Raw genomic sequence first — 41,560 nt, 5'->3', positions numbered from 1 at the left:
CCTAAACCTAATGAAGTTAGTTGCGTATTTGCACTCACATCGATGTTAGTCAACTGGTTATTATCAAGGTTTAACAATGTTAAAGCTGTATTACGAGCTGTATCAATCGAGTTCAATAGGTTAGTGTTTAAATCAAGCACCACTAACGCTGTATTTTTTGAAACATCTATGTGTAATAACTGATTTTTATATAGCCGTAATTCCTTTAGCCGAACGTTGCTCGAGATATCAATTTCATCAAGTTTATTTCCCCCAAGACTCACATCTTTTAATAACTTATTATTGGATAGGTTTATTGTAGATAACTGATTATCATATGCTTTAAAGTTCGTTAAGGATTTATTATTATTTAAGTTAATACTCTCTAGCGCATTTTCATAAACTCTCAGCTCAATTAACTGGCTGTTGTGCGTCAAATCAATGTTCGTTAGCTTATTATTACCTAAGCTTAAATCCGTCAGTTTACTATTTTTAGACACATCGATTGTATTCAATTGATTATTAGAAAGCTGTAACTTTGTTAGATCAAGGTTCTTAGTGACTGATAAACTTGATAAGCTATTGTTTCTTAGGTCTAGCTCTTTCAAATCGGATAGTGCTGAAACATCGAGTTCGGTCAGTAAGTTACCATTTAAACTTAACGAAACTAACCCTGTATTTTTAGAAAGGTCGATTGTAGTTAGCTGGCTATTGTCTAACTTAATGCGCGTCAATTTAATTAACTGCGAAATGCCCACCATTGAGTCTATCGCATAGCCATCACAACTTAACGATGTAACTTCATGAATAAAATTATTGCCGCTATCTGACATACATTTTAGTAACTGTGGGTCAGCAATAACACTTGATACACTTACTTTCGGTTTAAATACGACAGAAACAGTACAATTAGTCTGAATTAATCCCGTTGTATAGGTTGTTCCTGACAAATTACCGCTGCACCCAGTGACGCTATCTAAAAAGTATCCCTCACCGGCGAGCATATTAACCACAGCCGATTTGCCAAATTCAACATCTATACTTTCTCGGCTGCTGGTTCCTTGTCCTTCAATATCAATAGACACACGATACGTCTGCGCAAATGGTTTATCATTTCCTTTATCTGAGCCTCCCCCACATCCACACAAAAATACCAGTAGGAAAAATGTACTCAAGCTCAGTTTCATTATTTTCATTAGTCAGTCTTCTATAAATATGCACAAATGCTGATTCACAGAAACAGTAAATAGACTTATTTACCGTCCTTATCTCACCCAACAATCTAAATAACTTTGTATGTGGGAAATGATTAATACAAAGCCATTACTTAGTATGAACTACATAAGTAAGTTTAACGGCTAAAGGCAATGATGAATAGTTATTATAGTACTATCATACTAGATTTATAGTGATAGGACTCAAGCAGTCTCACCTGACTAATAGAGGTTTAGTTATTCATCACACGGCGTAAATGCTCGCAACATACTTTTCCATTGCAATGTTAGGGTCAGCAATGGGTGTAAAACCGAACTGTTGATATAAACCATGTGCATCTTTAGTTGCTAACGTAAAACGCCTCAGAGTCTGTAAATCAGGATGAGTCATAACGGCATCGATGAGCTTCTTCCCCAAACCCTGACCTCGGTATTGCTCTAATACAAACACATCAAGTAAATTCGCAAAAGTTGCATGGTCGGTAACAACACGCCCAAATGCCAACAATTGCTTACCATCAACAAGTGCAAAGCATAAAGAATGTTGTAACGCCCTCTTGAGCAAAGACTTATCGATTCCTTTGCTCCAATAACTGCGTTGAGCCAAATACCGATATACTTCATCAAATTGTGTAGCAGACAAGGTATGTATAAGTTGCATAATTCGCCCTTCCTTAAATAAAAATTAATGGTAAGCACGTGACCAACAGCAATGCCATCACGATATTAAAACGGCTGCGCTGCTTTGGTTTGTGTAGATAGCGATTAATATATTTGCCAGCAAATACCCAAAAAACAGCACAACATATTCCAACCAAATTAAAAACAACCAATCCTAAAATCGCAGAGTCCCAAAATAGCTCTCCAGGAATGGTCAATGCACTACAAAGCGACAGTAACATGCTAATAGACTTAGGATTAATTAACTGAAAAACAGCCGCTTCATTGACACTCATGGGTTGCAATAGCACTTGGCTGTTTACTTGCGCCCCTGATTGAATAATTTTACTGGCTAAATACAAAATGTATCCGCATGCGATAGCTTGTAATGCAGCATGCAAAATAGGCAACATACTGAACAAGCTCCCGAGTCCACACAGCATTACAATGTGCATTACCGTCATGCCAACACGGATCCCAAAAATATGCGGCATTGTGCGCTTTACACCAAACTTTGCCCCTGACAAAGTCAGTAAAATATTATTAGGCCCTGGGGTGAAAGCTGCTATGAAGCAAAACAAAACCAGTGCAGGAATTAACGCTATTAACTCTTCATTGAACACTCTACCCCCCTAAATTGTATTGATACAATATTTATTTTTAACTAAGACTATTTATTGTCATAATGATACAAAGACATCAATAAATTTATTGTTATGGATACAATTTGGCAACCAGAATTATCACAGTTCACATCTTTATCAACACATCAGCCCAAATACCGCGCATTGGCGGAATTGGTTGAGCAAGCAATTGATGATCAACAGTTGGTTTTTGGTTGTAAACTGCCACCACAAAGGCAATTGGCTGATCGCCTTTGTATAACGCATGGCACAGTAACCCGCGCTTATGCATTGCTAGAGCAACGAGGACTAGTTAATGCCAAGCTTGGAGCTGGCACATTTATCGCGGTTAGAGAGCAAATTTTAGATACTGCACTTGAAACAGACTTTGCTTCAAGTATGCAGCCTATGTTGGGGCAACAAAAAGTTCTTGGTGCTGCAATGCAATCATTGGCAGAAGAGTCTGCTATGTTGCAAGAAGTTATGGTTTACAAACTTAACGGACTTGCACGTCATCAACAATTTTTTAAACAGTGGCTCAAAGACAAGGGGATTCATTGTGAACAGCAAGAAATTATATTTTGCCAAGGCGCACAACAGGCGATTTACGCAACATTAGCTACACTATGTCAACCTGGCGAATTGGTGTTGCATGAAGCTATGACATACCCAGGGTTTTATAACGCCTGCCAATCACTCAACTTGAAAACACAAGGCATTGGGCTTGGCAACGACGGAATAAACCTAGATGAGCTAGAAAAGCTATGTCAAAGTAGCGATATTAAAGCCATATACATCACACCAAATTGCCAAAATCCCACTAATTTACAATACAGTGAAGAAAACCTAACGCAACTATTAGCACTGAGCCGACGTTACAATTTTTTTATTCTGGAGGACGACGTAAACTACTGTCTACCACAAAATTGGCGCCTTCCTTTGTGGCAAAAAGCGCCTGATAGAGTATTTTATTTAGCCAGCTTATCTAAATATTTTGCTGGCGGTTTACGTGTCGGTTATTTGTTAGCACCGATATTATGGCAAAAGTCTGTATTACAGCAACTCCATGCCCAGTGCTGGGCCGTTTCTATGATGAATTTTGAATTGCTAATGCGCGTAATGAAAAACCCTGATTTTGCCCACAATCAAGAAAAGCTAGCAAAAGAGTTAACCTACCGTATCGATACACTTAAAATGATAATGACTAAACATCAACTGTCAGCATCCTTTGCTGGGCTTAATGTATATTTACCTTTGCCATTGCATCTTAATATGCACTCTTTAACAAGTCAGCTAAAAGCAAATAAAGTCTTGGTGCGCGCCATAGACGTGTTTGTTAATCCCCATAGTGAACAAACTACACAACCAGTCAATGGTATTCGACTCACCCTTGGCGGACCAAACAGCCGAGCTGAGTTTGATTTAGGGATCACCCGAATTGATGAAGTACTCTCACAACTTCCTCATACCCATGATGTCGTGATTTAAGTGATTTAAGTGGTTTAAGTGGTTTAAGATCAAAATATGCATTACGGTGAGTATATCTTTCATTCAATTAAGTTAATAAAAAATATACTCAAGCCCAAACACAGTCCATAAAACATTAAGTCTTAATTAAAAATAGTTAGTCTGCTATAAAGTCATAATTTGCTATTAAATATAGGTATTAACCTTAGGCTTATCGGTCAATAATACAGCCGCTTTTTCTTTATACAATTCAAATGTATCATCTAATATAAATTTTCCGACCGTATTGCGTATTTCTTTCATATACGAAGCTGAAATACTGTAATCGTCTCGTTCTGGTGCTGCTTTTGCTTGCGCAGTGGCAAGTTCCGCCTGATTAGAAAAATACGCAGCAACATCAATTTTCTCATTGGGGTCAACACGACCATCGCCAAAAGAAAGTACCTCTAACGTCCCCTCTAAATCAAGGAGAGCTTCTCTCTCTTTAGATATGATCGGCGTGCCAAATCTACCAATCCTCGTAGGTTCATCATTACCGTGCTCTTTTGCATACTCTCTATGCATTGCGTTTACATCTTGAACAAGACTGTATAATTCATTGAGACTCATATTAGAGAAATCGAGATCTTCTTTATTAAAAATCTGCTCATAAGCACTGCCTTTGACTAAAGTTAAATCAAAATCGCTCTGTGTCTCATTTGTATCGGTATCAACCGTGCTGCTTTCATTGCCCACATCTGGGGCTGCCTGATTCTTTGCTTGTTCACCCGTTACAGGCTCCAAAAAAGAAGCTTTATTGCCAATCTGGGTATGAAGTGAATTAATATTAATTTTCATAAAGATCCTTTTAAACTAGGTTACTTCACTTTATCGGCTTTACCTTACAAACCTTAAAAATTACATTCAATTAACTTTTATGAGAGACGATTTATGAGCTGTTCTCATAAACCGCCTCTGGTAGGGTTAATTAGCCCCATATGCTCTTTCAGGAATAAACGGTGATCGGTTTTCTACATTAAATATATTTAGAAGTTCAACGGTATGACCATCATGCATTATTTCACTTATGCCCATTCCTTTTAATGATAGCTTACGAATGTGAGCAACCCAATTATGAGTGTGCTTTCTAAACTCGCGTAATGACTCCTTATTCGCAGGTTTACCATGGCCTGGAACAATACGTGTATCTTCATTACCCAATGCCAAAATATGGTCTATCGCTTTATCGAACCCTTTTAACCCCCCAGCATAAAATGTGGGGTGCCAACTACTGTCAAACACATCGCCGACAAACAAACTATTGCTTTTTTTGTGATAAAAAACCTCATCTTGACTCGTATGAGAATTGACTGTAATACCTTCAATCTCATTGATTTTGAAATCAGAACCAACGAGCTTTGCCCCTTGTTTAATGAAAAAGGCATTACCACCAGAATGATCTTCGTGTGAATGTGTGTTCAAAATATAGCTAGGTGCTTGGCGATCTATTTTAACTATAAGCTTCATTAGCTCAGCTAATCGTCCTTTGCCGGGCATAGGATCAATTAAAACGACACCATCTTTTGTAGTAACTAGCCCGATATTGGTGTTGTACTTTACATCCGTCAATATATGGAGTGTTTGCGATAGTCTCAAAACATTAAAACCTTTGATCACCTCAGCTTTAGCAGGTGGTATAAATATCACCAGCGCCAAAAACACAAAATATCTCATTGATAATCCTTTTAACCAGTTAAAGAACTATGCTGTTTCTACAAAAAAAATTCATTGTAGTCACTATTAAGTTCGTCATTAATATTTCGCGATGTCATACTAAATAGCCAAGAACATATACGGCTAAAAACAACACCAACATGATACTTCCGTATACATTAGCCACTTTATTAATAATGAAATTATTTTTTCCTACCTTTTCAACTTTAACCTGCTCTTTGAATAAGCCAACAGCAAACAAAGCAACTGAAAGAAATAAAGTAAATGAGAATAGTGCAGTAAAAACCACTTCAAATTGATTGCCTAAAGCAAAAATTGCGCCTAAAAACCCCAAAAAGTAATAAATAGGCATTAAGAAAATACCTAGATACTTAATATAACAATATCGTTCTATCATATCAAAACCTGAAAATATAGAGTTCGCTTTTAACCAAGCATCACCATTTATAACCCGACCAGAACACCTATAAAACTAAAAATACTCGGTAGTCTCATAATTACATAAAACCACATTCTAATCACCTTCAAAAATCTATCAAATCATTGCTTTTATAATTTTTCTTCCCTCTCATATGGCTAGGAGACCAAATACCTGGTTTGATAATAATATCGTATTACTCCTGTCTATATTAAACCTGACAGGTAATGCACTGATTGTCTTCGTTTATTATACTTACACTCAGTCAATAGCTCGATAAATTGGCACATTTATAGAGCTGTTGTTATGCCATTTGATCTGCAGCGGCTCTTTTGCATCACTTATATTTTCGTCACTCACATCTTTACCGGTGCCATAATTTATCTGTGCAAACGAGTTTTTATTAATATTCAGTGTCACCAGTAAACGGCTCCCTTTACTTAACTTACGGCTCACCATCCGAGTTTTATCAAATGGAATTGACGTTACCTTGTAAGGCGTAAGCAAGCTTCTTTTGCTCATGTCTTTTGCATAACTCGCTCGGCCTAAAAAATAAGACAAGTGAAATAACGCCCCGTTTGGCATCACCTCATACAGCACCACTCCTATATCCATATCTTTTTTATTGATAGTGGCTTTTATCTCCCCAGAGAATGTACCCGAAACTTCAATTTCAGTGTCAAATGGCGCACTTATAAATGAATAGCCATTGGATAAATCAGGCTTTTTACCAACGATTGGGTAAGGGTAATAGTCATTATTGGAGGTTTTCCTATCTGAAAAATCTACTTCTTGATACAAAAAACCTAATTCTGAGGGATAAGTCGGAGTTAATTGATTTTTATCGCCACTTTTAAGGTTACTCAAATAGAGCGTCAGTACTTCATTACTTTGTTTTTCAATCGATGGAGCATGCTTCCATTCGTTGCTCCCCATTACTTGATAATTTATTTTATCTTTTATCAGGCTCGGTTTTTGCGCCCCATAAAATATATGATCCATCCATTGATAAGTAATTTCTGACGTATCAAAATGCGCTACAGGGTCTATCGTATAACTTCTTAACGTCGATGACTTTTTCACCGCCTGCGCACCAAAATGGTCATAGGGGCCTATTAGTAAATAATGTTCCGCATTAGAGTTATACTTGTAGTGCTCTTTCAGATAATGCAAAGCTGACTGTTGGCCATCGTCATAATACCCAGTAATCGTTAACACGGGGATATTAAGCTTAGCGAATTCATCCTTATATGGGACCATGTTCTGCCAATACTTATCGTAACTTGGATGTAATAACCAACGCTGTAGCCACTTATTTTCTAGACCATCGACACTATCTACTTCACGATAAGACTTACCGCTTTGATACCACTTTTCATTTAATTCATTCCAACGTTTATGGTCTGAGTAAATCTCATTATCGAGCGTTTTGTTATTCGTCGTATAAAAAGGCCATGCATAATTCACGAATAGAAAAATATTGTTCTCCATCGGTAAACCATCACCGGGATTATTAGCCACATAGGGTACAATTGTTTTTAATGCTGGTGGCAAATGCTTTAGTGCGGCCCATTGTGTGAAACCATCGTAGCTACCGCCAAACATACCAACTCGACCATCACTCCACGTTTGTTTACTGAGCCAATTAATAACATTGCTGGCATCTTCTCCATCATGTTCATACGGGATGGGTATATCAGGGCTATGACCTTTCCCGCGTGTGTAAGCGACGGCCCCCGCATAACCACGCGCTGCAGACTCTCTGATTTTGGAAAATTCCTTTTCTGCATTATGATAAATCGTAAAATTCAGTAAGGTCGGTAGTGTTTTCTTATTGTTTTTTGGTCGAACGATCATTGCCGCTACGTGTGCGCCGTCGGGCATTTTTATCAGTACATTCTTGTCGATAATATAACGTTTATCATCATCCTCAGCGATTAATGACCCGACAAATGGCGCCCAAAGTTGATGGGCTTGATAATGTTGGAAATGTCGTAGTAACTCAATCGCTGCTACCCGTGATATTTTTGTTTTATGTTTATGCTTTTCAAGTACTAAATCAAAGGCTTGACGGGTCTCTTTTACGTCACGTTTAAACCACTGTATTGCTTTACTCGCACGCTTATTATCGAGACTCGCAAAGACAGTACGAAAAACCTGTGCAAACACGCGCTTCAAGCTCGGTTCATTCGAACACAACCCATTTTGGACCTGAGCCACGACATAAAACGGTACCAGTGATGCGATTAACTCGCCATTTTTATCTACTTTGATTGTTTTTAGCTGCTCAAGTGTAAGCAATGCTTTCCCATGTAAACCTGCCGCACTTTGCACCCTAAATAGCGTGTCATTGTCTAAATTGCATGCCGACTGCTCACATAGCGTTAATACTTGCTTAGCCAGTTGTTGCATCGAAGCGGCAAGTGCCGTGTCGTCTTTCGTCATACTCTCTGGCAGGACTAATTCAGTTGCAACCACACTCGTATGCGTTGCTACACAAATAAGTAGCAAAAATAAGAAGTTTTTCATGTCATTTTCCCTAATGTATTTCCGTTAATCATGCGGCTAAATAAAAATAATACGAAGCGGCATTAATATTTTTAATATAACTATTCTATTGAATTTTTTAGTTTTTCTTTTCACGTTTAAATGAGGTTTGATCATGTAGGATTTTTAACTACTACCACGACTTCCTTTAAGCTTTAAATTAACAGCTATCGTGGCCCACTATCATTTATAGTCGGTAGGTACAATATCGAGTATAAAGGTAAACTTTTACACAAATTGCTAATAGTTAAGACGCTTACATACTACTTATATGAAACGCCTTTGTCATTTTTAAAATCTCACAGCTTTTATTTTAGAGTTGCGCTTTAACAAATTTTAAGGTCATGCGATCAGACTCACCAATTGTGATGTACTTCTTTTTATCTTTTTCCTTCAACGCAAGGCTCGGAGGTAATGTCCAAACACCTTTTTCATAGTTCTTCGTATCTTTCGGATTGGCATTTATTTCAGAGCTGGCGACTAATTTAAACCCGTACGACTCAACCACACTCACAAGATCTGTTTGCTTCCAACGACCACGCTTTGATGCAGATACCCTATCTCCTTTATAATTTTCATTTTCCCTATGCTGCACAATGGCTAACGTCCCTCCCTCTTTTAATAGTTGCCTTGCCTGCTTTAAACCATTGTCTAATCGCCCTTGATTTTGCCAGTTATGCATTGTACGCGTAATGAAAACAACATCTAACGACCCTTGCTCTACTGCGGAGCCTTTGGTTACAGGAAGAAAAGCCCCAATTGCATTGGTGCCATATAAATCAGGATTGTTTTTAATTTCATCTGGGTAAGCAGCCAATTTTTTAGCCCATTTAGGCCACTTACCGTAGTATTCAGGGTTGTGCTGCAAACCAACATAACGGCCTTTGTCTTTTAGTAAAGGAGCCAGAATATGGGTATACCAGTTTCCACCGGGGGCAACTTCACCTACTGCTGAAGTGTCTTTAATACCCATAAATCGCAGTACCTGCTCAGGGTTGCGGTATTGGTCTCGTTCAATCTCTTTTGTTGTTCTGTGTGGGTTTTCATGCACTGCGCGCCATATCGCATCCTTATCTTCAGGGCCAGCAAGCGCACTGCTGGTATATAAACTGGATAATACGAACATCGTTCCAGCAAATAGTTTTGCTATATACATTAACCTTTTCCTTATAGTTGATTTTATATGGTTATATTTAACAACACTCAAAAATAACGACACTTATTATCTGTGTCTTTATTAACTACGGCCTTATAATTATTAAAACAACAATAAAATATTAATCTGAGCCATTATTATTGTCTGATATTGGCAAGATTTATGAGATTGCATTTTTATGCGTTTCATACTCCGTTGAACTAAAGAGGTTTTTAAATGTAAAGGCATATGGCGTATCGCCATTTTTACGAAGGTACATTAATTTATCTACAGCCTCCTCAACGGTTGGTATATGACCAGTCGGTATCCACCACAGTACATAACTTTGTTCTGGAAGCTGATGAAACCATTCTTTTTTACGGCTTAAAAAACTTTTGTGATGCGTTTTAAACATAAAGTGCTTTAGTGCATCTGTTGATGCCCAAACCGACATGTTTAGTATAATTTTAGGGTCTGAGAAAGCCTTGATCTGTGTCGCATCCCCAGTTTCATCTTGCAAGCGCCAGATGAACCCCTCACTTAAATCGGCAAGATGATTGACCGGTTCCAAATTATCTACAAAGTCTGTCATATTTTCAGACTCTAAAGCATATTTCGCTTTGGCTATATTCAATTGAGCAAGATGCATAATTTCCTTCTTCAATCTCCAGTGCCTAAAAGTATGGCCATGTTAAACTGATTGTAATGTAACCCGAAATAGGCACATTTTGCAAAAAAATGCCGTACTACCCAATTACTTTATATCATTTAACATCCTTTTCTGCCGCTTGTCGGGATAAAACTTGTTGTTCTGCGTAAAGCTTGCGTAAGTACACTATTCAGCTAGTTCATTATCAGAATTTCCCGCTCCCCACTTCCTTGCCTGATCAAAGTTACTCCTAGCTCCCTCATGCTAAATGACTATCATCTCCATACAAAAAAGCACGGTGTACACACCGTGCTATCAAAGGACTGTAAAGCGTTGCAAACAAATCACTTAAAGCATTCCTAGCAACACTCCGTTGTTAATTAACATACAATATTAATCAGGCAGATTATCCGTGATAATATTAACACCTGCGCCGTTTAAAATGCCTGAGCAATTTGGACAAGCGACAAAATCAGCGCCAGTTTTAGCTGGCTCTTTAGAGACTCGAACCGTTGCAATTGTAATCTTTTTTAACTCTTGCTCAGTCAGGGTAACACCTTCATTTTCAGCCAGGTTTACTATCCTATTAAACGCTTGTACTTCGGCGTGCATTCCTGGCAAGCCACTCACTTCGTTTAACAAGAGGTCGCCACCGCCAGCCTCATTGGCCTGTAAATACTCCGTAATATATTTTCTTGTAGTGTCGTTTAGTGTGTTCCCTACTTTTGCATATTCCGCTTCTACTTTTTTCATATATTTTTGAATGTTATCTATGCGGTAATTTGCTTCTCCTGGCGCCTCAGAACTCACTGTCGTGATCCAACTTTCATTTTTCACCTGAGCATATTTAACATTAATATTAATGTTTCCATCAGTTTGTAACAGTTCATCGTTAAAACTCATTTTAGCTCTGGCGTATGCGGCCGCATTCTGCGTTCTTTTGCCACTAAGTTGCCCAATCTCACCGCCGCCTCGCCTTTCGGACCAATACTGGCCTTCTAGTGACACCGCTTTTTTAAATTTTTCATCTTCATTAAGTTCAGTGTTACCGGTAATACCTTGCTCTGCTATTTCTTCACCGGCATTGGGCAGTGCACATGCACCTTCCCCACCTGCAGCAAAGGCTGCAAAAGACATTAAGTAAAAGAAAGCAACTAAAAATAATCTTACATACATAATAAAAACCTCAATAATCAAATGGCTAAATAGAGCAAACTTGGCTAAAACGCGTTTCAGATAACTCTTCACCCAACTCCGTTGCTGCAGACCCTTCTTCTGTCACTTCTGCGCTCTCTTCACTTCCAACCGTGTCTAACTCGATTTCGCTTGCATCCGTTGTTCCAAGCTCCTCAAGCAATCCATCAAACTCTTCACCAAATAGTGAGCCTGTAAATACATAGTCCAACAATGGTCCACTGATCAAAGGCAATAATATTTCATCCCATCCGCCTGAGATATGCGTTTTTTCTACGCGCATAAAGCGTGCGATTTGGCGTTTTTTTATCTCTGCGATATCACTTTCTTCTTGATGTAGTTGAACTAAGCCGCAATCAGCCAATGTATCTTCCGTCAATATGGCTTTTTTGCTTGCATCATCTAACTCGCAAAAAGACTGCAACACTTCATTTGGAGAGCTATACGAACGTTGCGCATACTCATAAGCTGCGTGATAAATTATTGATTCTCTTCTTAACGGTCTATCGTTAGCGGGGATCCACTTTTGACCATACTGATTCAGTATTAAAGAAGAGGCTTTATACAATTTGTGATAATTTTGACCGTTTTTCGCATAAAAGCTATGCGCAGCATCTCGCCCTTGCAATTTTTCTATTGTTTGCAATGCCGCCGCCATAGTGCCAAAAATCACCAACGGTGCATCATAAGCGGGCAGCATTGAATAAGGTGACGCGGTATAGTTGGCGTGTTCAGGCATCGTTGCAAAAGCCTCAAACGCGAAGGTGCTCAAATATGGCTTGTAGATCCCATCAGACAAAAGATAATGACGAGATTCAATTTCTTTAAACCAATCGGTACCTTGCACATACTGATTTAGATATACATTATGTACCAAAGAAAAACTTTGTGCGGCTGGGCGCATAGCAGCTAATGCATTCGTGTCTAAGGTGTCAGAAAGGTATGTGCGAAACTGCTGCTTCTCTTCGCTTGATAACCCTACAGTCGCCAAGTAACCTAGGTATTCAATGGCATCTAAGTCCATTTTTCGTTGTAAGAACTTATCTGACAACAGATAATTTTGAGCTTGTTTATAGACGGCTGAAGCAGCTGAAACCATGCGCTTATGGCTAAAATTTTGCACTTTGTCTGCGGTGACACGTGTTGGCAACTTAGCCACTATAAAGCGCGGTGTAAGTGCATTAGTTTGTAAATCACTAAAACCAGCAGCATAAGAAATACAGCTATCAGTCTGCTTCACATATGAAATGTTACCCGTTGTTTTACAGCGTGTATCTGCTAAATAAGTTAAGTGCTCTTTGTCTATGTAAGTAGGTAATACCATAGAACTTAAATCCGTCACGGAACCTGGTTCTCTATTGCCAGTCGCTGACACGGCGAGATTTTTAAGTTGTTCCCACTCGGCAGGTGTCATAAAGCGTTTATCATATATCTGGAACTGATCACCATCCTTATTCTCAACGGTGATTACCGACTTCATCGGATAAACGTAGTCAGCGCCAATTATTTTGCTTTGATACTTAATTTTATCAAGCATAATGCGAACATCTTGATGACTCAGCGTTAAAAATACCGAGCTTGCATCGTCAAAGTAGCTCTGCGTTTGCGCCATATCAGGTACTTCATTGATCCTAAACGTCAAGTTTTCAGGGTAGTCTTGCTCTTTTAAGGGCGCGTGAAACGATTCAAAATCAGCAACGGTTGCTTTTTGTGCGAGTTGTAAGCTCTCTGGATCTTTACCATCAATACTTGGTACATTCCCAATACCACTGAGGTGCCCTAAGGTTGATATAGTGAGTGCGGTATGAGCATCGCTATTTAGCCACAATGAGTGATTACGGTTGCTTTGCAATAAAGATGCGCCATTATCGGCAATGAGCTGTATACCTGTGTTTTCTTTCGCGTCATTGAAAAAATCAATTTTGAATACCGATTGTTCACCGCTAGGCGCTGTTGTTGGTGAAACAGTTAACTTACCCGCAACGCGAGTGAGGTACTTATCAGACAAGCTACCAATATTATGTCGTAATCTCAGTCGCACCTTATCATACTGAGGATCAACAACTTCGATCTCAAATTGTGCTAGCTCGTCAGTCTGAGCATTCTGGTGTCCAAAGTATAGATACTTTGTGCCACTAGGATAAATAGTCGCCACCTCTTTTGGGTCTGAAGCTTTGCTGAACACAATCGTGTCTTTATCAGTATAAGCATAACCACCTACCCTGATATGCTTTTCTCCCCCGAGCTTTTTGGCTGCTTCACTATAAACGACCTGACCTGCGCCACCACAATTATCATCACCAGCCAACAAAATAGCATAAGGCACACCTTTAAAGTGCTCAAGCGCTACCCAATAATTGCAATTTATATTTGGTTTCTCTGTTACTACAGTACTCAGTCCATTGATTGTAATGGAAAAATATTGGCCATGATTGGTATATGGCAAGTATCTTCCATCGATCCAATTTCCTATACTACTTTTTAAACTGCTTTGGGTTATGCCAAAACGCTCAATCACCGCATCATCTATTTTGATACTGGCACTGTATGCCGCTGTGGAAAAAACCGATGCCACTGCAATTACGCAGCATCGTTTACTAAATAAACTATTGATCATATTAGCAATTCCTGTTGTAGGCTCACATAATGTTTTTCTGTGTGCAAACCTAGTAAATAAAACATTCTCGCTCTGCTTTGATCTATACTGCTGCGACCTGTGTGTCGTGGCCGTGTAAGCGCATATATCAAGCTGACAAAAATGAAGATGATTAAGCAAAAAATGATCGTAAGCCGACCGTTCTGTGCAAAAACACCGACAAGCTAACACCGCAATAACCAAAGTCGTTGTGAATTATCCTTAGTAAATCTTAAACCATCTTAAAAAATAATAAGGTTTAAAATCAAAGACCTGAAACTTAGGTTTAACAGAAACAGTAGAACTTCCATGAGATAAGTGTTAAATGATAGAAAAGTTGAACAGTAAACATGAAGAAAAGTTAGACCTAAACACACTAAGGCACTTTATAAAAAGGTTATTCCTGCCACTTACCCTATTTCTTACTCGTACAAAGGTACTTTCCGACAAAAATGTATACGTACTTTTCCTGCTCAGTAAATTAATATCAGTAAGTTACCAATGTAAATAACCTCAGCTCTGGATAAGCGAATTTGCCCAATAAAGCTATTTTTCTCACTCTCGGCGTTGCTTTCATTTATAATAACCCGCTATTACTGCATAAAAGCGCCTTGATATTGAACAAAATATCATCATTGAATTGTACATAAGTTTGTTTTCAAGCATTTTCTATTCCAAAACCCTTATCCAAACCTGAGGTTAAATAAACTTAAATAGTCGTACTCGAGCAAACTGCGGGTAGTTACACGTGGGTTATTATTACGTTTTGAAAAATAATAAGGCAAGCATATCAAATTCCTGCCTTCTTTTGATTTTGTATGCTGTTTGAGATACAACGAAGAGGTCGAAACATATTAAACATAATAATGAGTACAGAACTTTGCGCCTATTCTTTCTTTACATTAAGACTGTACATCCAATTACCTGCAAGCTTTACCACCAGTTTAATAATACAAAAGCAGCCATAAACATAATCCCAGCAAGCACTCCAACTAAGCATAATGCTGTTGGTAAAGCAAAATTATTGCTTAGAGGTAGTTCATAAATGGGATCTTTACGAATACGATCTATATGCCCAACTTGTGATAACAAAGAAGAAACTATACCTAAGAAAAAACCAGCAACCGACAAAAACGCAAATATTTTCCACGTAGGATCAGTAAACATTTTAATCGATAAATTAGAGGTGAGAACCAACCCCGCAAAAGATAACAAACCAAGGTGCCTTAAATAATCAACCATAGATTTAAGATGTTCTAAATCCCTCTTTGTATCATCATCCATAACTGCCTCCTAATAACTGTAAAGCTCAACTCTGTGACTTCTTTACGTCTTAGTCTCCGCTTTCAGAGTTAGCCTAATTTCAAATCGAAACCATCATAAATTTTCCAATTAACAAAAAGCTGAGGCTCATATAAATAAAAATAACATGCTTTTATTAGCTTCATGCCCAAAGGAGATTCAATTAATTCATTCATATTAAGCACTTAATAGCGCACTTTTATTGCTTCCCAATACTATTTGATTACACGTATATACCGGCATCAAAACAATCACCACTCAGCACCTATCCTAAGTATTATGAAGCAAGTGAATTGACTCCTATTTTTCCTTTATCAATATGCAGATTGTGTCGCATGGTTCATTAATTCACAATTCGACAGCACGATAAACCACATTTATTAAAAATCGACATCAACTCCATCTCCTTTACCGGCCAATGACCTTCTAAATAAGCGACCAAGTGATCGAAAAAACCATATTATCGATTCGACGGGGAGCTCTACAATAAATTCAAGCGCGTCAATTATAGTGCTTTCTGAGTCGCGCTTATCTCGTTGCTTACTTGGCCAAACAGCATATGCAAATAGATAAAATAGAAAGCCTGCCGGCAGGTATGTCCAGTCAAAGTGGACAAAAAGCATGCCCATAATTAAGAATGTGCCAGCAATAAATCCTAAAGTCGCAATGACGACTCTTAAAAATTCCATAATCATTTAACCTTTTTAGCCTGCTAGTATGTCTACAAGATTACCCGTTTTTTTATTAATAACTCAATCCTAGTGGAGTTCCGATTTCGGTTAAATCGTTTGGTGACTTTTTATTCTAGTCTGCATTATGTTATTTAAGCATTATTTGACGGGGGTTTAGAGCTAGTTCAAATGACGTTTTGCAGTTAAAAAACAGCGAGCATCACTCTATCGCGTTTGCCATTTTTCCATACCTGTACAAAACTTTACAGCGACTATCGCCCGTTCACATTCGTTTGGCCGCTAAAGACCTATTTATTCCCACCTTGTTGACAGTAATATTACCAACCCGGTTCAGCACATCCGACCGCTGACGGAATACATGATTATGAAAAGTAACTATAAAAAAGGACATGTATAAACTAGCGTATTTTACGCATGCCACACTTTCTACCTATAACGAATAAAAATCTAAATCACTCTTTTTGCTATTTTATTTACCTTTGTTGGAAAACTCTAAATGGAAAGGCTTTCCAATACGCGCTAGCTACATTATCTGATTGGCTATATTTATTGTAAAGTTTCTTACGTACTTTATACATTGCAATAGCGGGTGAATCCCCTGCCTGTAAGTTTGAAAAGAACCCCTTTATTGTCTCAGTTGAAGATCCACCAGCTTCATTGCTAAAAAGTGGGGCAATAAGAAATTCATTCCCGTGCTTTTTAAGCTCTTTTAAAAAACCAATAGATGATCCCATTTCGCAAGAGTCTAAATAAATTAGCTTACTTTGAAAATGCGCTAAATCTTTGGCAAATAGCGATTCTCCGTTAAAATCCATAGATGCAGTCGATTTCGAGCCTTTACCATGAAGACTGAATAGCATTACATCCGTAGGGCCCATTTTACTCAATTCCTCATGACTTAAATCTTCCATCTTATAGTAATTATTTTTTACCAGTAATTCACTTAAATATGAAACAGCATTTTCAGGGTCTGCAGTTCGGTCTGAGATTGATAGCCCACTCCAGACTTTTGAAAAATAGCTATGCTGATTGACATTAACTTTATGGACGCTAAATGAAATTGGAAAATGTAGAAATAGTGGTTTTCCTTTGTACGGGATTAAATCTAATGCATAACGAAATGAATCATCATCAACTATAAAATGTATGTGTGTTGCATTGCTCAATAACCCTTCAATCGGGTTTAATAGCAAACTTTCATATTTTGCAATATACGCATCGACGCTTTTTTTGGTGATTTCCCATGTGTTTAATTGATGCCAAAGATTAGCGAAATCTGAAGTGATTTTAGTTTTTGATTCATTAATTCTAAAGCGCTTATGAGAACTTCCCATTTTTGCATTTACTACAACAGACTGTTTCTCTGATAGGACTTTTATATAAAGCACATTATCTTCACTAGCAATGGATAACGTCGCATAAAATATAAAAAACTGAGCTATAAAGGTAATTAAAAATTTATTCAACAAGTCTAAATCTCCCTATTTATCCTAGTTATAAACAGATGTTAATTGTGGGAAACACTGCCACCTAGACATAATAACCCTCTCACAAGTGTTAGCTTTCCCTACCGTGAATTAGCTTAAAAACCAACTTGAGTCATAATTAATTTATCAATTAACTAAAGCGCGCGGCTAATATGAATAAACATAACATACTTTTTATTTACTTTGAACCCACAAAAGGTCCAAGCAAGTTGTTTATATTAAACACTTAGAGCTCGATTTTATTCTATAATACGATTTAACGATGTGAATATTAAAATCTCTGCTGATACATTATTGTATTGGTTGATGATTGGCTAAAAGAATAACAAGAACATTAATAGCACACCTATTATCTGAACTTACCCCTATCGTCCGTTATCTTGCCCTACTTAATCGTTAACTGTGACCCTACTCAGTGCAACTACATCAAGCTTCTTTTCTAAAGGAAATCGTTTATGTCTGTTCCTAAGCATTCTTCTCCAAATTACTCCTAATTAACTGCGTTTATTAGAAGTCATAACGACGCTGTTCTCTTTTAGGGTTATGCACCCACACAGTACAACCGAATTCTTTCGAATAAATTTTATCTAAGTCCGTTGTGATTTTCACTATACACATACATGGTTTGCCACCTAATCCAGAGCCCCAAAAATGGCATTTATGTTTATATTCAGTATCAAACTGAAAGGTAACACTCACATTCTTCAGCCACTGCCCTGGTATGTCGTTAGCCTTTATTTCGCGTTCTAGAATACTGGATATCAACTTAATCGCCGACGAAAACTGCACCCAATTTGGGCAATTGACACAAATTGTTCAATTAAGTTTATAACAACTTCATTCGTACTATTCGCTTTCGCCTCAGCATAAAACTGGCCTATTGCCCAATACCCCTCATAATCAAAGTTTCGACTTAAACACCATTGAGCGATATTGCCAGCAACATTTTTTAATTGCTTTCTGCGAGCCATGATTATCTTATGTTTGTCTCATGGTATCTATTACCTTATTGGTTTGTTCAGTTTTTGTTAGCTTCGAACAAGGAAATCCACTTAAATAATTATTTATTAAGGAATTAATTCTTTCTTTTAACCACTCAGGACCAAAGTCTGTAATATCATTATGTTTTGCCTTAGCAATACTTACTACGCAACTTCCATACTTCTCTTGTTCAGTTGCTGTTGGCAAGACGCCTTTATCTGCTGGGAAATCACTGGCCCGAATAGATAATATTTGGAAATCACTATTACGAGGTAAACGAACACGCCGGTGATCTAACGTTATGATTTTTTCAATATAACGCTTGTTTTCATTACCTAGCCACGCTGAAATATCACCGCCATTAGAATGACCTATTAGTGTTAAGTTCTCAAAATCGTAGTTAATATAGCGTTTACTTAAAAAGTTTTTTAGGAAGTCTAGTGTTTTTGCTCCTCGACTCCAGTTTTCACTTCGTGTTTCATATAAATTACCAGAAATAGATAAAGCGGGATCACTTGGCAGCTCATGACCTATTGCAATAACAAGGTAACCGAGTTGGTTAAATTGCTTAGATAGGAAAGTATATTTAGTATGCGACACGCCATATCCAGCACTTATAAAGGCCACTGGACACTTTACGTGAGTAGAGCATAGCTCGATATTATTAGGAAAAACAATTTCTACTGGGATAGTTCTATCTCTGGCTTCATCATAAATGTTTTCTGCATTTACGCTATTCAGCCAACACGTAATTATAATTACAATGCTTTTTAAATAACTCATAACTCTCCTGAAATCCTAACAAAACTGTAAAACTTGTAATAAATAAAAACCCTTTCTGTGTCTTAACCCAATAAGGGTAAACACATGCTTGTACGTAAATTATTTATCGCTTTTTACCCTTTCAGATACTAAGCTTCTAACATATAGCGCCACTCATAATCAACACCAGAGTAATTCTATAACCTCAACGGACTAATAATGCTTAGCTATAATTGGTGAAGCACGAACCAAACTTTATTAGCCCATGCGTTAATACATTTGTTATATTTTGATTTTAAATACAAAACACCTGAATAATAAAGCTTGAATCAACGCTATAAACGCCAACAGCCAAGGACCTTTAGTGAAATAACTAATACAAAGAAAGGAACTAGGTATAAATGCATAATAAAAGTAGTTTGTGCTTTTAAACTTGCAAACAAGGTAATGAATAGGAAAGCCTATCAATAACCAACCGATGAGCGAAATTAGCAAAAACACACCGAAGTAAAGCAAAAATGAAACTAACAAACCAAAGAAATCGGATAGCTCAAAGTCACTTGGCTCATAGGAATCAGTTAAAAAAGCGATAGGAATTAATAAGCTCGAGGTGACCAAGCTTTTAAATAGCGCACTATCCCAGTTACCCAAATTCAAATATTTCACCTGAAAGCCTGACGAGCCCGTAGAATTACTCGTTTTTAATTTATTTTATTGATGCCTCAACTTTAGCTGAGTTCCTATTTTGATTCAATTGTTTAATGGTTTTCTAGTTTGAACTTCATTATTTTTGAGCGACTTTTTTGAGGCAGTTTTCTATTGCTTTATTTTGACAAAAAAGCCCTTGTAGATTCAAGTAATGATCGCAACTCCCTTTTCAGTCATGTGTGATGATGTTTCAAATTTCAGTGTTTTCCTAGATCATTCATTTAATTATGTTGCAACCGCATTAAGCTTTTCTTGTGAGTGAGTGAGTGGATAAATCTGTTTTTCTTGAAAAATAAAAAGAAAGTAACAAAGCACTCGCATATAACTGCTCACCATTGCAACCAAGTTATGCAAGAAATTTGTGCCTGTCCTATTTGGTTTTGTGACACAGAATTCTAAACCTCCTCTATTCGTAGACTAAAAAAAATTAATACCGCTCTTTATCACCGAGCGGCATTTTTATATTTATCCTCAGATATAGAATCGGTCTACAGCATACCAACAATTAAACCAAGAGCTACCAGCAACCAAAGCCAGCTCACGCTTCGCCACTTCGTAATAACTAGAAAGTTATCATATAACAAAATAGCTGTTATCAATATCATAAAACCCACTGAGTGCTGATTAACCATAACCATAGATACCATCACTAAACCACATTCAACAAAGCAATAGAGCCAAACCTTTAGAGAGTAAAGACCGCAACTGCTATAAACTTTCGCTCCATAAACTTGAATTACGCCTTTTGAGCCACAATGGTTTTTAGCTTGCTTTAACACAGGGTGATTTCCCCAATACCAAGCGAAAGCAAACCCTACTGCGGCAATATACTGCCAGTTCATGTAAGTTATTTGATACGAACTCACACTATAATCCACAAAATATTTAACTAGAATCAAAACCGATAGCCATAAAATACTGTAGCAAGATATGAATAACATCATGGCAGGCAAGCGATGTCGCATATTGAGAGATTTAGCAATATATACTAAATGTTTTGCCATCATAGGCAACATCATGGCTAAAATCATCCAAAACAAATGCAGCGCATTAGCGCCGGCACTCATAGGACCATGATTCATATGCTGATGTGCTCTCATCATTCGGTCATGATCAATCAACATCCACCACGAAGCAACGAACAAAACAACAAAAAACAACATATAGTACATAAATTTGCGAACGTATCCATGCTCTATGTGCAAAGCAAGTTCCACTTTTTTTGCACTCAATTCAACAATCTGACTTAAGCTATTTACCTTATGGTCGTGCTGACTAATCATAATATTTAATCCTTCTTTTTGAGATTAATCACTTCTGAGTTTTAAGCTCTAAGACAATTTTCTCTATAGAAGCGACACCATAATCAGCACCTTCATATTCTGGCACTAAGCTTACTGCCAAACGTTTATTATTCATACATTGGCCGCATATTTGATCAGCATGTTCATGAGGTACTGCTAAACGTACAGACATTGGTTTACCACCAGTTAGAGCTGTTTTGCCATCTTCAACAGTGGAGCCAAAGAAGGATACATAACCAATTTGCCAACGATTCTGTACATTAGCGCTTCCTTCATCTAACTCATCTAAAATCACCAAGTAGTTTCCGGAATCACCATCAGTAACTACGCCGTCTATATGTATAGTTAAACTATGAATTTGCTCGGGCTTACTAACTTCTCTAGTCAATGCAAGAGTATTGGCTAAACTTTTTTGCTCTAAAGATTTTAAAGCAACCTGTTCAGAGCTATTAGAGACTTTAACTTGTCGTGTGGATGAAGCGAAAATTAATTGCTCTAAAGCATCGGTCTTAATTTCAGGCATAGGTAATCTACCTTTAATACTTGAAACGCTCGCCATTGGTGCTTTCATTGTACGCTGTGTTAAAACGCTATTGATGAATTGCTGCTCAAATGGCGCGGTTTCATAATCATAAGAAAGTGTATCAAGCAAGTTGTCACTTAAATCGGTTACTGGAATATCTGTTGTAGACATACAATCATTTAACGCTATTTTGGCATCTTTAGCTTTAACTATTCCATCTTCTACATATAACCACTTAAAATACCCATCACTGTTGTATGTGGTTGTAGTAGTACTAATGCTACTCCAGATAGCCCATAGCCTGTCTATTTGACAATGATGGGTATAAAATATGGGATCTAAACCTGCTGTTAGTATGCTTCGCATAGCGCCTCTTAACCCGGTATGAACTACGTTATGCGGCATACCTTCTATAGCAAATCTATATTGCTCAAAGTTTTCATCTACTGTCGATGTAACAGTAGCTGAATAGTATTGCTCAGCGCTAAATGGGAGAAACCGATTCAAAAAATAAAGAGAGTTATTATTCACCTTAAATGCAGGCGGTAAACTGAAACCTTCAGCTCCTGAGGTAGTATAATCCCAAAATGGCATAGCCCACTGAGCAGGGGCATTTGGTAAAGTGCTAATAACCTGTAATAGCGCATTTTCAAAAGCCAAAATATATGCTCTATGCCACGGTAAAAATTTCGGATCACCATGAGGGCAATGTGCCCACCATTGAGCGTTGCCACTTTGGTCCATATTATCCAAATTTGTAACCCAGCGCTCACCATTAACATCAGTGCTTGTCCAATATTGATTCTGCGAGACATTACTTGCATATTGATGCACTGCTGCCCACCACCCCCAGGATGTTGGATCATTTACATCTTTACTACGCATTGCCTTACTTGCTTCGTTGTACCAATATAAATCAGAGCTCTGATCATTTAAACTTTGATTTAATAAATTCTTTCTTTGTGTTCTTTTAACGGTCATGGCTGTACTCCTATTTATTATTTCATATGAAAATTAGATAAACTGTCATATTGAGCAAACTATTTGACGATTCACTTAAATGCCATTAGTTTTTTAGATTAGACAAATATAACAAAGTGTTTAAGGAAAGGTATTACAAGTCATTACACTAACGTCCCCAAACTTTTTAAACTGATATTTCGTTGTAAAGCCGAGACTTACATTTGATTATACTGGCGATTTAAAGCGGACAGAAACGGACAGTCACACCCATTCAAAAAACTAAAACCAATAAGCAGGTAATGTTCAACCTGAAATATCGCTTAGGTAGCAAAATCGAATTAACTACATGCACTATAAGCTCAAAAATATAAAAAACTGAACTTATACGCATCCAAAAAGCACGGTTAACCCGCCAAACCATGATGTATTGGTTATCTAGAGATTACCTTAATGGCCTAAAAGTTAAGCTAGTAACTTTTCACACTGCTTGTAATTAGCTCGCCGTTTTATTTCTAGGCTCGCACAATAATTATCTAGCTTTTGAGGTCGCCCTACTGCGCCATGGAATACTTTGGTAAATTGGGTGGTGAGTTTTTGCCAGTTTTCTGGGGCTATGCTAAGCCTGTCTAAAATTGGAGAGTTGATAGGGTTGATAGCGCCGCGCTTGTCTGTTCGCATACATCGGCCAGTTAATTCTACCAGTTCTAAGTAGGACTTTAATTCAAAAGGTAAACCTTTGGGCATGTGTTTTCGGGAGTAACAAAGGACAGGCACATAACTATACGCTCACCATTGCGACACAATTATGCAAGAGATTTGTTCCTGTCTTTTTGAACTCCAGGCTTCAAAAATAACCGTTTAAGGACTAATCGACGCCAACTCTTAACTTATTCATACTTGAACCCCGAAAATAACTTCTATCACAGTGTAGAGATTAGGAGTCCAATTATTTTGTTAATTAAAAAAACTTGCTAACCAGTCAAATGTTAAAACTGTTGTAAAAACTTTTAAACCTATAAGACCAACAAACAGAAATATTAAAGCTACTTTAAGTTTTTTACTTTTAATATTATTCCAGAATAATAACTTAGCCTTAAACTCAATTTTTAACTCCGCTATATCTTCTTTCATACAAAATCCCTTTTATTTACTGCTAATTTATAAATAAAGCTAAACTTCAACGAAAGCATAACTACTTAGTATTTATACAGCATGTTGTTTGTGCTGCATAATCGCTTATTGGACTGAGCCGCTACCAGCTCGGTGTGTCAGAGTTGGTGTCATTTATGCTACAGGAATTTGCTTTTAGTGGCGTAACTTGTCTTACGCCTATTTTATCGGCTTGTCTTTCGCGCTTAAGCCATCTCTGCATTACTCAGTGCGTTTTATCTTGCCATTAGAGCTAATTTTCGCTGATTTATCAATGATATTTTCACCGCGCACGTACTTTTCTAGCCCGAACACTTAAGCAGGTTAACACTTTGATTTAATGCAGCAAACTTTACAGCTAACTCGTTCGTGCTAATTTCATTGTCTCTAGAAGTAACACCCTTTAAACACCATACACTTTGCGCGCGCTGGCGATTTGCTGTTGCTCAGTCAGATCTGGCTGTAAGTAATAACTTGGGGCTACAATTGGTTTAACAGTGGTAATCTCAATATGAATGATGCCTTTAACTGGATATTGCTCTCCTGTGATTGGGTATATGTGTGTAAATAATTCATCAAAACCAGGAGTGCTTTTGCGATGGTAAGTGGCAGTTCCAGTTAATTTAAAACCCTTTTGTTTTAATACATGTACAAAGCTAACACACACATTGGCGTTACCTTGTATATTTTTAACACTGTTTGGAGAGGCAATATCCGCAATCAATATTGCTGTATTACCATGAGCTAAAAAAACTTCTTTGGGGGAGTTATTTGGCACGCCATCTATATCAACCGTTGCTAACCAGCACAACACACTTTCATTGATAGACGCTTTTACTGCTTCTGTTAGCACGGCTCTACTCCTTGGTAAAAAAATCGTTGTACCTATTCGTTTGTTATATGCAACCTCAACACCTACGTTAAGTCAATATACCCTATCTACGCAGACATGCTAATCATGTCCCTAAACACTCATTAAGCACTTATTAAACACAAGAGAATGTTTTAGCACCACCGCTACTAAAGTGAGAACCTCAGCAGCGGCTTATTTACTTTCGACTAACCCTGCCATTAATTACTTTTTATTCAACACCTCTCCTGCTTGGGTCGTCGATAAATGCCCATTGCTAAGGGGTTCACCCGCTTGTAAGTCCAGCTCTTTGTCATCGGTATTTACATATTCTCTTTCGGGCCGTTTAGGTGAGCTTTTGCTATGCGTTTTCTCTTTGCTTTGCCCGTGGGCTGCCTGAGGGCTAATAATGGGCCCTTGCGAACTTTCAGTATTTAAAATGAGGGGTAACCCATCTTTGCCACTACCAATCACAACCACTTTGGCATTATTTGATTTAGCCAGTTCAACCGTGGCTTCTATGCCCCGCCATCTGAGGTAAGTTTCAGAAATTCCACCGCTAACCATTTCTTGGAAATCTTTAATCCCTTTGGCTTCTTTCTTTTTGCGCATGGCTTCTTTATCTGCCACTTCTAGACGCATTTCATACTCTTCATTTAAATACAGCTGGTTCACTTTAGAAATAATCGCGTTATGTACTTTCTCTGGTATATCAACACGTCTAATCAATACATCATCTAAGTTAATTAACGCATGGCCCCTCATTAAACTTTCAGAGTCTTCCTCTTGCTCTAAAATGGTTTGCTCTTGCAACTTTAACTCTTTTAATACTTCATTCAGTAGTGCATTTTGCACTTCTGTACGTTGGTGCCCATACACTTCTTCTGCGGTATAGCCTGAGACAATCATACGCACCGCAGAGTTCACCTCAGGTAACACTGTTTCGTTTAAATAATCAGGGCCAACCAATTTATGCAAATAGGGAATATGCTCAACCACTGGCCGATATCGCACGGTAATATCTAGGGTGATCCGCAAGCCTTGTGCTGTGATAGCAAATACCGTCTCATGGGCCGTTTGAAAGCGGCTAGAGTAAATGGTCAGCGTATCCCATGGCATCACCAACACCGTTCCTTCATCAAACGGTTGGTGCATATAAGTACCACCACCTAACCGCTTCCATAAAACGCCCACTTCACCCGAGTCTATTTTAATAAACATCACGGGGATCAACACCACCGCTAAAAACATAAAAATGAGGAGTGTGATCCCTGCCCGAAAACGCCACGATAATATTTGCTTACGCACATTGGGTTTATATCGCTTAAGAATACGCATGCCAATATTGGTAACCAATAACGCAACACATAAACCCGCCAGTACGACCAATGTGGTATCAGGTGTAAATACAATATTCATGATAATACCCCGTCAGATTCAACTTCCTGGTGTGCCATTATTTGTCCTTCTACCATTTTTAAATGCACATCGGCCAGATGGAAATATGCATCATCATGGGTGATCGCTATCACAGTATTCCCTCTTGCTTTAAGTCTTGGTAGTACTTGCTCATAGAATTTACGTCTGAATATAGGGTCTTGATCCGCCGCCCATTCATCAAAAATATACACGGGTCTATTTTCTAATATGGTACTTAACAGCGCGAGACGCTTTCTTTGTCCCGACGATAAATCAATGGTACTGAACTCTCCATCTACCACGGCGACCTTGGTATTCATTTCTAAAAATGTCAACCATTCGTCTATTTCTTGCTGTGAGGTATTATGAATCCCATACAGCTGTTTAAATAAGTGAAAATCGGCAAATACAGCGGTAAATAAGCTGCGATATGCCGTTAATGATCGTTCGTTTAATGGCTGCCCATCCAGTATAAGTTGCCCTGCTTGCAGTTCATATAAACCGGTCAGCATTCTAATAAAGGTAGTTTTTCCGCTGCCATTACCACCGGTAATAAACGTAACTTGTCCGCGTTTTAATTCAAAATCTACTGGGCCAACAAAGAAAGGCCTGTCGCCCGGTGTACGATTATGTTGGTAATACGCCCCCGCAAGGCGTATCTCGTTAAAGGAAGAGATTTGTGCTTGCTCGTCATTTTCACGGCTATACTGCGCTTGCTCCCGTTTAAGTTCCTTTTCTAATGCTAATACATTTTGCCCAGCTTCCGTTGCCGCGGTAAAAATGGGAATACCTCCCACAATACTGGTGATAGGTCCAATTAAAAATAGCGATGCCGTAGTTACTTTTATCACCACATCGGTATATACATTCGAAAATACCGGCACCACAAACACCATTGCCCCAGTGGCTGCAAAAAAGGTAATTTGCGACAATACAAAATCTGTTGCGAATAGCGTTTGCGTGGTGGTTTTTGAGCGTTTTGCCCGCGCTGAGTCCATGGCAAATTCATGCTCTAACTCTTGCGCTCTTGGCACACTCAACTTAACTTCTTTAAACCCCTCAAGTAAATCGGACAAACGCTGGATCAGCTTATTTTCACTTTCAAATGACAGTTGCATATTCTTTTGAATTTCATCCGCGCGCAAGCGGTGAATACTGCCGCCTAATAATATCAGTGCGGTGAGTACCACAAATGCAGTGACAGAATGATAAGCAATATATAAAGAGGTGAAAAATACCAAACTAATTGATTGCCCAATAATTACAAACAACTGCGCTGATTGAGAAATGGTTTGTAACTCTTTGCTTAAGGTATTAAAAATCTTTTCTTTACCAATCTTTTCCAAGGTTGATAATTCGGTATGACGCACGCATTCAAATAGTTCTACTCGCAAACCATCAATGGCTTTCTCAACCATTCTAGCCGCTTTGGTCATTAATCGTTGTTGGGTAAATCCGTATATCGCAATCGTTAAAGAGAACAATACTAAATAATACAAAATATTGTTTTCTTTATGAATATCAGAAATATTCTCTGCCACATTGTTTATTAATGCTAATACCAATGCATTGGCTAACCCTGAAATACAACCAAGTATTGCAAAGGTCCTTCTTTTAACTTTAATGTTTCGACTAATTAAATCGTATAATACCATTTTTATTGTCTTTTAATTGTTATTAATGGCTCGCAAATAACGCGCTATTGGCAATAGAGTAAAGCCAAAGTACCACATACTCCGCATTCCATTTTATATTTTCCGCAAGAAACTAGCAGCATCACCTTTGGCCATATTAAGTATATAGTTTGCTAGAACTTATATTCCATATATCACGTGCTTATACTTCTTCGTTTTGCTCTGTGCCTTTTTTCTGTGCTAACAGTAACATCAATAAACTCACAAATGGGGTTAATAATAACGAAATTAGAAAAAATCCAACCGGTCCTGCAAAGGTATTCCTTCCCCAATATCCAGACAAAACACATAGTACTAAATACAATGTAACTATCATTTCAAATTCCTGCCATGTTGATAAATAAACCAACAGAAACCTGCTGGTTTATTTAGGATTTAGCTCATTCTACTTAAACTGCAGCTTTGCTAGGTTGAGCATCTACATCATCTTTGTTTTTTCGATACTTTGCTGCAATCTCAGAGATATCACCTTTAATACTGTTAAGATTAAGGTCAATCAATGTACCGCCTGTTTCAAAGTGTCGAATAAACGTCGTGCCCACTGCGTGTGACGATGCAGCCGATACAACAGGCATAAATGCCAGTGAACTTAAAGTACCAATAACCGGTATTGCTTTAAGGAAACTGCTTAGCCCTGCACCACCTAATGACTGTGGAAACGAACCACCAATCACTGCACTAATCGTACCGCGAAGTTTATTGTCACTATAAGATTGACCATAAACTTCGGCAATTTCGCCGATCATTTTGATTTGAATGCCTGTTAACGCAACCAAATCGACCGCAGGGATTGGGATTAGCCCGCTACCAAACGACCATTTACTATATTTATCAACGATTAACTGCGCTACGGCAGCTCGGTTTTCTACCTCAACGAGATTCGCATCTTGTTCTGGCGCCGCTGTACTCGCCTTTTCTTCCTTCGCTGTTTTTGCCGCTGTCATATTATTTCCTCTATGAATTAGATTAAAACAGTTGTTGAACCCACCAAGTTACCGGTTTGAGATCACACTCTAATCAGTAACCTGCCCTTTTCACTTTTCTCTTTATTGATAAACAAAAAAGTAAACTTGTATGAATTTCCAAAATCCAGATTGGACATCAACCATTCCTTGTACAGGCTTGGTTCCAACGTATTTCAGTCACCCAATTTCTCTTTAATATGTATAAACCATTCTCTGTTGGCTATGCGTCATTTAATACGGTTTGGCACGCTTCAGTACGATGTTTATCACTGTAGAAAATAATATTTCTGATCTCGCCCGCAATACAATCTGATTCAGTCCCTGTTTTCACATAGTTACTAAATACCATCACCGACTGATCTCGTTCAATTAAACGATTAAAGCTGGTCACCCATGAATAGGGATAACTACCTGAGTACTGTATAAATTTCTCATATTTTCTGAGATTTGCTTCAGTCGGATCTGCAGGGCAATCAGCGACTTTCCCATATTGGTTCGGGTCGATGTAAGTGACAAACCAACCATAACCGTAGTACTCACACTCTTTGGTGCTCCCCGTATTTGAATACGGAGCAAACGCCGCCAACTTTTGCGCTTCATTTAATATATTATCTGTGTAAAGCGCCTGATCCCATTTGTGCATGTCTTCCACTGTCGAGTACATATCTCCTGCAGAGTACAGTACCAATGGGTTACTATACGGATTCACTAAAATATTTTCATAAGGTGCAGGGCCACCCGTCAAAGGGGGGCGACCATTTGCAAGAGGTAGATATTGATTTTGATTTGAGATATAGCCCGTAGTCATATTTTGGTAAATACCAATAGCACTGAACGCACCACTTTCAGTCATATTAACTGGATCTAAAATTTGCTCTTTGACAATATTTCTAAACCAAAACTGTCGGCTAATATCACCTTGGCTACCTGCTGCTAGTTGCTCGATAATATTACCCACTAAATAATAGTTACAGTTGCTGTATTCGTATTTTGAGCCAGGTGTAAATGACGGTTTGTTGTCTTGCTCAGTACACGTACAGAAACGGTTACTAAAGTCTTCCGGGCCATTTAGATTAAGAGTTTGATCATATAAATAAGGACGCCAACCATAATTGTCATAAACTTGCTCGTTATTGCTATAGTTATCAATCCCAGAAGACATGATCAGTAAGTCATGCAAAGATACATCTGCACACTGATTTTTCGGGAACCATGGTAAATAATCACCGACTTTTTCTTCTCGTAAATCTTTGCCTTCTAACATTCTTAATAGCACCGTCGATGCAAACGCTTTGGTATTCGAGCCAATACGATATTTCGACTCCTTGGTGTTAGCTACGTCATATTGAATATTCTGAGGCCCACAATTGGCTTCATATACGGTACTCTCTTCTGATGTAATATAAATAGTGCCGAAAAACACCATTTTATCGCAGTAATCTCTTACCGTTGTTTCAATCATTTCTAATTGGCTGGCAGTAATCTCGGTATTTTTTGCCACGCTCTTTTTTTGCAAACAAGATGCTAAGATTAAGCTTAAAAAGCACAAAATTAATATCTTCGTTTTTGAATACATAAGCCATTTCATTGTTCATATCCTCAAAAATTGCTAAGTGTCTTTGCCAGCAAAATTGCCACTAACAAAGCCCTACACTGTTTTTCCGCACTCTTTCTATTTATGCATATGTCAAAAAACAGTGACTCGTCTTGGTGTCATTTTCTCTGGTTAAGCCATACCAACTAGTACTTTTCGTGTACCTTGATACGCCTCTCGTCCATGGGTGTACAACATATTATCCAACAGTAAAATATCGTTTCGCTGCCACTGATATGAGAACGTCAATTGACGGTACACATCATTGATTTGTGCAATATCTTTTGGGTCAATGTCACTGCCATCGCCATAAAAGGCATTCCGTGGTAAGCGGTCTATGCCAATGCTATTACGCATAGCAGCTGACTCAGGGCCATCTATACTTGAATGGTGAAATAAATGCGCTTGGTTAAACCACACCTTTTCACCTGTTACAGGATGCACAGCCGCTGCAGGTCTGTGCTGACGCGTTTGCAAATGATCATCGCTTTTCCATTCAAATTCGATGTGGTTTTTTCGACAATACTCTTGCACTTCTACTTTGCTATTAGTTTGAAACACTTCCTGCCATGGCAAATCAATGTCGCCATAATTACGTACGTACATCACACCGAGTTGCTCAAACTTTTCTCTAATGTGAGACGGGATGTGTTTATAGACTTCGCGGCTGTCGGCTAACGGGGTGTTACCACCACTGCGCGCAGGTATGACACAAAAGAACCCCATTCGCATAGGCCAGCTATTTGAATACGCATTTTCATTGTGCTGCAGAATAACCTGATCGGCATGATATTCCGTCGTCGTATAAATATTGTTTCTCAACGCCGTACGAGGCGAAGAACGATAGATATACTGGCTCAAAGGTTCACCAAAGATAGTCTCTAATATGGTGCTAAATTGATTGGTACTGACGATGTTTAAGCCACGTAACAAAGCAAAGCCGTCATTGTTTACCCATTGATTAATTTCACTCACATGTGATTTTACCCACGCCAAACCACTGAGCTTTTCTGCAGATAGATCATGGACCCGTCGATCTGTATTAACGGAGTCTAAATCCATGTCTATTGAGAGTAACTGATCCATTTAATTCCCTTCCTTTTTCGAGGTCGATTTTTAAGATACAACTTATAGTTTACATTTACTGATTGAGCACATATTTACTCTGTATTTGTTCAATCAATACCGTATTGTTAGGCTGTTGCAATATCGATAAGTGATCCCCTGCAGCTTCGTATGCTGTCAGGTTATGGCTCACCGCATACCATCCCATATCTTTCGGAACAGCCTTATTTTCAAATTCATTCGTACCTGTCGCTTTTATGACACTGATAAGCGTCTCCGTCAGCAGTGTGTCTATAGATACATGTGCCCTTAATTGCGCTTTAAATACCCCTTGAAAACGGGCTAACTGCAATGGCGTAAAGTGATAACCCGCACTGGCCAAACGCTTTGACAACCATTGCGTTCTTGGGCATTCATCTAACGATAAATAGTCTGTTTTATCTGCATTGGAAAAGCCCAGCTGGAAAAATTCATCTATATTTTGAAATACAAATTCAGTGGCTTGATGCTCACTTACAGGCTCAATAGGTCGCGTTGGCAAAGGCGTATCTAAAATGAGCAATGACGTAGGCTGCTGAGATACTTCCTGCAGCTGTTTGGCCATTTCATAAATAATGAAACTACCAAATGAATGCCCCACAAAATGAACGTCTGCGTGAATATCTGCATCTGCTAGTGCACTCAAATAATGTGCCGCTGTGTGTGCAAGCGACCCAACAACATCTGGTTGCTCAGCAATTTCATCTGGCTGTAAGCCATAAATGGGAATGCGGTCATCTAGTTGCTGTACTAATGAAGAAAAGGCCATTAATAAGCCACCAGCTCCAGCCACAAGTACAACTGGTGTGTAACCTTGCTCACCTTTTTGTAAACACAACACCGTACTGAGTTGTTTCGGTTTATGACTAAGCTGAAGTTGTTCAATCTCTCTCGCCAGAGCCACAATCGTGCTGTGTCGAAACAACATGTCAACGGGCACATCAACTTGTAATTGGTAGCTTAACTCCCCCACCAAACGCATTGCTAATAGCGAATGACCACCCAATGTAAAGAAGTCGTCCTCAATGCTCACTTGTGCTTGACTCAGTAATGCTCTAAATCGTTCAACGAGTAAGGCTTGGATCGGATTGGTAGGCGCGACGCATTTTGCGGTGTTAGCCGTATTAAGTTGCCCACTCATCACAACTAACTGGTGACGGTCTATTTTGCCATTATTGTTATGAGGCAGCGCTGCAACGCATTGAAACAATTGCGGCACCATATATTCAGGAAGTTGCTCAGCCAATTGCTGACGAAGATACGCGACAGAAATGTCGTCATCACACGTTTCAATAAATGCCACCAGCTGCTCGCCTGCATTTTGACTTTGTCGTACCACCACCGCCGCAGCTGTGACTGATTCTATACGTTGCAAGTGACGCTCAATTTCACCCAGCTCGATACGATAACCTCGCACTTTCACCTGACTATCTAAGCGGCCTAAAAAGTAAATATCCTGGTTATTCTGACACCGAACCTTATCCCCAGTTTTATACAATCGAATCCCCGTATTCGGCTCTTCGATAAAGACACTCGCGGTTTTTTGAACATCGTTTAAATAGCCTCGCGCTAATGCACACCCGCTAATATATAACTCACCTGCAACATAACTGGGGACTGGCCTCAGATACTTATCTAAAATATGAACATTCAACCCCGAAATAGGCTGGCCAATTGGTATGTGTGTACCGCTAAAGTGTGTAACCTCACACAGTGTGGCAGAAATTGTTGTTTCAGTCGGGCCATACGCATTAATCAACTTGATTTGCGTACCATATTGCTTCTGCCACTGCGTTAACGCACTCAGCTGCATTTGCTCTCCACCGATTGTAATGAGCCTCAGTTGACTATTGAGCGAAACATTCGATGCCGCCAATTGATGCCAATATGCTGTAGGAAGGCTCATTAAGGTCAATTTACTTTGTTGTGCCAAACTGGCCAATGCTGAAGTGTTTAATAGCTGGGTCTGCTCTGCCAGCACCAATGTGGCCCCACTGAGCAAGGTACAAAACACCTCTTCAGCAAATACATCAAAGCTACAACTGGCAAACTGTAAGTAGTTATCTGAGGAGGTTATGCCATAGCTGTGCTGTAAAAATGTCACGTAATTAAGCACACTTTGCTGCTCAACCATCACCCCTTTTGGTACACCGGTCGTGCCTGACGTATATATCACATAGCAAATATCTTGAGGGGCAAACTCCTCCAATGAATGCGCGTGTGCTTGACTACTTACTAATGGCCCAATGGCATCCAGTGCAATAACCGATGTTTTAGCTATGCAAGTAAGCTCGCTCGCATCAATAGCACTTTGGGTCAGCACCATATCTACACCGGCATCTAAGAGCATAAACGTCTTACGTTGCGCTGGTAAATTTGGCGCAATCGGCAAATACGCAGCTCCCATTTTGAGTATCGCAAGAATGGCGACAATTAAATCAGTACCGGCTGGTAAGCACACCGCAATGATCGGTTGTGCATTACGATTACCAGTGCTATCAAACAGTTTCGTAGATAAATAATTTGCGAGTTGATTAGCGGCCTTATCCAGTGCCTTATACGTCACTGTATATCCTGAGTGAGTTGCATTTTTAACTCGCTCAGCCAATGAACAACGACTCTTGGAACAATCTTCCAGTGCAATCAAATCACCAAAACGTGTTGCAACCTCTGAGAAACATTGCTGAATCGTCATCGGTGTTACAGGTAGGTCTTGAACTGGCCGACTTTCTTTTTCTATATCTTGCTCACTAGGTAATGTCTTTATTGCACTGTCAAAAGAAAACGTCGGGATTGATAATGCACTAGCGGATGAACTATGCGCGACGCTGTGCTCTATTCCGTCTAAAGGTATTGATTTTAGAGCTTGCTCTGGTGATTGCACAAATTCATTTAACAAGTGTGACAACATTGCTAAACAGTGTTCAGCGGTACCTTGGTTGAATAACCCAACTTGATAACACAAGGTTAAAGACAACTGTTCACCCTGCCCTATAACCAAAGTCATTGGGTAATGTGTTTCGTCTTTATGAGCGCTACGGATGACGTTGAAAGGAGCTTGTTCACTGTCTGTCAGTGGATCATCCGGAAAGTTCTCAAATACATAAAGTGCGTCAAACATCATCGCGGCATTATCAATCGCACTCCACCCTTGTACCTGAGTCAAAGGTGAATGAGCATAATCTGACAGCGCTAAAGCACTGTGTTTAACGGCAGCTAAATAATGTAATATTGTTTGGTCACCTTGCGTATTGAGCAATACGGGTTGCGTATTAATATACAAGCCAATTCGTTGCTCTATATTTGCCAAGTCACTGGGTCGTCCTGACACAGTTTGACCAAACAATGCATAGTCTTTATTGCAACACATACTGATCCAGTATGCCCAGGCACCTTGCAGTAAATGATTCAGAGTCAAGCCATGTTGGCGTGAGAATACCTGCATGGTACTGCACAACTGCACAGGTAAAGTGATGCTATGCTCAACGACCGAGCTATTTTTTTCAACCGCGCGTTCAGACGCTAATTCAACTGGGTTTTGTATCAACGCAATATTATTTGCCAATAAGGTCGTTTCATCGGCCTCATACAAATAAGTGTGCCAGAACTGCTGCTCGTCCAATGACGACTTCTGCTCTAAATAGTCAATATAATCTCTATAATTGTCATGCACTTTAGGCGAGGTAAAACCCGCTACACGCGCAGTGTATTGCGCCAGTAACTGAGAAAACAATATGGGTAGAGACCAACCATCCATAATCAGATGGTGGTAAGTCCAAATAAATCCTATGCGCTTGCTCTCAAACAATACAACTTTTAAGCGCAGACATGGCGCTGCACGTAAATCGATTCCTTGTTGATACTCATCTGCGGCACTTTGCTCTATATATGCCTCATCATTGCATGATTGTAACGAAGGTATTTCAACGTGTAACGGCAATTCACAGTCACTGATAACAACTTGCACAGGCCCTATTGGACTACTTACAAAAGCGGTACGCAAAATACTGTGTGCCGCAACGACCTGCTCCCATGCATATACAAACGCTTCAACGTCAAACTCCCCTTCAAGGAGCATAGTTGATTGTTCAAGATAAGCATGATTTTGCTGGGCACTGTCACTGTATTGACTGTGAAACCACATACCTTGTTGTAACGCACTCATTGGGTAAATATCAGCAATGTGTTGCGACGGAAATTGGGCAATAATGTCTTGTAAATGTAAATTAGACACATCAGCTAGCAAGCTAAAATCACTCGGCGTATATCTATGTCTAATTAGGTCGTTACCACATGTACCTAAACTTGCAGAGTGTAATTGTTGGTTTATCTCGTTACAATAGCTGGCCACGTCAATAAGGCTCTGCTGATAATATGCAACTAAGTTAGCGACAGTTTGCTCGGTTATACGTGTTTTGTCATATTCAAAAGTGAACGATAATTGCTCGTTAACCACGGCTGCTGTGATCTGTAACCCGTAATAAGCATGGTTTTGCTGCGCATGCAGTACCCCCGCTGACTCAGTCGCATCACCAATCACACCTGCAGTGTCAAATACCGTATCCAACTGGCCTAAATAATTAAAAAACACCTGGTTTTTAGTCTTTATTTCTAACGATTCGCGCATTGCTTCATCAGGGTGTGCATACCGCAATGCCCCAAACTGACTGGCCCTTCCTGCAGTAAATGCAAGTTGCTCTTTCACATTACAGATCACATCAGCCAAGTTATTGGTGTTGCTAAATAACCGCAGTGGATACATCGCAGTTAACCACCCCACAGTGCGCGTACTATCAAGACTATTATTTAATAACTCTCGTCCATGGCCTTCTAGTAACACTACCCAATCTTTCGTTTGATAATGCCGCATTGCACACCAGTGCAATGCAGCTAATAACAAAGATTGTACCCCAGTGTTGTATGGTTGATTTGCCGTTGTCAGCAAGGAGCGAGTCACAGTCTCGGGAATACTGACTTTACAACGGTCAAGTTCAGAGTCGGTCGCTGGTTTTTGTTTGCTAAAGCTTAACAGCTGCGCTGAATTGGCGGCTTCAGTCAATGCTTGCCAATACGCCAAATCTTCTGTTTTATGACCTTGTTCTTCAAAGAATAGACTGATCGCGTGTAAATTTGCTGTACGCGGCGGTAACTGCAGTGGCCTCTCATGCTGCACAGCAATCAAGGCGTGATTAATGTCTTCCAGCAAAACCCGCCACGACACCCCATCAATCAATAAGTGATGCGCTATAATTTGTAAACGATTACGCGATTCACTATCCGGTGTTATAACGTGGCACACTTTAAACAAAGGCTGGCCATCAAAACTGAATGTGCTTTGGTTGTTATCCCGCGTATATGCAAACGCTTGTTGCCAATTATCGCCATGTTTGTGCGCATCAAATTGACTGCATACCGACACAATATCAATCTCCCCAATCACCGACAATTGATAAGCGCCCTGCTGATGATTAACCACTAGCCTTAATCCATCATGGTGTGCCATTACAGACGCTAGCGCAGCGCGTATTTGCTGAACTTCAAACACTTTATCAATGCTTATCAATAACGCTTGGTTCCAATGGTGGCTGTGCGTAAACTGTTGTTCAAAAAACCAACGTTGAATAGGGAGTAATGGTAATTCCCCAACAAATGGCGGGGCTTCTTTGACAAACACTTCTAACGTATTTGAGTGTGCTAAATGCGCTGCCAACAATGCCACAGTGTTGAAGTTAAATATATCTGCGACTGACACTGTGATTTGCAGTGCTCTCGCTCTGCTGGCAATTTGTATGCTAATGATTGAATCACCGCCTGCGGCAAAAAAGTCGTCGCTTGTTTGCAACTGTGCGTTATTCAAAACTTGTCGATATATCTCGAGTAAACGCGCCGACAATGAGTTATTGCCGTGCTGGTGTGTATTCGTATTAGCGTGTTGCTCGAATACCGTCTTAGCAGGACCTTCATGACCTGTTTCGTGTATCGTCGCGTCGTGTGCATTTAGTTGAGAGATGAGTGCTTTATGGTCCACTTTGCCATGTGGTGTTAATGGCAACTCTGACAATATCAAAACCTTATTTGGCACCATATATTCTGGCAATTGAGCACGTAATGAAGCCAAAGCCTGTTGCTCAAAAGCCTGTGTATTTTGAGTATGAGAAACGCCTTGCGCCGTTATAACAAACGCAACTAGTTGTTTAGGTCCTTCATGCACCTGCACCGCAAGTACTACACTTTCGGCTATATCAGGCAGTGAGCGCAACTGATGTTCAATTTCAGCCAGCTCAATTCTATAGCCTCGGATCTTAACTTGAGCATCATTTCTACCTATATAGGCAATACGACCATTATTGCGCTGTCGTACCAAGTCGCCTGTCCGGTATGCTCTTACTAGTTCTCCTTCACTATTAAAGACATTAACAAATTTTTCTTGTGTGAGTTTAGGCCTATTTAAATACCCGCGCGCTAGGCCATCTCCCGTGATATACAACTCGCCAATCATGCCTTGTAAAACACGGTGCTGACGTTCATTAAGTATAAGCAGTTCAAAGTTGTCTATCGGCAAACCTATATCTGGTATGGTTGCACTGTTCATTGTCGATTGCTGTACTTCACCCGACGTCGCCACCACAGAGGCCTCTGTCGGACCGTAGTTATTAATGAGCTTGAACGGATAAGACGCTGTACTCAACGCGCTCAATTTGTCTCCGCCAACCAGTAAATACCGTAAGTGAGCCGGTTTAAAGCGACTGTCTGATAGCATAACTTCTGCAATAGGCGTTGCCAAAAAGCTATGACTTACATCATAGTCATTAAGTAACTTAGATAACCCTTGTGGATCATTAAGCGCATTGCGTGCCACCGCGATAGAACATGCTCCCACGCTCAGGTATGGCCATATTTCCCAAGTCGCCGCATCGAAGGCTATATTCGCGGTTTGGGTAGCAATACTGTTGCTGCCCACATCAAATGTGCGGTTGTGCCAACGACAGAGATTCGCTAAACCGCTATGAGGGATCATGACCCCTTTAGGCTGACCTGTCGTACCTGAGGTGTATATGATATAGGCTAATTGGTCTGGCAATATCGTTGGCAACTTAATTCGTGCGAGGCTTGCTGCATTCGATTTTGTGACATTGCTCATATGAGTTAACACTTCATCAATACATATCACTTGATTGGCTGTCGTGTCGTTTTGACCTAGCCTTGCTTTAAACTGTTTAGTCGTTATGATCCGCTTCGCCCCGCAATCATTGATAATATAAATGATGCGAGAATCTGGATAATTAGGATCTACGGGAACATAGCATCCACCCGCTTTTAAAACCGCTAATAACGAAATGACAAACTCTGCCCCATTTAACATGCTAACAATAACAGGCTCTTCACTCTGTAACCCATTATTAATTAAATCTTTTGCTAACAATTCAGACTGTTCATGTAAATGTCGGTAACTCAGTGATTGAGCTGACTCGGCCTCTATAATTGCCGTATTTTCGGCTGTGCAGCTTGCGCTGGCAATATCGACAATACGTTCAACAATGCTACGCTCGTATGCGTCAACATCACGTTTTCCGCGTAAAGCATGGAGGCCATTCACAGTGCCACTCGATTCTGCATTTAACGTGCGAGTACAGTGCAATTGAATGTCATCTATCAACTGAGTACTGTTATTTAATAATTGTTCTACGAGTTCAGTAAACGCCCCTGCCATTGTGACAATCGTTTGTAACTCAAATAAGGCGTTGTTATAACCCCAATTTAAACGCATTCCCGAGCTAAGCTGCGTACACGCCAGCTCAATGTCGAATTTTATCTGAGGTGCTTGTTCTTGTGTCGCCGCAACTCTCATTCCTTGTAACTTCAGCACCGTATTCACCTCTGGGTTCAGTGAAAAGGTAAGCTGAAATACACTATGATGGTTTAGCCCTCTGGCAAGTTTTAAGCCATCAATGATTTGTTCAAATGGCATTACTTGATGTTCGTGTACATCGAGCATAACTTGCTGCTGGTACCGTACTAAATCAGAGAAAGTCATACCAGCCAACAGTTGTGTACGAATTGGCAGTGTATTAATAAAAAACCCAATCAATGGATCTAATTGTGAATGTGAACGGCCCGAAAATGGCGACCCGATAACAACGTCATCGCTGCCACTATATTTAGCAACCAATAAGGAATACACGGTGTGTAACCACACAAAAGGTGTAACATCAAGCGCTGCACAGCTGTGCATCAATCGTGAAACTTGTGATGGACTCAACATTTCAATATGACTATCGCCTTGCAACTGAGCCTTGGTTGTTCGCGATTTGTCTAACGGTATGTGGTGTAATGGCGGCGCATCTTGTAAATGCGTTAACCAAAACTGTTTTGCGGCGCTCAATTGCAGATTCTGTAACTGTAACCGCTGCCAATGTGCGTAATCGGCATACTGAATGGCTAACGGTTTTTGTAACTTAGCCGGTAACGGTGAACCAGTTGTAAACGCAGCATAAAATTGCTCTATTTCCTCAATCAAAATGGCCAAAGAATGTGCATCACCCGCAATATGATGTAGGTTCACCAATAACTTATATTGATCGTCCTGACGTTTAAATAACCGCAGCCGTAATGGTAAATCTGTATTTAAATTAAATGCTTGTTGTTGATCATCTCGTATGACCTTCAGCCAACGACGTTGCTGCTGTTCATTGTTAAGCGCACAACCATCAATAACCTGCAATGGCAATTCAAACTGTTCATGTATGACCTGTATTGGTAAACCATCAGGCGTTTCTTTAAAAGTGGTTCTCAGTACTTCATGGCGCTGTATAATTGCCTGCCATGCTTGCTTGAAGTGTGTGACATTAAGCTCCCCAAATAGCACAAATGTTGAAGGCATATGATATTGCAAACTACCTTGGCGTATTTTATCAATACTCCACAGACGCTGCTGTGCAAATGACAAACTTAATGGCTTATCACGTGATATTAACGGTATTGAAAGGCACGAAACGTCAATAACATATTCACTTTTTGCACGCTTTACTAATACTGCTGCGAGATCTTTCACCACAGGAAACTGAAACAAATCTCGCAGAGCAATAGATAGTTTTGCTTGTATGGTCAAATGCGCAACAAGTTGAGTCGCGAGCAAAGAATGTCCACCCAAAGCGAAAAAATGACCATTTCGACCTACTTTTTCGACTGCCAATATCGATTCGAAAGCACTGGCAATCGCCTCTTCTGTACTCGACTCTGGGCTCTCATATTGTTCTGCCGAAGTCTCAAACTTATCCTGTGCGATGAGTGCTTTTTTATCTATTTTTCCATTGGATGTTAGTGGCAATGTCGCCATCGCAATGACATTACTTGGCAGCATAAAATCAGGAAGTGTTGCCCGCAGAAACTGCTGCACTTGCTCGGTAAGCGCATTAAACTCAGCATCATCATTCAACACGACAAATGCAGAGATCCTTGGGTTATCTACCTGCTCTTTGTTCAGTAGCACCACGACACTTGCAAGCCATGGGTGCATTCGAAGTTGGTTTTCTATTTCGCCCAACTCAATGCGGTAGCCTCGCACTTTAACTTGGTCATCCGCTCTATCAATGTATGTCAATTCACCCGTTGGTAAATATCGTACTAAATCACCAGTTCTATATAACTTTTGACTGGCCTGTGATGAAAATGGATCAGCAATGAAGCGCGAGTCATTTAGCTCCGGTCTTTGCCAATAGCCACGACAAACACCTGCGCCTCCCACATATAACTCACCGACCGCGCCCATGGGTAATAACTGTTGCTGTTTATCGAGCACATAACATGAGGTTGTTGCAATCGGTCGACC

Annotated in this window: 28 protein-coding genes and 2 pseudogenes (1 of these 30 only partly in view); 1 reads left to right on the top strand and 29 read right to left on the bottom strand. The window is 39.5% G+C overall.

The annotated features are described in order from the left end of the window. The 3 genes and pseudogenes from J8M01_RS05980 to J8M01_RS05970 all read right to left on the bottom strand — a co-directional run. A pseudogene (locus J8M01_RS05980) lies at positions 1-1,175 on the bottom strand (hypothetical protein); the annotation flags it as partial. Positions 1,176-1,437: 262 nt separating this feature from the next. After that, on the bottom strand, positions 1,438-1,854 hold the full coding sequence (locus J8M01_RS05975; protein WP_192507154.1) for a GNAT family N-acetyltransferase: 417 nt from the start codon (positions 1,852-1,854) through the stop codon (positions 1,438-1,440). A gap of 13 nt (positions 1,855-1,867) precedes the next feature. Further along, positions 1,868-2,476: a LysE family translocator gene (locus J8M01_RS05970; RefSeq protein WP_211057352.1), complete on the bottom strand. Its 609-nt coding sequence runs from the start codon at positions 2,474-2,476 to the stop codon at positions 1,868-1,870. A 93-nt stretch (positions 2,477-2,569) separates the two neighbouring features. Here J8M01_RS05970 and J8M01_RS05965 point away from each other — a divergent pair, with 93 nt between their 5' ends. Then, positions 2,570-3,964, top strand: a complete 1,395-nt coding sequence (locus tag J8M01_RS05965) for a PLP-dependent aminotransferase family protein (RefSeq protein WP_211057351.1) — start codon at positions 2,570-2,572, stop codon at positions 3,962-3,964. A 165-nt stretch (positions 3,965-4,129) separates the two neighbouring features. On the opposite strand, the gene J8M01_RS05960 is transcribed toward J8M01_RS05965, so the two are convergent. The 26 genes and pseudogenes from J8M01_RS05960 to J8M01_RS05835 all read right to left on the bottom strand — a co-directional run. Beyond that, positions 4,130-4,780, bottom strand: coding sequence for a hypothetical protein (locus tag J8M01_RS05960; RefSeq protein ID WP_211057350.1), 651 nt, complete (start codon positions 4,778-4,780; stop codon positions 4,130-4,132). 126 nt (positions 4,781-4,906) lie between these two features. Next, entirely contained in the window at positions 4,907-5,656 is a 750-nt protein-coding gene (locus J8M01_RS05955; RefSeq protein ID WP_211057349.1) for an MBL fold metallo-hydrolase, read from the bottom strand. A 94-nt stretch (positions 5,657-5,750) separates the two neighbouring features. Further along, complete coding sequence (locus J8M01_RS05950; RefSeq protein ID WP_211057348.1) at positions 5,751-6,053, bottom strand: hypothetical protein; 303 nt, start codon at positions 6,051-6,053, stop codon at positions 5,751-5,753. A gap of 282 nt (positions 6,054-6,335) precedes the next feature. After that, a complete protein-coding gene (locus J8M01_RS05945; RefSeq protein WP_211057347.1) occupies positions 6,336-8,603 on the bottom strand; it encodes a CocE/NonD family hydrolase in 2,268 nt (755 codons plus the stop codon). A 331-nt stretch (positions 8,604-8,934) separates the two neighbouring features. After that, positions 8,935-9,777, bottom strand: coding sequence for a class I SAM-dependent methyltransferase (locus J8M01_RS05940; protein ID WP_211057346.1), 843 nt, complete (start codon positions 9,775-9,777; stop codon positions 8,935-8,937). 160 nt (positions 9,778-9,937) lie between these two features. Continuing rightward, the gene (locus J8M01_RS05935) at positions 9,938-10,405 is read right to left on the bottom strand and encodes a DUF3291 domain-containing protein (RefSeq protein WP_211057345.1); all 468 of its coding nucleotides are present in this window, start codon (positions 10,403-10,405) and stop codon (positions 9,938-9,940) included. A 393-nt stretch (positions 10,406-10,798) separates the two neighbouring features. Continuing rightward, positions 10,799-11,581 (bottom strand): YwqJ-related putative deaminase, encoded by a 783-nt coding sequence (locus J8M01_RS05930; protein ID WP_211057344.1) that lies wholly within the window; start codon positions 11,579-11,581, stop codon positions 10,799-10,801. A gap of 25 nt (positions 11,582-11,606) precedes the next feature. Then, a complete protein-coding gene (locus J8M01_RS05925; RefSeq protein ID WP_211057343.1) occupies positions 11,607-14,216 on the bottom strand; it encodes a hypothetical protein in 2,610 nt (869 codons plus the stop codon). A gap of 951 nt (positions 14,217-15,167) precedes the next feature. Beyond that, a complete protein-coding gene (locus J8M01_RS05920) occupies positions 15,168-15,518 on the bottom strand; it encodes a hypothetical protein (protein WP_211057342.1) in 351 nt (116 codons plus the stop codon). 398 nt (positions 15,519-15,916) lie between these two features. After that, entirely contained in the window at positions 15,917-16,225 is a 309-nt protein-coding gene (locus J8M01_RS05915; RefSeq protein ID WP_211057341.1) for a hypothetical protein, read from the bottom strand. Between the two features lie 476 nt (positions 16,226-16,701). Next, on the bottom strand, positions 16,702-17,697 hold the full coding sequence (locus J8M01_RS05910) for a hypothetical protein (RefSeq protein ID WP_211057340.1): 996 nt from the start codon (positions 17,695-17,697) through the stop codon (positions 16,702-16,704). Positions 17,698-18,222: 525 nt separating this feature from the next. Then, on the bottom strand, positions 18,223-18,504 hold the full coding sequence (locus J8M01_RS05905; protein WP_211057339.1) for a hypothetical protein: 282 nt from the start codon (positions 18,502-18,504) through the stop codon (positions 18,223-18,225). Next, positions 18,477-18,686: a hypothetical protein gene (locus tag J8M01_RS05900; protein WP_211057338.1), complete on the bottom strand. Its 210-nt coding sequence runs from the start codon at positions 18,684-18,686 to the stop codon at positions 18,477-18,479. Before J8M01_RS05900 ends, J8M01_RS05905 begins: the two co-directional genes overlap by 28 nt. Positions 18,687-18,693: 7 nt before the next feature. Then, the gene (locus J8M01_RS05895) at positions 18,694-19,479 is read right to left on the bottom strand and encodes an alpha/beta hydrolase (RefSeq protein ID WP_211057337.1); all 786 of its coding nucleotides are present in this window, start codon (positions 19,477-19,479) and stop codon (positions 18,694-18,696) included. A 1,175-nt stretch (positions 19,480-20,654) separates the two neighbouring features. Beyond that, positions 20,655-21,449, bottom strand: a complete 795-nt coding sequence (locus J8M01_RS05890) for a DUF2182 domain-containing protein (protein ID WP_211057336.1) — start codon at positions 21,447-21,449, stop codon at positions 20,655-20,657. 28 nt (positions 21,450-21,477) lie between these two features. After that, positions 21,478-22,974, bottom strand: coding sequence for a tyrosinase family protein (locus J8M01_RS05885; RefSeq protein WP_211057335.1), 1,497 nt, complete (start codon positions 22,972-22,974; stop codon positions 21,478-21,480). Between the two features lie 444 nt (positions 22,975-23,418). Continuing rightward, positions 23,419-23,709, bottom strand: a pseudogene (locus J8M01_RS05880) (transposase); the annotation flags it as partial. A gap of 201 nt (positions 23,710-23,910) precedes the next feature. Continuing rightward, positions 23,911-24,087, bottom strand: a complete 177-nt coding sequence (locus J8M01_RS05875; RefSeq protein ID WP_211057334.1) for a hypothetical protein — start codon at positions 24,085-24,087, stop codon at positions 23,911-23,913. 421 nt (positions 24,088-24,508) lie between these two features. Beyond that, positions 24,509-24,958: a pyridoxamine 5'-phosphate oxidase family protein gene (locus tag J8M01_RS05870; RefSeq protein WP_192507132.1), complete on the bottom strand. Its 450-nt coding sequence runs from the start codon at positions 24,956-24,958 to the stop codon at positions 24,509-24,511. A gap of 222 nt (positions 24,959-25,180) precedes the next feature. Next, positions 25,181-26,374, bottom strand: coding sequence for a prohibitin family protein (locus J8M01_RS05865; protein ID WP_192507131.1), 1,194 nt, complete (start codon positions 26,372-26,374; stop codon positions 25,181-25,183). Next, entirely contained in the window at positions 26,371-28,029 is a 1,659-nt protein-coding gene (locus tag J8M01_RS05860; protein ID WP_210996953.1) for a cyclic peptide export ABC transporter, read from the bottom strand. Before J8M01_RS05860 ends, J8M01_RS05865 begins: the two co-directional genes overlap by 4 nt. Before the next feature lie 181 nt (positions 28,030-28,210). After that, entirely contained in the window at positions 28,211-28,384 is a 174-nt protein-coding gene (locus J8M01_RS05855) for a hypothetical protein (RefSeq protein WP_192507129.1), read from the bottom strand. A 73-nt stretch (positions 28,385-28,457) separates the two neighbouring features. Then, positions 28,458-29,012, bottom strand: coding sequence for a DUF697 domain-containing protein (locus tag J8M01_RS05850; protein ID WP_192507128.1), 555 nt, complete (start codon positions 29,010-29,012; stop codon positions 28,458-28,460). Positions 29,013-29,253: 241 nt separating this feature from the next. Further along, on the bottom strand, positions 29,254-30,621 hold the full coding sequence (locus J8M01_RS05845; protein ID WP_192507127.1) for a serine hydrolase domain-containing protein: 1,368 nt from the start codon (positions 30,619-30,621) through the stop codon (positions 29,254-29,256). Between the two features lie 138 nt (positions 30,622-30,759). Then, positions 30,760-31,713, bottom strand: coding sequence for a TauD/TfdA family dioxygenase (locus J8M01_RS05840; RefSeq protein ID WP_192507126.1), 954 nt, complete (start codon positions 31,711-31,713; stop codon positions 30,760-30,762). 55 nt (positions 31,714-31,768) lie between these two features. Next, positions 31,769-41,560, bottom strand: partial view of a non-ribosomal peptide synthetase gene (locus J8M01_RS05835; RefSeq protein WP_211057333.1) — the 3' portion only. It continues 2,604 nt past the right edge of the window; only the last 9,792 of its 12,396 coding nucleotides appear in the window; its start codon lies beyond the right edge, outside the window; the stop codon is at positions 31,769-31,771.

Source organism: Pseudoalteromonas sp. MMG005 (genome assembly GCF_018101015.1).
GTDB classification, from domain to species: Bacteria; Pseudomonadota; Gammaproteobacteria; order Enterobacterales; family Alteromonadaceae; genus Pseudoalteromonas; species Pseudoalteromonas aurantia.
The sequence above is the reverse complement of the archived record's forward strand: the minus strand, read 5'-3'. Positions and strand labels throughout refer to the sequence as shown.

Bases quoted from the DNA above. Each gene is read 5' to 3' on its own strand.
- J8M01_RS05975 (WP_192507154.1), bottom strand. From the start codon at position 1,854: ATGCAACTTATACATACCTTGTCTGCTACACAATTTGATGAAGTATAT.
- J8M01_RS05965 (WP_211057351.1), top strand. From the start codon at position 2,570: ATGGATACAATTTGGCAACCAGAATTATCACAGTTCACATCTTTATCA.
- J8M01_RS05960 (WP_211057350.1), bottom strand. From the start codon at position 4,780: ATGAAAATTAATATTAATTCACTTCATACCCAGATTGGCAATAAAGCT.
- J8M01_RS05955 (WP_211057349.1), bottom strand. From the start codon at position 5,656: ATGAGATATTTTGTGTTTTTGGCGCTGGTGATATTTATACCACCTGCT.
- J8M01_RS05950 (WP_211057348.1), bottom strand. From the start codon at position 6,053: ATGATAGAACGATATTGTTATATTAAGTATCTAGGTATTTTCTTAATG.
- J8M01_RS05945 (WP_211057347.1), bottom strand. From the start codon at position 8,603: ATGAAAAACTTCTTATTTTTGCTACTTATTTGTGTAGCAACGCATACG.
- J8M01_RS05940 (WP_211057346.1), bottom strand. From the start codon at position 9,777: ATGTATATAGCAAAACTATTTGCTGGAACGATGTTCGTATTATCCAGT.
- J8M01_RS05935 (WP_211057345.1), bottom strand. From the start codon at position 10,405: ATGCATCTTGCTCAATTGAATATAGCCAAAGCGAAATATGCTTTAGAG.
- J8M01_RS05930 (WP_211057344.1), bottom strand. From the start codon at position 11,581: ATGTATGTAAGATTATTTTTAGTTGCTTTCTTTTACTTAATGTCTTTT.
- J8M01_RS05925 (WP_211057343.1), bottom strand. From the start codon at position 14,216: ATGATCAATAGTTTATTTAGTAAACGATGCTGCGTAATTGCAGTGGCA.
- J8M01_RS05920 (WP_211057342.1), bottom strand. From the start codon at position 15,518: ATGGATGATGATACAAAGAGGGATTTAGAACATCTTAAATCTATGGTT.
- J8M01_RS05915 (WP_211057341.1), bottom strand. From the start codon at position 16,225: ATGGAATTTTTAAGAGTCGTCATTGCGACTTTAGGATTTATTGCTGGC.
- J8M01_RS05900 (WP_211057338.1), bottom strand. From the start codon at position 18,686: ATGGCTCGCAGAAAGCAATTAAAAAATGTTGCTGGCAATATCGCTCAA.
- J8M01_RS05895 (WP_211057337.1), bottom strand. From the start codon at position 19,479: ATGAGTTATTTAAAAAGCATTGTAATTATAATTACGTGTTGGCTGAAT.
- J8M01_RS05890 (WP_211057336.1), bottom strand. From the start codon at position 21,449: ATGATTAGTCAGCACGACCATAAGGTAAATAGCTTAAGTCAGATTGTT.
- J8M01_RS05885 (WP_211057335.1), bottom strand. From the start codon at position 22,974: ATGACCGTTAAAAGAACACAAAGAAAGAATTTATTAAATCAAAGTTTA.
- J8M01_RS05875 (WP_211057334.1), bottom strand. From the start codon at position 24,087: ATGAAAGAAGATATAGCGGAGTTAAAAATTGAGTTTAAGGCTAAGTTA.
- J8M01_RS05865 (WP_192507131.1), bottom strand. From the start codon at position 26,374: ATGAATATTGTATTTACACCTGATACCACATTGGTCGTACTGGCGGGT.
- J8M01_RS05860 (WP_210996953.1), bottom strand. From the start codon at position 28,029: ATGGTATTATACGATTTAATTAGTCGAAACATTAAAGTTAAAAGAAGG.
- J8M01_RS05855 (WP_192507129.1), bottom strand. From the start codon at position 28,384: ATGATAGTTACATTGTATTTAGTACTATGTGTTTTGTCTGGATATTGG.
- J8M01_RS05850 (WP_192507128.1), bottom strand. From the start codon at position 29,012: ATGACAGCGGCAAAAACAGCGAAGGAAGAAAAGGCGAGTACAGCGGCG.
- J8M01_RS05845 (WP_192507127.1), bottom strand. From the start codon at position 30,621: ATGAAATGGCTTATGTATTCAAAAACGAAGATATTAATTTTGTGCTTT.
- J8M01_RS05840 (WP_192507126.1), bottom strand. From the start codon at position 31,713: ATGGATCAGTTACTCTCAATAGACATGGATTTAGACTCCGTTAATACA.